This window comes from Leisingera sp. MMG026, from assembly GCF_021654205.1.
GTDB lineage: Bacteria > Pseudomonadota > Alphaproteobacteria > Rhodobacterales > Rhodobacteraceae > Leisingera.
On record NZ_JAKFZM010000031.1, the window covers coordinates 1 to 53,088 of the forward strand.

Sequence of the window (53,088 nt, forward strand, 5' to 3'; positions counted from 1 at the left end):
GGGGGGGGGGGGGGGGGGGCGGCCCCCCCCCCCCCCCCCCCCCCCCCCCCCCCCCCCAAGACCGCACAAGGACGGTGCCGGCGCAGCCGGTGCGCCTGCGGGCGCGGGAGAGCTTTGCCGTTGTTAAATTCGGGCCGGGTGACGGAAAGGGCGTACGCTGCAAACGGGTGGGGCAAGACCCGGAAAAGCCGGATCCTGGCGGCGTCCGGCAACCGGGACCCAGCACAGCATTGTGCCAAGAGCAGAAGCCCAGGCGCACCCTGAGAACAGTTTGTTTCAAAGATTGACCGCCATGGCGTGGCGGCGGCGGGAGAGACCTGTCGGCTCAGAGTGCTTGGGCGGCAGCCGGGGCAGGCGGGCCGTCCTGATCCAAGGCCTGTGTTCCGTCCGGCGCACAGGCGCGGATCTTTTCGTGGATCAGCGCCTTGCGCAAGGGCTTGGTCAGGTAATGGTCCAGGCCGGCCGCAAGGATACCATCGGAATCGCCTGCCATCGCATGTGCGGTCAAGGCCACAATCGGGATATGGCCGCCGGTGCCCGCCTCGATACTGCGGATCCTGGCGGTGGCTTCCTTACCGTCCATCATTGGCATCGATATATCCATGAAAATCAGATCCGGGCGGAACGCCTGGAAGGCCTCGACCGCCTCCAGCCCGTTGCCGGCAAACTTCAACTCTATGTTCAGCTCTTTCACCATTTTGCTGAACACCAGCTGATTGGTCTTGTTGTCCTCTGCTGCCAGCACCCGCATCCGGCGGATTTCCGGGTCCGGCGGCGGTTCGGCGGATGGTCCGGTTTTCTGTGCCTCAAGTCCTGTTTGCGGTGCCATCGCCCTGTCTGCCGTCACCGGGCCCGGCAGCGGAGCCGCGCAGCCGGGGCCGGCAGCACTGGCCGCCAGCTTGGCCAGCTGGTTGAAAAAATCGTCCCGCGGTGCAGGGGTTTGCAGCACCCCGTCCGCCAGATGGCGGATTTCCGGATCATTGGCGCCATGGGGACCGGAATTCAGCATCAGCACCGGCACCCCGCGCCAGGAACCGGATTTCAGATCCCTCGCCAGCTGCACGCCGTCCAGCCCAGGCAGGTTATGGCCGCTGATGATCAGGTCAATACCGCCTTGCATCGCGGCAAGCGCACCATGCGCGGTTTCTGCAGTGGTGACCTGAATGCCCAGCATCAGCAGGTGCTTTTGCAGGATCTCGCTGTTGAGCGGCGCGTCATCCACCAGCAGCACATGGCGCAGCGAGCTGGGCAGCTTCGGCACAGGCTGCTCTGCTGATCCTTCAAGGGGCAGCGGCAAGCGGAAGCCGAAACAGGAGCCTTTGCCTTCCTCACTGTCGACCCAGATCTCGCCGCCCATCAATTCGATCAGCCGCTTGGAGATCGCCAGCCCCAGCCCGGTGCCTTCAAACTTGCGGTTGCGCTCATCTTCGACCTGGTTGAATTCGCCGAAAATATGCTCAATCTTCTCTTCCGGGATGCCGATGCCGGTGTCCTCGATCGAAATATGCACCGCGCATTGTTTGTCATCAGGCGAGGAGACACCGGTCACCCGCAGGGTCACATGGCCTTCTTTGGTGAACTTCACCGCATTGCCGGCCAGATTGGTCAGCACCTGCCGGATCCGGCCTGGATCGCCGGTAAAGCGGGTCGGCAGGAACAGGTCGTAATCGACCAGCAGCGTCAGACCCTTGTCCCGCGCGGTGGGTTGCAGCAGCATCACCACTTCGTGCAGGCTGCGTTCCAGGTCAAAGGGTTCGGGATGCAGCTCCAGCTTGTCGGCTTCGATCTTGGAATAGTCGAGCACGTCATTGATGATGACCAGCAGCGCTTCGCCCGAGTTTTTGATGGTATTGGCATAAAGCCGCTGTTCCTCGTCCAGCGCGGTATCGCTCAGCAGCTCTGCCATGCCCACCACCCCGTTCATCGGGGTGCGGATCTCATGGCTCATATTGGCAAGGAAGGCGGATTTTGCCCGGTTTGCCGCTTCGGCGCGGGCGCGGGCGCCGCGCAGGTCCTTTTCATACTGCACGGTCGAAGTGATATCGAGCGCCAGCGTCACCACATCGCCGCCGTGGCCGCGCTGATCGATCAGCCGCAAATACCGTTCATCCCACAGCTGGATCACCACCGGATCGGGCGAAGGCGACAGCCAGCGCTCACTCATCATTTCGCGCCAGGCATCGGTGCCCAGCTCGCCGGTATTGATCAGCCCTTCGTCGGTCAGAAGCTGCAGGATCCGTACATAGGAGATACCGGGCGAGACCTCTTCCAGCCCGTCGAAGATATTGAGGTAGGCGGTGTTCGCCCCGATCAGACTGCCATCAGCATCAAAAAAGGCGAAACCGTCCTGAAATGCCTGGATCGAATGCCACAGCCGCCGCTCGGCAGTCTCAACCTTTTCATGCGCGGTATCGAGGTCGGATTTCACCTTGGCGTTTTCGTCGCGCACAGTGGCCACTTCAGCCTGGGTCTGGCCGATCCGCTTGGTCAGCGCCAGCGCATGGCGGCCCAGCTTGCGGTTGGCAGCAGACAGCTCCGCCTGCTTCAGCTCAAGCAGCCGTTCCGCGGCCAGCCGGGCGCGTCTTTCTTCCGCTAATTTGCTGGCAAGGGTCATCCCTGCGCACTCCGGCAATACATTAACACGAACAGCGCGCGGCAATTCCGCACGCAAGAGACAGCAGGGCTGCCCTTACGTGTTACGCGGGTGAATCTTGCTATGACGTTAAGCCCGTGCCAGCCTGCGCCAAGTATTGGAGGGTGCCATGCCGCGTCTGTTTGCTTCAGTTCTAATGTATGCCATTGTTTTTATTTCTTTTATTACTTTTCTGCCCACTGCCTGGGCCGGGCCGGAGATTCCCGGTTTCCGGTACAAGGCTTTTGCCAACACCGATTTTTTCGGCTCGGACCTGCAGCCGCTGTTCGATACGGATGTCGAGTCCTGCGCGCGGGCGTGTACTGCCCAGACGGATTGCGCCGGTTTTGTGTTCAACCAAAAGGCAAATGCCTGTTTTCCAAAATCCGCCCTGACCCAGCCCAGCTCCTATGAGGGCGCCTTTTCGGCACTGAAACAGCCGGCACCCGGCGGGCTTCAGGCAGAGGCCGCTGTGCGGGCAGGCCGGCTGGACGCAATCCCGGAACTGGAATTGCCGCGCGCGGCCGGCTTTGCCCAGTCGCTGGGCCTGGCCTATCCGCTGACAACAGAGGACGCCGCCAAGGCGGTTTCGGCGGCCCGCTCGCTGTTCCGTGCCGCAGAGCCGCTCGCGGCATTGCGATGGATGGGGCAGGCCGTGGTGCTGACTGACTCTGCCCAGGATTGGACCCGATTCTCGGCCTATTTGCTGCGGGCTGCCAAAGACTCCGGCAACCGTTCCCAGCAGCGCCGTTTCCGGCAGGAGGCTTATTCTGCGGCCCTCAATGGCTACTTGCGGGCTGCGGCACCGGCAGATCAGGCGCAGGCCCTGCGTCAGGCCGCCGAAGCGGTGGAGGCGCTTGGCCGCGGCCGCGAGATGCTGCCGCTGCTGCGCCTGGCCGACAACATCATACCGCTTAAGGCGAATGCCGAGATGATTCACTATGCGATCCGGAAATACGGTTTTCGCGTGACTGGCTCCACGGTTGAAAGCGACAGCGCAGCCCCCCGTATCTGCGCCGAGTTCTCCGAAGATCTGGAACAGGCCGGAACCGATTACGAAAACTATGTGCGCTTGGCCGGCAGCAGTCTGGCAGTCACCGTATCCGGCCGGCAGCTGTGTTTTGACGGGGTGGAGCACGGCAAGCGCTACCAGCTGACCCTGCGCCGCGGGTTGCCGGCGGCCAGCGGCGAGCAGCTTTATAAGGATGTGGAGCTGACCCATTACGTGCGCGACCGCGCGCCCAAGGTCCGCTTCCCGGGCCGCGCCTATGTGCTGCCCGCGGGCGCTGCTGCGGCGCTGCCTGTGGAAACCGTGAACCTGACGGAACTGGACCTGCGCCTGCGCCGGGTCAGCAGCCGCAACGTGCTGCGCACCCTGCAGGAGGGGTACTTTGCCAAACCGCTTTCCCAGTGGGAGGATAAGCATTTCGCCTCCGATATCGCCGAGGATATCTGGCAGGGCAGTGCCGAAGTGGGCACTGCGCTCAATCAGGCGATGACCAGCCGCCTGCCGCTGGAAGATGCCCTGACTGGGCAAAAGACACCGGGTCTGTACGCCCTCACAGCGCGGATACCCGGGGCCGATCCCTATGACGATGCCGGTGCCACGCAATGGTTTGTGCTGACCACCCTGGGTCTCAGCACCATGTCGGGCAGCGATGGCCTGCATGTGCAGGTGCAGGGACTGGCGGACGCCAAACCGCAGGCCGGTGCCGAGGTCAGTTTGATCTCCAGTGCCAATGAGGTTCTGGCAACTGAAACAAGCGACGCCAGCGGCTATGTCCGTTTTAGGCCCGGCCTGACGCGCGGTTCCGGCGGCGCGTCACCGGCGCTGATCACTGCCCGGGCGGGGGAGGGCGATTTCACCTTCCTGCCCCTCAACGATGCCGCTTTTGATCTGTCAGACCGCGGCGTGGCCGGCCGGCCCGCGCCGGGGCCGGTGGATGTTTTCCTCGCCACCACCCGCGGCGCCTACCGTGCGGGTGAAACCGTGCATGTGACTGCATTGGCGCGTGACGGCAAGGCGCAGGCGATCGACGGCCTGCCGCTCACCGCGATCCTGCTGCGCCCTGACGGGGTGGAATACACCCGCCAGACCTCAGCCGCAGGCCATCAGGGCGGCCATGTTTTTGCGCTGCCTACCGGCCCCGCCGCCCCGCGAGGCACCTGGCGGATTGAAATCAAAAGCGACCTCAAGTCCCCCGCGCTCGCCAGCCGCCAGATCCTGGTCGAGGATTTCCTGCCCGAGCGTATCGACTTTGGGCAAGAGGTCGCCAATGCAAACACACTCCAGCCCGGCAGTGCAGCGCAGATTGCACTGCAAGCAGACTACCTGTTCGGCGCGCCGGGTGCCGGGCTGAAGGTGGAAGGAGACATCCGCCTCACTGCCGCTAATACACTGGATCAATGGCCGGGTTTCCGTTTTGGCCGCTATGATACGGTCTCCTCTGCCCAGACCGGATTTTTCGGCGGCCAGGAAACCGGCGCTGATGGCAGCGCGGCCTTCGCTGTAAACCTGCCCGCCGCCGCCCCGGCAGAGGGCAAGCCGCTTCTGGCCACTCTCACCACCCGTGTTGCTGATGGCGCTGCGCGTCCGGTCGAACGCTCACTGGAAATCCCTGTCCGCCCTGCAGGCCCCGTCCTCGGCATTAAACCGCAGTTTGACGAGGTTGCGGCAGAAGGCTCCGAGGCAGGCTTTGAACTCATCGCCCTGTCGCCGGACCTGTCGCCGGTGCCGATGCGTGTCAAATGGACCCTGAACCGGGTCGAGACCCGCTATCAATGGTATCAGCTTTACGGCAACTGGAACTGGGAGCCTATAACGCGCCGCACCCGCATCGCGACGGGCGAGGCGCAGCTGGGCAGCGATCCACTGCCGCTGTCTCAGCCAGTCGGCTGGGGCCGTTATGAGCTGGTGGTGGAGCGTCTGGATGGCGCCTATGCCTCTGCCGCTTATGACTTCTACGCCGGCTGGTACGCTCCCGAAGGCAGCACCGGGACGCCCGCCCGGCTAGAGCTGTCGCTGGACCGCGAAAACTATGCACCCGGCGACACCGCCCGGCTGCGCATCGTGCCGCAGGCCGCGGGCACCGCGCTGGTCTCGGTGGTATCGAACCACCTGATCTACCGCATGGCTGTCGAAGTTCCCGCCGGCGAAACCGTGATCCCGCTAGAGGTGACACAGGACTGGGGCAGCGGCGCCTATGTGACCGCCATCATCATCCAGCCTGTTGCAGGCGACCGGGGCCGCACCCCGCTGCGCGCCCTAGGGTTGGCGCATGCCGGCATCACCCAGCCCGGCCAACAGCTGGAGGTGACGATTGACGTCCCCGGTGTGGCCCGGCCGCGCGGCACGCAAGTGGCGGAACTCCGCGTGGAGGGCGCGGCAGAGGGCGATGAAGTCTGGCTCACCGTCGCCGCCGTGGACCTTGGCATCCTCAATCTCACCGGCTTCACCAGCCCCGATCCCAGCGCGCATTATTATGGCCAGCGCCGGCTGGGGATGGAGCTGCGCGACGTCTATGGCCGCCTCATCGACCCCGGCAACGGCGCTTTGGGCCGCATCCGCTCCGGCGGTGATGCTGACAGTGGCCTCAAGATGCAATCGCCGCCGCCCACGCAGGACCTGGTGGCGCTGTTCTCCGGCCCGCTGAAAGTGGACGCCAATGGCAGAGCGGAGTTCCCGATGACCCTGCCCGCCTTCAACGGCACCGTGCGGCTGATGGCTGTCGCCTGGTCCGGCCGGGCTGTCGGTCAGGCCGAGGCCGACATGCTGGTGCGCGATCCCGTGGTGGTCACCGCCGCGCTGCCGCGCTTCCTGGCGCCCGGCGACGAAAGCCGCGCAAGGATCGAGATCGTCCATGCCGACGGCCCCGCCGGAGACATGGCGCTGACCGCCAGCACCGCAGGCGGTCTGACGCTGGGCAGCCTGCCCGCCTCCGTCACCCTGGCGGAACAGGGCAAGACAGTGCTGGAACTGCCGGTGACGGCAGAAACCGTTGGTGACCACGAACTCACCCTTACCCTCACCACGCCGGACGGGCAGGTGCTGCGTCAAAATTTGCGTCTGCCGGTTCGCGCCAATGATCCGGTGGTTTCTGAAACCCGCCGCTTCACGCTCGCAGGCGGTAACACTTTCCTGTTCAGTAAAGATGTTTTCACCGGCCTGCGCCCCGGCACCGCCCGCGCCGCCATCTCCTCTGGCCCGCTGGCCAAATTCGACGTTCCGGGTCTGCTGGCAGAGCTGGACCAGTACCCCTATGGCTGCACCGAACAGGTGACTTCCAAGGCGCTGCCGCTGCTCTACCTCAGCAGCGTCGCGCAGGGAGCGGGTCTGGGCGACGGCCCGGCGGTGGATGCGCGCATTAACGCCGCCATCCGCAAGGTGCTGACCCGCCAGGCCTCCAGCGGCGCCTTTGGCCTCTGGCGCGCCGACAGCGGTGAGTTCTGGCTGGACGCCTATGCCAGCGACTTCCTCAGCCGCGCCCGCGCGCAAGGCTACACCGTGCCGCAACAGGCCTTTGCCCAGGCGATGGACAACCTGCGCAACCGCATCAACTATGCCCCCGACTTCGATACCGGCGGCGAGGAGATTGCCTATGCCCTCCATGTTCTGGCGCGCGAGGGTGCGGCCCGGATGGGCGACCTGCGCTATTACGCCGATGTGAAGGGTGAGGCCTTCGCCACCCCGCTTGCTGCCGCCCAATTGGGCGCGGCCCTTGCAGCCTATGGCGATCAGCGCCGTGCGGACCGGATGTTCAGCCGCGCCGCGCAGATGATCGGGTCCGATGGGCAAAAGGACAGCCGCCTCTGGCGCGCCGACTTTGGCACCGCCTTGCGCGATACTGCTGGCGTTCTGGCCCTTGCCGCCGAGGCCGGGTCCGAGGCTGTGGACCGCGTCAGCCTGTCGTCGCGGCTTGCCGACGCCAGCGGCCATCGCTCCACGCAAGAGTCCGCCTGGACCCTGATGGCCGCCCACGCGCTGACCCGGACCCCCGAGGATTCCGGCCTTCTGGTCAACGGTCAGCCTGTTCAGGGGCCATTTGTGCAGGCTGCAGACGGGCACAACACACCGGAGCTGGCGCTGACTGCCGCCAGCGGGCGGTCTGCGGAGATCACCCTCACCACGCTTGGCGTGCCGCTGGTCCCGCCGGCCGCGGGCGGCTTCGGCTACACCATCGAACGCAGCTACTACACGCTGGATGGCCAGCCGCTGGACGTGCAGTCTGTCACTACAGGCGCGCGTTTTGTCACTGTCCTGCGGGTGAAACCGCATGAGAAGACCGGTGCGAGGCTGATGATCAACGATCCGCTGCCTGCCGGGTTCGAGATCGATAACCCGAACCTTTTGCGCTCTGGCGACCTGCGCGATCTGGACTGGCTGAACCCGGCCGGGGCCGAACACACCGAATTCCGCAGCGACCGTTTTCTGGCAGCTGTGAATATGCGCGATGCCGCGCCGGTGACACTGGCCTATATCGCCCGCGCGGTGACGCCCGGCACCTTCCACCACCCGGCAGCCTCGGTCGAAGACATGTACCGCCCCGCCTACCGCGCGAGGACCGGCACGGGGCGCGTGGTCGTGAAGTGAAACGCCGGCTGAACAGCTCAGAGGGCAGCGTCCGTCCACGGGTGGGCGGGCAGCGCCCGCCCGGGGGGGCGGACGGGTGCTGCCCGGCCTATCGGCCAAGCAGAAGGTGGAAATGGTACACCGCTACTTTAGCGGTCCTGCTTGTGGCTGCTTTCACGGCTTGGCGCAGCTTCGATGCTTGGATCGACGCCACAGATCTCCCCCTCACCCTCGCCGAAACCTCCACTGAAGTACTCGGCCGCAACGGCAAGCTTTTGCGCGCCTACCCGGTCGGCACAGGCCTCTGGCGTCTCGCTGTCCAGCCCGAGGACGTCGACCCGCGCTTCCTCGACATGCTGCTGCGCTACGAGGACAAGCGCTTCCGCTCCCACGCCGGTGTCGACCCCATTGCCCTGCTGCGCGCCGCAAGTCAGGCGCTTTGGAATGGCCGCACTGTCTCCGGCGGCTCTACCCTGACCATGCAGGTGGCGCGCCTGCTGGAGGACGGCACCACCGGCCGCTGGGCCGGCAAGCTGCGCCAGATGCGGGTGGCGCTGGCGCTGGAACGCCGCCTTAGCAAGGACGGGATCCTCACCCTCTACCTGACCCACGCCCCTTATGGCGGCGCGGCAGAGGGCATCCGCGCGGCGGCCTACAGCTGGTTCGGCAAAGAACCGCGCCGCCTCACCCCGGCAGAAGCGGCGCTGCTGGTCGCCCTGCCGCAATCCCCTGAACGCCGCCGCCCGGACCGTTTCCCAGAGGCCGCCAGCGAGGCCCGCGACCGCGTAGTCGCCCGGATGCAGCGCCAGGGCCTCCTGAGCGAAGAACAGGCCGAGGCGGCCCGCCGCACTCCGCTGCCGCACCAAATGGCGGCCTTCCCGCGGCTGGCACCGCATTTGGCGGACCGGGTGAAGGCACAGCACCCTGGCAAGCGGCAGATCAGGCTGACCATCGACAGCGCGGTGCAATCCCGGATGCAACAGTTGCTGGCAGAGGCCGCCCGCAGCGCCACCCCGTCTCTTTCCGCTGCCCTGATCGCCGCGGACCACCAGACCGGTGAAGTGCTGGCGCTGGTTGGTTCTCCTGGCTATTCCGATGCGCAAAGGCGCGGCTTTGTCGATATGACAAAGGCGATCCGCTCCCCCGGTTCGACCCTGAAACCGCTGATCTACGGTCTCGCTTTCGATCAGGGGCTGGCCCACCCGGAAACCCTGATCCACGACGGTCCCGTCAACTTCGCAGGCTACGCGCCGCAGAATTTCGATGGTGAGTTCCGCGGCGACATAAGGCTGCGCAAAGCGCTGCAGCTATCGCTCAACATCCCAGTGGTGAAGCTGACGCAGGAGCTGGGACCGGCGCGTGTGCTGGCGTCCTTGCGCGCTGGCGGTGCCAAGCCGGAGCTGCCCGGCGGCGCCCCCGGCCTGGCGCTGTCGCTGGGCGGGCTGGGCATCAGCCTGCAAGACATGGTGCAGCTTTACGCCGGGCTGGCGGCAGGCGGGCAGGGGCCGGCCCTGCGCATCTTGCAGGGCGAAGCGCCCGCGCCCGCAGGCCGCCTGACCTCGCCCGAGGCCGCCTGGCAAGTCGCAGACATCCTGCGCGGGCTGCCGGTGCCTGCGGGCGCGCGCCGCGGCACCATCGCCTATAAGACCGGCACCTCCTATGGCCACCGCGATGCCTGGGCGATCGGCTGGGACGGACGGCACGTGATCGGCGTCTGGATGGGCCGTGCCGACGGCACGCCTGTCCCCGGTATCTTTGGCGGCGATCTTGCAGCACCGGTGCTGTTTGAAGCATTTGGCCGTCTGAAACCGGCCCTCGACCCGCTGCCGCCGCCGCCCCCCGCCACGCTGATCGTCAGCTCGGCCGAATTGCCGCAGCCCCTGCAGCGCTTCCGCCCCCGCGATGCCGCCTTCTCGGAACCCGCGGATGCGCCGGAACTGATCTTCCCGCCCGCAGGCGCCCGGCTGATGCTGGAAGGCGCGGACCTGACACTGAAACTCCGCGGCGGCACCGCGCCGTTTCTGGTGATGGCAAACGGCCTGCCGGTGCTGACGGGTCAGCGCCGGCGCGAGTTCTCCCTGCCCAATCCCGGCCCTGGTTTTTCTTCGCTGGTGATTGTCGATGGTGAAGGCCGGTCTGACCGGGTTGACCTGCGAATTGACTGATACGGGTGGCTTAGTTGACGCGGGCCACTGCTGGGCAGAGATGTTTCGCTTCGGGCTGCGCCGAAGCGCGCCGCGCCAAAGGCGCGGCGCTTGGCCCAACTTTCGCGGGCTCCGGCAGGAAGCCTGCGATGGGCGGGAGGACCCTGCCCGTTGTGACACCGGTTGAAACCGCCTACCGCCGCCCTTCCCGCAGCCAGCCCGCGACGATAAAGAACGACGCCATAACCAGCGCCAGCCAGCCCGGCAGCAGCGGTCCTTGGCTGACTGACAGCGTTTCATAAGCCGCGCGCGGCGTAAGTCCGATCCAGCCGCGTCCCGCCGCCGGGCGCCCGGCCCGCATGTTGCGCAAGGACGGCATACCGTCCTCCAGCCGCAGCACACCGCCGCGCAAAGGTTCCAGAACCGGCGCCAGCACTTCGCCGGTGGCAATAGTTTCCTCGAATTCTTTCGGTGCTGCAGGCCCCAGCCCGGCCACTGCCGTCTCGCCGCCTTCTTCCAGCCGGTACAGCCCCGCTTCCGGACCTTCATAACGGGCCTCCCACTGTCCCGGTGCAGTCTGGCGCAGCGCCAGCTCCACGGTGGAGCCATCCGGGTTGGTCACCGTCACCGGCCCGGTCTGACCGGCAAGTGTGCGGCGCAGGATACGCATCCGCTGGCCCGAAGCTTCGGCCCACAGCGCCTCTTCCTCCAGTTCCGGTTCCTTCATCATCCAATGGGCCAGACGACGCAGCAGTTCCAGCTGCGGCCCGCCGCCCTCATAGCCGCGGCTCCACAGCCAGGCATGGTCCGAGGCCAGCAGCGCCACCCGCCCCTCGCCCACCCGGTTCAGCACCAGAAGCGGGCGTTCGCCCGCGCCGTTCATCAGCACATGGCCCTCGGGGCGGCGCAGCTCGACCTGGCGCAGCCAGCGGCCCCAATCCGCAGCTCCCTCCAGCCCCGAGGTCACCGGATGCTGTTTGCCCAGATCGGTCACCTCCGGGCGGTAGGCCTCTTGCAGCACCCGCGCCGAGGGTTCGGCGGGAAGGATCAGCGACAAAGGTGAGCGGTAGATGCTGTCGGCGCTGGCAAAATCCGGCCCGGCGGCCACCAGCACCGCGCCGCCGCCCATCGCGTAATTGGCCACATTGTCCAGATAGACCGCAGGCAGGATGCCGCGCCGCTTGTAGCGGTCAAAGATGATCAGGTCGAAATCGTCGATTTTCTCCAGAAACAGCTCGCGCGTCGGGAAGGCGATCAGCGACAGCTCCTCCACCGGCACGCCATCCTGTTTTTCCGGCGGGCGCAGGATGGTGAAATGCACCAGATCCACGGCGCTGTCGGACTTCAGCAGATTGCGCCAGGTGCGCCCGCCCGCGTGCGGCTCGCCCGAGACCAGCAGCACCCGCAGCCGGTCGCGGACCCCGTTGATCTGCACCAAGGCCTGGTTGTTGCGCGCCGTCAGCTCGCCCGGCTCTTCCGGCGCGCTGAACCGGATTACATTGCGGCCGCCGTGCTGCAGTACCATCGGCAGCTCGAAATCGACGCCGATTGGCAGGGTGAAACGCTGCGGCGCGTCGCCTCCGACTGAAATGTTCAGATCCGCAAAGCCGCCCTGAACCGGCACCGCACCCTGATCCTCGATCCGCAGCGTCAGCTTCACCGGCTCGCCGATGATGGCAAAACCGGGGGCGTTTTTCACGATCAGGCGGCGGTCCCAATCGTCTTTGCGGCCGGTCAGCAGCAAATGCATCGGCGCAGGCAGGTTCAGCACCTGATCCGCGTCATGAACCTGGCCGTCGGACAGGGCAATGATCCCCGCCACCCGCGCCCGCGGCTCATCCGCCAGCGCCTGCGCGATGGCCGCTATCAGACGGGTGCCCGCGTCGCCTTCGCCGTCCGGAACGGTGATCCAGCGCACCTCGGTGCCTGCCCGCGCGGCCAATGCTGCCTTCAGCTGGGTTCGTGCCCGCGCCATCTGTTCCGGGCGGCCGCGCAGCTGCTGGCTGGCAGTCTGGTCCTCGGCCACAATCACGATGTCGCTTAAGGGGGCGCGGTCCTCGCTTTGATGCACCGGACCTGCCAGCGCGGCCAGCAACACAAGCGCCGCCAGCGCCCGCAGCGCCCAGCCTGACAGCCCCCTCCACAGGCCCAGCACCAGCGCCGCCAGTGTTATGGCACCCGCGGCCCAGATCACCGGCCATGGCACCAGCGGGTCAAACAGGATCGTCTGTGTCATCGGGTTCCCCTATTGCCCCAGCCGGTCCAGCAGTGCGGGCACATGCACCTGGTCCGATTTGTAATTGCCGGTCAGCACATGCATCACCAGGTTGACGCCGAAACGGAACGCCAGTTCGCGCTGCCGCTCGCCGGCATAGCCGCGCCCGACCGGCAGCAAGGGCCGCCCGTTACCGTCCACGGCCCAGGCCGCCGCCCAGTCATTGCCGCCGATCACCACCGGCGTCACCCCGTCGTTGAGGTTGCGGAACGGGATGCCCTCGGCCTGTTCCGCATCCGGCGGTGCGGCCTCGACCCAGACCGGGCCGCGGCTGTGGCGGCCAGGAAAGGCCTGCAGCAAATAAAAGGCCCGGGTCAGCACATGATCTTCCGGCAGCACTTCCAGCGGCGGCACGTCCAGCGGCAGCGCAATCTGCTGCAGCCGCCGCGCCGCCGGGCTGGTGGTGCCGGAGACCGCCAGATCCGCATCCCGGGTGTCGAACAGGATCATGCCGCCCGCCCGCAAATATGCGTTCAGCTTGCCGTAAGCCTGGGACGAGGGCAGCCGCTGATCCGGCGTGACCGGCCAGTACAGAAGCGGATAAAACGCCAGCTCATCGCGCTCCAGATCGACACCCGCCGGGGCGGCAGGCTCGACCGAGGTGCGGAAGAACAGCGTCTCGGACAGTCCGCGCAGGCCGGCCGCTGCGATGCGGTCCACCTCCCGGTCGCCGGTCAGCACATGTGCCAGCACCAGTTCCGAGGCCAGCTCCGCCGCTCTGAAATCTTCAGGCGCCGCTGCGTTCTGCGCCTGCATCTCCTGCGGCGCGGCCCATGCCGCCAGCCCCAGCGCAGCTGCCAGAGCCGCAGTCCGGGCACCGCCCAGCAGGCCGGAAAGGACTAGCGTACCCAGTACATCCAGTGCCAAGAGCCCCAGCGCCAGCGTCAGCAGCGCGCCGCCCAGCGGCAGCTCCTGCGGCGCGTCATAGCTGCTGACCGCAACCGAGGCAGGCCAGCGCGCGGCCTGCAGCTCATCGCCCGGGCGCAGCACATTGCGGGCCAGCATCCGGCGCCCGCCATCATAGACACCGGGGCGCAGCTCCGGCCCGGCGGGTGCCGCCACCAGATCCGGGCCTTTGACGCCGGGCAGCGTTTCCGCCGCCGCCAGCCGGCCAAAGCCGTCCAGCACTTCAACCGGGGTCCAGGTGGTGCCCTCCAGGTCCGCAGCTGTAGGTGCGGCGGCAGAGGAAGACACCGCCAGCCGCTCCAGCATCGACACAAACAGGCCGGACAGCGGCAGGCTGCTCCACTCCGCATTGGCGGTCACGTGAAACAGCACCACCTGGCCCTGGCCCAGCGTCTTGCGGGTGACCAGCGGCGTGCCGTCGCCCAGTTCGGCAATCACCCGGTCCGCCAGCTGCGGATCGGGCTGTGCCACCACCTGCGAGCTGATCGAGACTTCGCCCGGCACCTCCAGCCCGTAGAAGGGCGAGGTCTCGGCAAAGGGGGCCAGTGTCTTCGGTTCGCCCCAGCTCATCGCGCCGCCAATGCTGCGGCCGCCAATGCGCAACCGCACCGGCATCAAGGGTTCCTCGCCGCTGCGCGCGGTGTCGCTGGCGGCCAGCCTTGGCCCGGCAAAGCGCAACAGCAGACCGCCGTTTTCCACCCATGTGATCACCGCCTCTTCCTGTGCGGGCGCCAGCCGCGCCACATCCGCCAGCACGATCACATCCGGGTTCGCAGGCAGCAGGTCCGCCAGCGCGCCCTCCAGCAGCTCGGCAGAGGGCGCCAGCGCCTGGCGCAGGTAATGCAGCGGCGACAGCAGCGCCAGCGCTTCATCGGCGCTTTCAGAGGAGACCAGCGCCACCTCGCGCCGCCGCAAGCTGTCATCGGTCAGCGCCACTGCGCCTGCGGATTTCACATCGCGGATTTCGAACCGCGACAGCCGCGCGCGCAGCTCGGCCGGCAGCGACAGCTCAGCCGTGGCGCTGCGGGCGCCATCCGCAAACCACAGCGGCAGCACCGCCAGGCTGCGCGCGGTGCCGCCGGGGTCTTTGCCCTGCGCGACCACCGAAACCTCCTGTGCAGGCCCGGCGCGGTTGCGCTGCACCGTCAGTTCGATTGTCCCGCCGGAATAGCTGGCGGGCTGCAGCCCCAGTACCGGCAGCGGCTGCTCAAAAACTTCGATATCACCACGGCGGCCCAGGGCTTCGATCACTCCGCCGCGGTCCGGATACGCCAGCCCGTCGCTGAACCAGACGGTGTCAAATCCGCCCTCTGCCGCGGCAATCGCGGCCACGGTCTGCTGCAGCTGATCCGGTCCCGGCTGCCAGGGCAGGGGCGCCAGCCCGGCCAATTGCCGCTGCCAGTCGCTGGCAGCGCGGAACTGCAAGGGTTCCGGCGCGCTCAGCCGCAGGACGGCCACCGGGCGTCCGGCGCGGCCCGCCTCCTCCAGCTGCGCCGCGGCCTGGGCGCTGGTCTGTTTCCAGCCCGCAGCTCCGCCCCAGCTGGCATCCATCACGATCAGCAGCGGCCCGCGGCCGCCTGCCTTTTCGGTTGCGGGATTGAGTACCGGCCCCGCCAGCCCGATGATCGCCGCCGCCACCGCCAGTATCCGCAGCAGCAGCAGCCACCAAGGGGTGCGGTCCGACAGGCTCTCGTCGTCCTTAAGGCCCAGCAGCAGCGTCACCGCCGGAAACGGCTGGCGCTTGGGGGCGGGCGGTATCGCACGCAACAGCAGCCACAGCACTGGCAAAGCCAAGAGCCCCAGCAAAAGCCAGGGCGCCGTAAAGCCGATGCCTGCAATCATTGTCATGGCGCGGTCCGCTCCAATGCGTGGTATAGCCACATAAGCGCATTTTGCGCCGTATCGCCCGTGTGATGCTGGCCAAAGCGCCAGCCGGCCTCGCGGCACAGGCGTTCCAGCACGCTGCGGCGCTCGGCCAGCCGGTCCAGATAGCGCTCCTGCAGCGCCGAGGCCTTCAATGTTTCATGTGTGACACCGCCCTTGATGCTTTCAAACACCGTGCGCCCGGAGAACGGAAAGGCCTCCTCTGCCGGGTCCAGCACCTGCAACAGCACCCCGCGCACGCCGCGTGCCGCAGCCTTGGACAGCGCCTGCTCCATCGGTTCGGACGGTCCCAGGAAATCCGAAATGAACAGGGCGCGGGCATGCGGGATCAGGGCGCGGTCGTTCGGCGGCGCGTAATCCTGTTCCGCGTCGTCCGAGAGCGCCTCGGCCAGCCGCAGGATCTGCACATTGCCGCGCCGGGGCGGCAGGCCGCCGCCGGTCAGGCCAACCCGCTCGCCGCCCTGCACCATCAGCACCGAGGCTGCCAGCGCCAGCAACCGGGCGCGGTCTGCCTTTTGCGGCAGCTTCGGAGACGAGGCAAACCGCATTGAGGCGCCAGTATCCACCCACAGATGCACCGTCTGGGAAATCTGCCACTCCCGCTCGCGCACAAACTGAATGTCGCCGCGGGCCGAACGCCGGTGGTCGATCATCCGGCGGCTGTCGCCCGCTTGCGCCGGCCGGTACTGCCAGAAATCATCCCCCGTGCCCGCGCGGCGGCGGCCATGTTCGCCCATCAGGACAGACCCGGCCAAATGCCGCGCCTGCACTAGCAAGGGCGGCAGGGCACTGGCCGCGGCCTCGGCCCGGTGCCGCAGTCCTGCTGCTGCACCAGAGGCCGGTACGGAGGCGGTTTCTCTGGTCACGCGGCGGCCCCGGTCCGGGCCAGATCAGCGGCGGTTTCCGCAATCAGGGCAGCCAGGCTGTCACCGCGCGCCCGCGCGGCAAAGTTCAGCTGCATCCGGTGGCTCAGCACCGGCTGCGCCATGTCCAGCACGTCCTCGGCATTGGGCGCCAGCCGCCCCTGCAGCAGCGCCCGTGCCCGGACTGCCAGCATCAGCGCCTGCGCCGCCCGCGGACCCGGCCCCCAGGCCACGGTCTGCGCCACATGGCCGGACACGCCGGGTTCTTCGGGGCGGAAGGCGCGCACCAGATCCAGGATCATCTCGACCACCGATTCCCCCACCGGCATCCGCCGCAACAGGGTCTGCGCGCCGATCAGCTCCGCTGCCGTAAATACCTGATAAGCCTCCGCTTCCTCTGCCCCCGTGGTAGCCAGCAGAATATCCCGCTCAGTCGCACGGTCCGGGTAATTCACGTCGATTTGCAACAGAAACCGGTCCAGCTGCGCCTCGGGCAGCGGATAGGTGCCCTCCTGCTCAATCGGGTTCTGGGTCGCCAGCACATGGAACGGCGCACCCAAGGGCCGGTCCTCGCCTGCCACCGTCACCATCCGCTCCTGCATCGCCTGCAGCAGCGCCGACTGGGTGCGGGGGCTGGCGCGGTTGATCTCATCCGCCATCAACAGCTGGCAGAACACCGGCCCCGGCACAAACCGGAACGAGCGGTGGCCGTCCTCCGCCGTGTCCAGCACCTCAGACCCCAGAATGTCCGCGGGCATCAGGTCCGGGGTGAACTGGATCCGGCTGCCATCCAGCCCCATTACCGTGCTGAGCGTCTCCACCAGCCGGGTTTTTCCAAGGCCCGGCAGGCCGATCAGCAGCCCGTGACCGCCGCACAAGAGCACCGACAGGGTAAGGTCCACCACCCGTTCCTGCCCGATAAAGCGCTTGGTGATCGACGCGCGCGCCTGTTGCAGCTTGGCTTCCAGCGCTTCGATACCGGCCAGCAGATCGTCCGTTTCAGGCATGACATTCCTCGTTTCCCGGATATATGCTGTTACTCTATCGTGCTGACTGGAAATGGCAAAAGCAATGAGCGGACAAAAAGCTGTGACACCCGATGCCGAAGGCCTTGCCGCGGCGGCCAAAGCGGCCGGCAAGAAGGCCGGGAAGCGCGGGGGGCTGCCGCCGGTCCACCTGTGGAACCCGCCGTTCAGCGGCGATCTGGACATTCGCATCGCCCGTGACGGCAGCTGGCATTACCTCGGCACGCCGTTCACCCGGTTTGAACTGGTCAAGCTGTTCGCCTCCATCCTCAAACTGGAGGATGGCAAATACTACCTTGTTACCCCAGTGGAAAAGGTTGGAATCACCGTCGAGGACGCACCATTCGTGGCGGTGGATTTCGATGTTGAAGGCGCGGGGCGTGAGCAGGTGATCACCTTCACCACCAATATCGGCGACACTGCCGCGGGGGGGGCGGAGAATCCGATCCGGGCCGAACGGGATGGCGAAACCGGCGAGCCGTCTCCGTACGTTATGATGCGGGCCGGGCTGGAGGCGCTGATCGACCGCAAAAGCTTCTACCGGCTGGCGGAGCTGGGCGAGCACCACGACGGCTGGTTCGGCGTCTGGTCTGGCGGGGAGTTTTTCCCGCTGATCCCTTCGGCTGAACTGGATGGGGACTGACCTCTAACCGGCGGGGGCTTCCTCCAGCAGTTCGGTTTCGACAAAGGCGCAGGCAAAGTCATTGCCGTTGATCACGTCATGCTCCACCCCGGCCTTGCGGAAATATGGAACCCCACGCTGCATCACCGCCTCAGTGCGCGTCCCGTCGGGATGGGCGATTTCCAGCACGCCGTCAAACAACGGCACCACAACATAGTCGAACCCGTGCCGGTGCCAGCCGGTGTTGTCGCCGCGTTTGGCAAAGCTCCATTCGGTCACGCGGACACGGTCGTTGTCAATTCTGACCGCCGGCTTGGCGGTTCCCATTGCATCACACATGGCTGTCTCCTCTGATACGTCAGCCTAGGCGTGTATCAATCCGCGCAGTTATGCCCACCTGCCGCCGCCTATGATGCCAGTTGCCACCCGGCGCGGCGGCAGAAACTTGCCGCTAGAGGTTAATAAGGATTTAATATGAAAATTCTGTTCTTTTGACGCCTTGGCGGCCCCTGTGCGCAGCGCTAGACCTTCGGGGAAGAAGGAGAACCCTCATGCCCCGCTTCGCGGCCAATATTTCGCTGTTGTTTGCAGAGCTGCCTTATCTCGACCGCTTCCAGGCTGCGGCCGCCGCCGGGTTTGAGGCGGTGGAGATCCTGTATCCCTATGAACTTGCCGCCAAGGAAACCCAGCGCGCCCTGCTTGCCAACGGGCTGGAGCTGCTGCTGATCAACGCGCCGCCGCCGAATTACACCGGCGGCACGCCCGGCTATGCGGCCATCCCCGAGGGCGTCGACCGGTTCCAGCGCGACATCCGCCGGGTGCTGCGCTACGCCGAGGTACTGAAGGCGGGCAAGATCCATGTGATGGCGGGCTATACCAAGGGTGCAGAGGCGCAGCGGACCTTTGTTGAGAACCTGCAATGGGCCGCCGGCCGCGCGCCGGAGCAGCAGTTCACAATCGAACCTTTGAACAGCGGCGACCAGCCCGGTTATTTCCTGGACGACTACAACCTGGCGATGGAGGTGCTGGAGGCGGTGGACCGCCCCAATGTCGGTTTGCAGTATGATGCCTACCATGCCCAGCTGATCCACGGCGATGCGGCTAAGGTCTGGGAGATGTTCGGCTCCCGCGCCGTGCATGTGCAGATCGGTGCAGCACCCGGTCGCTGCGAGCCGGGCACCGGTCCGGTCGATTTCCCAGCGCTGTTTGCCGCCATCGACGCCAGCGGTTATGACGGCTGGGTCAGCGCTGAATACACGCCCTCGACCCGGCGCACCGAAGACAGCCTCGGCTGGATGCGTTAAGCCGCCGCAGGCGGGCTGTTACATTCGTGAATTGAAATATGATACGGCGGCCTGCATAAGGGCGGCAGGATCACAGGAAGGACCCCGCCGATGCTGCCCGCCCGCTTTGCCCCTCTGCTGTTCAGCCTGATCCTGTCGGGGCTGATGTCCTTTATCGTGACTGGTGTGGCGACCTGGAAAACGCTGGGGTTTGGTGCGGGTTTTACGCAGGCCTGGATGCAGGCCTGGTCGGTCAGCTGGCCGATTGCCTTTGCCGTCGCCTTCACGGCCGCACCGCTGGTGCGGCGGCTAGTGGCAAAACTGGTCAAAAAGCCGACCGGCGGCTAAGGCCGGGCAGGGGAAAACTCCCGCCCGCTGCAAGCTGCATCTGCGATGCATCAGCAGCCGTTGGGCATGGCGCCGCTGGCGCGGCGCAGAGTCTTTGCTGAGAAGCCCCTGGGGCAGGTCTGTCCTTGAGGGGCGTTCCCAATTGTTTTCAGCGCAGTCCGCGTCAAGGGCAAGCCGCGCTGAACGCGCGGAGCGTTGCGGCTCCCTCGACCCAGGGTGGAGAGGGTGCGGCAATCGCCGCGCCGCGTCAGCGGCGCTTGGCCCAACGGGATGAGATCGCCAGATCGAAGCCGGGCGGGAGTGCTTCGCCTGCCTCAAAAGGAATTGCCTCAAGAAAACTGCTTTAGTGCGCCTCCGCCCAGTTCTGACCGCGGCCTGCGTCCACCACCAGTTTCACGTCCAGATGCACTGCCGGATCGGCGGCGGTCTGCATTACCTGACGGGCGGCTGCGATGGTCTCCTCCACTGCCGCTTCCGGCACTTCGAACAGCAGTTCATCGTGCACCTGCAGCAGCATCCGCGCGGGCAGATGGGCAATCGCCGCAGGCATCCGGACCATCGCCCGGCGGATCACATCGGCAGCAGTCCCCTGGATCGGGGCGTTGATCGCGGCGCGTTTGGCAAAGCCTGCTTTCGGCCCCTTGGCGTTGATCTCGGCGGTGTGGATCTTGCGCCCGAACAAGGTCTGCACATAGCCATGTTCCTTGGCGAATTCCACCGTCTGATCCATGTATTTGCGGATGCCTGGGAAACGCTCGAAATAGCGGTCGATGAACCCCTGCGCGTCCTTGCGCGGAATGCGCAGATTGCGCGCAAGGCCAAAGCCTGAAATCCCGTAGATCACACCGAAGTTGATCGCCTTGGCCTGACGGCGGATCTCCGGTGTCATCTGGTCCAGCGGCACCTCGAACATCTCCGACGCAGTCATGGCGTGAATATCCTGCCCCTCGGCAAAGGCCGCCTTCAGCGCGTCAATCCCGGCCATATGCGCCAGAATACGCAGCTCAATCTGGCTGTAATCCAGCGATAGCAGAACATTGCCCTCGTCCGCCACAAAGGCCTCGCGGATGCGGCGGCCTTCCTCGGTGCGCACCGGAATATTCTGCAGGTTCGGATCAGTCGAGGCCATGCGGCCGGTGCTTGCCCCGGTCTGTGCATAAGACGTATGCACCCGGCCGGTTTCCGCATTGATATGGTCCTGCAGCGCATCCGTGTAGGTCGATTTCAGTTTGCTGAGCTGCCGCCAGTCCAGCACCCGCGCGGGCAGATCATGCTCGGTCGCCAGATCCTCAAGGATATCGGCACCGGTGGCATAGGCGCCTGTCTTGCCCTTCTTGCCGCCGGGCAGGGACATTTCGTCAAACAGGATCTCCCCCAGTTGCTTGGGAGAGCCGACGTTGAAGCTGCGGCCCGCCAGCTCGTGAATCTCGGCCTCCAAGCCAGCCATCTTCTGGGCAAAGGCATTGGACATCCGGCTCAGCGTATCGCGGTCCACCTTGATGCCGTTGCGTTCCATATCCGCCAGCACCGGCACCAAGGGCCGTTCCAGCGTCTCGTAAACCGTGGTCACCCGCTCCTGATGCAGCTGCGGCTTGAACGCCTGCCACAGGCGCAGGGTGATATCGGCGTCCTCAGCCGCATAAGGCACCGCGTCGTCAATCGGCACCCGGTCAAAGGTGATCGCCGATTTGCCACTGCCCAGCAGCGGCTTGATCGGGATCGGCGTGTGGTCCAGGTAGCGTTCGGACAGCGCATCCATGCCATGCCCGTGCATCCCGGCATGCAGCGCGTAAGACATCAGCATGGTGTCATCAATCGGCGCCACATCCACCCCGTAGCGGTGCAGGATCTTGGCGTCGTATTTCATGTTCTGGCCGATCTTCAGGATCGCCGGATCTTCCAGCACGTCCTTCAGCATTGCGACGGCCTCTTCCAGCGGCATCTGCCCGTCGGACAACCCCTCGCCGCCAAACAGATCATCGCCCCCGGCCTTATGCGCCAGCGGAATATAGCAGGCCTCGCCCGCTTCCACGCACAGCGAAATGCCGACCAGATCGACAACCATTTCATCAAGCCCGGTGGTCTCGGTATCCACCGCCACCCAGCCGCGCCGGCGGATGCGGTCCACCCAGACCTGCAAGGCTTCCGCCTCGCTGACGCATTCGTATTTGTCCTTGTCGAAAGGCACAGCTTCGGGTGCTGAGGCCTCAGCCGCAGCGGCGGGCGCTTCGGGAATGGCTGGTGCATCCATGCCCAGCTGATCGGCAAGGCGCTTGGTCAGGGTGCGGAATTCCATCTCCGACAGGAAGGTCAGCAGGGTCTCGGCATCCGGCTCCACCACTTCCAGATCCTCCAGCGAGAAATCCAGCGCCATATTGCAATCCAGCTGCACCAGCCGTTTGGACAGTTCAATCTGCGCGCGGTGTTCGATCAGGGTCTGGCGGCGCTTGGGCTGCTTGATCTCCTCGGCGCGGTCCAGAAGGCTCTCCAGATCGCCGAATTCATTGATCAAAAGCGCTGCGGTCTTGATCCCGATCCCCGGCGCGCCGGGCACGTTATCAACGCTGTCACCCGCCAGCGCCTGCACATCCACCACCCGGTCGGGGCCGACACCGAATTTCTCATGCACGCCGTCGCTGTCGATCCGCTTGTTCTTCATCGCGTCCAGCATTTCAACGCCGCCGCCGACCAGCTGCATCAGGTCCTTGTCGGATGAAATAATGGTACAGCGCCCGCCGGCATCACGCGCCTGGTGCGCCAAGGTGGCGATGATGTCATCGGCCTCGAACCCTTCAACTTCCTTGCAGGCGATGTTGAAAGCGCGGGTTGCCTCGCGGGTCAGCGGGAACTGCGGGCGCAAGTCCTCAGGCGCGGGCGGACGGTTGGCTTTGTAAAGGTCGTACATCTCGTTGCGGAACGACTTGCCGGAATGGTCGAATATCACCGCCACATGGGTCGGCGCATCGGGGCCTGTGTTGCCCTCCACATATCGCTGCAGCATGTTGCAAAAGCCGGCCACTGCCCCAATCGGCAGCCCGTCGGATTTCCGCGTCAGCGGCGGCAGCGCGTGATAGGCGCGGAAGATGAAAGCCGAGCCGTCGATCAGATGGAGATGACAACCTTTGCCGAACTGAGTATTGCTCATGGTTATTTACTCCCGTTGATTTGGCGCCCGCATGTTTCAAAAAACCTTATCCTTCATCCCCCGCTGCACTGCAATTGCCGTTCTGCCGGTTGCACTGACGGTTCTCGTGTCTTGCACTGAACCTGTGGGCAATGATGGTACAATCGACGCCCTTTTCCCCGCAGAGTGTTCAACCGTGCAAGGCAGCCCGGGCAATTGTGCGCCCCTGGCGGCCTGCCTGGAAGGAGGAGAGATTTTCACTGGGGCCGCAACAGGCTGGCTTAAGGGCAGTTTCAGCGGCGAAACGTCCTCGGGCGTGCAGTGTACGGGCACATGGAAGGTGCAAAGCAAAATCGGCAATTACGGCACTGCGGACATTTCCTGCAGTGATGGCCGGGAAGGCTCCGCCCGTTTTGCATATGCGGATTTTGCATCGCACACAGTTTGGGGGGATGGCGAATTGTCGGGCGGCGGCAAACTCAAAGTATGGGCCGGGCCGGGGCTGAAAGAGCGTCTTAACAGAAACTATAGAACTGCCAGTGCTGTTTGCTCAGGGTTCTGAAGCCGAAACAGTTATGAATGGCCAGTTTTCTGCCGAGCAGATTGCAATGTATTTAACTGGCCGGACACAGGCGTGACCTAGGCATGGTCTTCAGTGCGCAATGGTAAAGTGTCAAAACACCCCCATCGCCAGCCCCGCGCCCAGTGCCAGCCCCAGCTCGCGGCAGGCATCCAGCTGGTCCTCCGGGATCACCTTCTCCGCCAGAATAGCTTCGGGCGTTTGGGCATTGGTGCAGATGATCAGCGGCTCTTGCACCTGTTTCAATCGCCAGCCGGTGGCAATCCGGGCGCATTGCCGGGCGGCGTTTTCGCCGTCCGAGCCGGCACAAACCATCTGCGCATAGGGCCGTCCGTTGAGCCGCCCCAGCACCGGATAATAGCAGCGGTCGAAAAACTCTTTCATCTGGCCGGACAGCGCCGCCAGGTTCTCCGGCGCGCAGAACAGATAGCCATCCGCCGCCAGCAGATCCTCCGGCCCGGCCTCTACGGCCCGTTTCAGAACCGTGGAAACCTCGCCGCGTGCCGCCTCTGCCGCCGCCTCCGCCATCCGGCGGCTGCCGCCGGTGCGCGAGTGGTAGACGATCAGAAGCTGTGCCATGTGCGCCATCCGTTTGCTTCAGCCCAGCGGGACCATACCGGGCGCTGGCAAATTTCTTCAAAGAAATTTGGCGGGAGAACTTGAATTCTCCGGTTCTCAGCCGCTGCAGGCCTGGGCTTGGCTGCGTTGGATCACTCCGCCGCCTTGGCCGCATCCTCATAGATATACTTGCAGTCGCAATAGGGGCATTCTACGAAACCCTCGGCCTCGGGGATCTGCAAATAGACCCGCGGATGCCCCAGCGCGCCCTCGCTGCCGTCGCAGGCCACCTTGCGGCTGTTCACGATCCTGGTTTCCGGCGCTTCAGGGGGCGTGGCGGTGCTCATGGCTGGCAGTCCTTTCACTTTTCGGCTAGGCGCTTTTATGAGCCAAGGAAAAACCGGGGGCAAGAGCGGCGATGACAAGCGATGCAATCCGTATCAAAGCTTTGCGTAAAATCTACAAAGGGCACAAAGGCCAACCCGGGAAACACGCGCTGAAGGGCGTCGATCTCACGGTGCCGCGCGGCTCGGTCTTTGGGCTATTGGGGCCGAATGGCGCCGGTAAATCCACCCTGATCAATATCCTGGCAGGGCTGGTGCGCAAGACCAGCGGACAAGTGTCGATCTGGGGCTTTGACCAGGACGAAAACCCGCGCCAGAGCCGCGCCGCCATCGGTGTCATGCCGCAGGAGCTGAACCTTGATCCTTTCTTCACCCCGCGCGGCGCGCTGGAGGTGCAGGCGGGTCTTTACGGTGTGCCCGAACCCGAACGCCACAGCGACGAAATCCTGCGGATGATCGGCCTCACGGACAAGGCCGAGGCTTATGCCCGGACCCTCTCTGGCGGCATGCGGCGGCGCTTGCTGCTGGGCAAGGCGCTGGTTCACCGCCCGTCGGTGCTGGTGCTGGATGAACCTACTGCGGGTGTCGATATCGAGCTGCGCCAGATGCTGTGGCAGAACATCCGCAAGCTGAACGCCCAAGGCATGACGATCATCCTCACCACCCATTACCTGGAGGAAGCCGAGGAGATGTGCGACGAGATCGCCATAATCAACCAGGGCGAGGTGGTGGCGCGGGACAGCAAATCCAGCCTGCTGGGCCGACTTGATGCCAAGACCATGGTGGTGCATCCGGCAGTGCCCGCCACGGTCGTGCCGCAGGGCGAGGGGATCGAGGCCAGTTTGCGCGAAGACGGCGCCGTGGTGCTGCGCTACCGCAGCCGCCTGACCAGCGCCGAGGACGTGCTGGCCGCGGTCCATGCCGCCGGTATTTCGATCCGTGACGTGAAGACCGAAGAGGCAGATTTGGAGGACGTTTTCCTGTCGCTGACAAAGTCAGCCAGAGCGGGATAGTCTGTCCGGCAGGTTGGAACATCTGTTCCGCGCGGCCGGCAGGCCGGGCCGCGCCTGCCGGCCCGTCAATCCGAAGGTTTGCCTCCGGCAAAACGGTCAGGCACGTGCGCGCCTGCCCAGGCAGACGCCGCTCTCAGTGTTCCGAGGTCAACGTGAGGGTTGGCACTTTCCCCTTCACCCCCGGTTCCCCCTTCACCCCCGGTCGATCCGCGCCTGGTAGCAGTTGTTGCGTGATGACCGGACGTGGATGTAGCTGACCCGCTCATCCGCAAAGATCGCTTCCGTCTGACCCCTCATCTCCGCTTGCGGGGTGACAATGCCGGTGCCGTAAACAATCCGGTGATCGGCGCTGTAGCCTTTGATCAGGTAATCCGGGGAGCCCGTCAATATCTCCGGCATCTCTTCGCCTTCGTGCCGTTCGCAATGATCGGCGCACAGGAAAATCGGCCCCGTCTCGGCATAGGGCTGCGCCTCGGGAAAGGGGCGGTGGGCCAGGATCAGCATGCCTGTGCCATCGGGGATGTATTGCAGGCAGTGGCGGCAGGGGTTGCTGCCGCCGCCGGACACCGCGCGCTCCGGCACTTGGCCGTGGGCATCGGTGCCGCCATCCTGCAGCGCGCGGACAATCTCTGTGGGCAGGGCGGTGATCCTGATCATGCGTTTTCTCCTTTTGCTGACACCACCATGCCCGGTCCACCCTGCCGCAATCGACCCGGATCATGCGCATCCTGCTGTGGCCTGAAACAAAGCGCTCCCGCCCTTCGTGCTGGCATTGGAAATGCCCTGCGGCGGTTGGGCCAAGCGCCGCGCTGTGCGCGGCGCGGGCGGCGTTTGCGGCTGGCGTTGCGGCAGGACTCCACATGGGAACAAAACAGGAATATCATGCAGGCCATGTTTGCCGAATTCGCCTGCCTTTCCAACTTCACCTTCCTCACCGGGGCCTCCCACCCTGAGGAGTATGTGACCCGCGCGCTGGAGCTGGGGATCGCGGCGGTTGCCATTGCCGACGAAAACTCGGTGGCGGGCATCGTGCGCGCCCATGCCGAATGCCGCGGCATTGCCCGCCAGGTGCGCGAGCGGCAGGCCTGGAACCGGCAGAACACGCCCATCGGCCCGCCGCCCCCCGAAGGCATCGCGCCGCCGCTTTCTTTCCCTATCTACGATGCGCCACGGCTGATCCCGGCGGCGCGGCTGATCTTCAGTGATGCGCCTGAGGTGATTGCGCTGCCAGTGAACCGCGCGGGCTGGGGCAGTCTGACCCGGCTCCTGTCCACCGGGCGGCTGAGGGCACAGAAGGGCAGCTGTCTCCTGCACATCGCTGACCTGCTGGAATTCGCGGAGGGTCTCCACCTGCTCCTGTTGCCGCAGACGGAACATGGCCTCAGCGGCGCGGGCGGATGGGGGCCGCATATGGACGGGCTGACGCGCCGCTTTGCCGGGCGGATGCATCTGCTGATGGCGCCTGCCTATGACGGCGGCGACCGGGCACGGTTTGCGCAGCTCGCGGATCTCGCCCGGCATCTGAACCTGCCGCCGCTCGCCAGCGCCGCGCCAAAGATGCACCACGGCAGCCGCCGCCGCCTGGGCGATGTCCTCAGCGCCATCCGCCTGCGCTGCAAGGTAGAGATCCTGGGCCGCGCCGCCATGGCCAATGGCGAGCAGCGCCTGCGGTCCGAGGCGGAGATGCGCCGCCTGTTCCGGGGCCATGAGACGGCGGTGGACAACGCCGCCCGGCTGGCGGACCAGCTGACCTTTTCCCTGGATGAGCTGCGTTATGACTACCCGGATGAGGGGCGCGGCAGCGAAACCCCGCCGCAACGCCTGCGGCGGCTGGCCGAGGAGGGCCTGCAATGGCGCTATCCGGGCGGCGCGCCGGACAAGGTGCGCAGCCTGCTGGAGCATGAGCTGGCCCTGATCGGCAAGCTGAAATACGACCCCTATTTTCTGACCGTGCGCGACATCGTCGCCTTTGCCCGCTCCCGCGGAATTTTATGCCAGGGGCGCGGCTCGGCAGCGAATTCGGTGGTCTGCTACTGCCTGGGCGTGACCTCGGTTAGCCCCGAACTCGGCACCATGGTGTTCGAGCGTTTCGTCTCCGAAGCCCGTGACGAGCCGCCGGACATCGACGTCGATTTCGAGCACGAACGGCGCGAGGAGGTGATCCAGTGGATTTATGAACGCTACGGCCGCCACCGCGCAGGCCTCTGTGCCACGGTGATCCACTACCGCGGTAAACGCGCCATCCGCGAGGTGGGCCGCGCCATGGGCCTGACCGAGGATACCATTTCGGCCCTGTCCTCGCAGCTGTGGGGGTTTTTCAGCGCCAAGGGGGTGGAGGCCGAGCGGATGCGCGAGATCGGGCTGGACCCCGGCAGCCGCCGCCTGCAGCTGACGATGCAGATGGTGGAGCAGATCATCGGCTTCCCGCGCCACCTGTCGCAGCATGTGGGCGGCTTTATCATCACCCAAGGCAGGCTGGACGAGCTGGTGCCGATCGAGAACGCCACGATGGAGGGGCGCACAGTCATTTGCTGGGACAAGGACGACATCGACACGCTTGGGATCCTCAAGGTCGATGTGCTGTCCTTGGGCATGCTGACCTGTATCCGCAAGGCGTTTGATCTGCTGCAGCAGCACCACCAGCTGGATTACAGCCTGGCCACCCTGCCGCCCGAGGATCCGGCGGTCTACAACATGCTGTGCCGGGCCGACAGCATTGGCGTCTTTCAGGTCGAAAGCCGGGCGCAGATGAACTTTCTGCCGCGGATGAAGCCGCGCCATTTCTATGATCTGGTGATTGAGGTCGCCATTGTCCGCCCCGGCCCGATCCAAGGCGATATGGTGCACCCCTATATCCGCCGCCGCAATGGCGAGGAGCCGGTGCATTTCCCCTCGGACGCGCTGGGCGAAGTACTGGGCAAGACCCTTGGTGTGCCGCTGTTTCAGGAGCAGGCGATGCAGATCGCCATTGTCGGCGCGGGCTTCACGCCGGAGCAGGCCGACCGGCTGCGGCGGTCGCTCGCGACCTTCAAAAAACATGGCAACGTCAGCGAATTCCGCAGCCTGTTTTTGCGCGGCATGGCCAGGAACGGCTATGATAGCGGTTTCTCCGAGCGCTGCTTTTCCCAGATCGAGGGCTTTGGCTCTTACGGGTTTCCGGAAAGCCATGCGGCGTCTTTTGCGCTCTTGGTCTATGCCTCTGCCTGGATCAAATGCCACCATCCCGGCATCTTTGCCTGTGCGCTGCTGAATGCGCAGCCGATGGGGTTTTATGCGCCTGCCCAGATCGTGCGCGACGCCCGCGAACATGGCGTAGACGTGCGCCCGGTCTGCATCAATAATTCTTATTGGGACAATGTGATGGAGCCGGACGGCCATGGCGGGCTGGCGCTGCGGCTGGGGTTCCGGCAGGTGAAAGGCCTGCGCGATGAGGATGCCGCCTGGATGACTGCGGCACGCGGCAATGGCTATACGGAGGTGGAGGACGTCTGGCGCAAGGCGGGCACCCCGCCGCCGGTGATTGAGCGGCTTGCTGAAGCCGATGCCTTTGCTGCCCTCGGGTTGAACCGGCGTGAGGCCTTGTGGGCGGCCAAGGCGATCACCGCCCGCAAGCCGCTGCCGCTGTTTGCCCGCGAGCTGGAGGGCGAGGGGATTTACGAGCCGGAAGCGGATCTGCCGCAGATGGGCCTGGGCGAGGAAGTGGTGGAGGATTACGTCGCCATGCGGCTGAGCTTGCGGGCCCATCCGGTGGCGCTGATCCGGCATCTGCTGACACCGCAGAACGCGGGCGGCGGCGCGGGTGGCGGGCCGGGGATTTGAGTATTTTTGGAAAGATGAAGCGGATTGGCGGAGGCTTGCTGCCGCCAAGCGCGCTGATAACGCCAACTGTGGCAGGAATGCCGGTTCACCCCGGCGCGGCGAGGCGTTAGAAGGCTTGCGAACACAGCCTTGCCCCGGAGCTACCCCATGACCGCACCCAAACCCGTTGTCCTGTGCATTCTTGACGGCTGGGGCAGCGGCGAGCCCGGCAAGGCAAACGCGCCTTATCTGGCGCAAACGCCAACCTTTGATGCGATCCTGGCCAAGGGGCCGGCCGCCCGGCTGATCACCCATGGGCCGGATGTCGGGCTGCCGACCGGGCAGATGGGCAATTCCGAAGTGGGCCACACCAATATCGGCGCGGGCCGGGTGGTGGCGATGGATCTGGGGCAGATCGACCTGGCGATTGAAGACGGGTCGTTCTTTGAAAACGGCGCTTTGCAGGCGTTTATCGCGCAGCTGAAAGAAAGCGGCGGCGCGGCGCATCTGATGGGGCTGGTCTCGGACGGCGGCGTGCATGGGCATATCAACCACATCCTGGCGGCGGTGACGGCGGTGACGGACGCGGGCGTGCCGGTCTGGCTGCATGCAATCACCGACGGGCGCGATGTGGCGCCGAAATCGGCCTTTCGCCATTTCCGCCGGCTGGAGGAGAAGCTGCCCGAAGGCGCCCGCATTGCCACCGTCACCGGGCGCTATTTCGCGATGGACCGCGACAACCGCTGGGGCCGCGTCAGCGAGGCTTATGATGCGATGATCCATGCCAAGGGGCGGCCGGGAATGAATGCCCACGGCGCGGTGGACCACGCTTATAATCAGTCGGAAACGGATGAGTTCATCGCCGCCACCGTGCTGGACGGTTATCAGGGGGTAAAGGACGGCGACGGGTTCTTTTGCCTGAACTTCCGGGCTGACCGCGCGCGGGAGATTCTGCGCGCGATTGGCGAACCGGGGTTTGCTGAATTTGATGCGGGCGAGCGCCCCAAACTGGCGGGCCTGCTGGGCATGGTGGAGTATTCCGACAGCCACAGCGATTACATGACCACCTGTTATCCCAAGGCAGCGATTGTGAACACGCTGGGCGCCTGGGTGGCCAAACAGGGCAAGCGCCAGTTCCGGCTGGCGGAGACCGAGAAATACCCGCATGTGACCTTCTTCCTGAATGGCGGCAAGGAAGACCCGGAAGAGGGCGAGGACCGGTTCATGCCGAAGTCGCCCAATGTGGCGACCTATGACTTGCAGCCGGAGATGTCGGCCCCCGAGGTGACGGAGAAGTTTGTCGAGGCAATTGCTGCGGGCTATGACCTGATTGTGACCAACTATGCCAATCCCGACATGGTCGGCCATACCGGCGATCTGAAGGCGGCGATGCTGGCCTGCGAGGCAGTGGACCGCGGGTTGGCACAGGTGGTGGAAGCGCTGGAGAAGGCGGGCGGCGCGATGATTGTCACCGCAGATCACGGCAATTGCGAGGTGATGGTGGACCCGGAAACCGGCGGCGCCCATACTGCGCATACGCTGAACCTGGTGCCGGTGGCGCTGGTCGGCGGGCCGGAAGGCGCCACACTCCGGGATGGGCGGCTGGCGGATCTGGCGCCGACTATTCTGGAGCTGATGGGGCTGGAGAAACCGGCAGAGATGACCGGGGAGAGCCTGCTGTCATGACGCTGCGGGCGGGCTTTTTGCTGCTGGCGCTGCTGGCCGCACCGCTGCAGGCGGCAGCGGACCCCGCCGGGGCCGCGCGCACGGCGGCGGCGCAGCTGGAGGGGGCTTCGGTGCAATTGCAGGAGGCCGGCAGCTCCCGCGACCGGGTGAAGGCGCTGACCGCAACCGTGCAGGCGTTTGAGGCCGGTCTGGCGGCGATGCGCGACGGCTTGCGCCGGGTGGCGCGGCGCGAGGCGCAGCTGAGTGCGCAGCTGGCGGCGCGGCAAGAGGAGGTCTCGGGGCTGCTGGGGATTATCCAGACCATTGAAACCTCGCCGCCGCCGGTGCTGATGGTGCATCCTTCGGGGCCTTTGGGCGCGGCACGCTCGGCTATGATGCTGGCCGAGGTGACCCCGGCCCTGCATGCCAGGGCGCAGTCGCTGAAGATGGATCTGGACGAGGTGCAGAGCCTGCGGCTGCTGCAGCAGAACGCGGCCAGGACGCTGGAAGAGGGGCTGGCGGGCGTGCAGTCCGCGCGGGTGCAGCTGTCCACCGCGATTGCCGACCGCACCACGCTGCCGCGCCGTTTCACTGCTGATCCGGTGCGTACCGCGATCCTGATTTCCTCGACTGAAACCCTGTCGGGATTTGCCGACGGGCTGGCCGAGATTGCCGGCGGTGACATCGCCGGGACCAGCGCTGACATCACAGAGCTGCGCGGCACCCTGCCGCTGCCGGTCGAAGGGCTGGTGCTGCGCGGCTACGGCGAACGGGACGCGGCGGGTATTGCCCGGCCCGGTCTGCTGATCGCGGCGCGTCCCCGCGCCCTGGTCACGGCGCCGGCCGCCGCCACCATCCGCTATCGCGGGCCGCTGCTGGATCTGGGCAATGTGGTGATTCTGGAACCGCAGCCGGAGACGCTGTTTGTGCTCTCCGGCCTGGCCGAGGTGTTCGGCGAGGCGGGGCAAGTGATCCCCGAGGGCACGCCGGTGGGATTGATGAGCGGAGAAAACCCCAAGCCGGATGCAATTCTGTCACTTAGCGGTGAAGGGGGTGGAACTGACCGGACAGAAACGCTCTATATAGAAGTGAGAATGGACAACAGCCCGGTGGACCCGGAAACATGGTTCCGCACTGGAAAAGGTGGATGAAGGCTTGATGAGAAAATTTGCGATGGCCGCCATTGGCGGCACGCTGGCAGGGATTGTCGCTACAACCTATGTTGCGGGCCCTTTGCTGGCGCAGGAAGGCACGCGCGAGGCAAATGTCTATGAGCAGCTGGACCTGTTCGGCGACATCTTCGAGCGTATCCGCGCCCAATACGTCGAGGAAGTCGACGAGAAGGAACTGATCGAGGCGGCGATCGGCGGCATGCTGACGTCGCTGGATCCGCATTCCAGCTACCTGTCGCCGGATGATGCGGCCAGCATGCGGGTGCAGACCCGCGGCGAATTCGGCGGCCTGGGGATTGAAGTCACGCAGGAAGAGGGCTTTGTCAAAGTTGTCTCGCCGATTGACGGCACCCCGGCGGACGAGGCCGGCATGGAATCGGGCGATTTCATCACCCATGTGGACGGCGAAAGCGTGCTGGGCCTGTCGCTGGACGATGCGGTCACCCTGATGCGCGGACCAGTGGGGTCCGAGATTGTGATCACCGTGGTGCGCGAAGGCGAGGCCGAGCCGTTTGATGTCTCGATCATCCGCGACACCATCAAGCTGACGGCGGTGCGCAGCCGCATCGAGGGCGATACCGTGGTGATGCGGATCACCACCTTTAACGATCAAACCACCACCAACCTGGTGTCCGGGCTGAAAAAGCAGATCGAAGATGCGGGCGGCAAGGATAATGTGAACGGCATCGTTCTGGACCTGCGCAACAATCCCGGCGGGCTGCTGACCCAGGCGATCAAGGTGGCGGACAGTTTCCTGGAATCCGGTGAGATCGTCTCGACCCGCGGCCGCGACCCCGAGGACGGCGAGCGGTTCAACGCAACGCCGGGCGATCTGGCTGATGGCAAGCCGATTGTGGTGCTGATCAATGGCGGTTCGGCCTCGGCCTCGGAAATTGTGGCCGGTGCGCTGCAGGATCACCGCCGCGCCATCGTCATCGGCACCAAGTCTTTCGGCAAGGGATCGGTGCAGACGGTGATGCCGCTGAAGGGCGAGGGCGCGATGCGTCTGACCACTGCGCGCTATTACACACCGTCGGGCCGGTCGATCCAGGCGCTGGGCGTCAGCCCTGATATTGTGGTGCAGCAGCCCCGCCGAACCGCTGCGGCTGAGGAGGAGAACGACTCGCCTGCCCGCCGCTCGCGCTCCGAGGCCGATTTGCGCGGCAGTCTGAACAATGACAGCCTGAGCGAGGATGAGATCCGCCAGATCGAAGCCGACCGCGAAAAGGCCGAAAAGGCCGCGGAGCTGCGCGAAGAGGATTACCAGCTGGCCTATGCCATCGACATCCTGAAGGGGCTGGTGGCGCTGGGACCGAAGTAAGGCTTGGCCATATTGCAGCACAAAGGGGCCGTCCGGCTGGGCGGCCTTTTTTCTGCTCTGCTGTTCACGTGCCGGCCGGGCGGCAGCAGGGGGCGTTGCCCCCTCAGGCCTTGCGGCCCTCACCCCCAAGGTATTTTTGGCCAGAAAGAAGCGGCAGGGGGGTGGCGTTTGCGGGCAGCACGGAGCGCCGCCGGGCAGAGAATGGACAGACCCCGCGGGTCCTGCTTGGACAGGAATTCCTGAACGACCCCCTTTTTATCGCGGCCGGTCTCTGGGTGCTGCGCAGACAGCCGCACAGCTTGCCCGCGCCTTGTGCAATGGGTGATCGACCTGGGGAGTGTATGTTGTGAAAACCTGATGATCAGGTGAAACCGGCGTACGCTGAAAAGGCAACACCCAGCCCGGCACAACGCATTTGTCGCGTCAAAGTGAATATCAACGCCCGATCTCCGGCGCATTGATTGCATGGGCTGGGCTATGTTCGCCCCATGATGTTTGACCTGCCTGATTCCCCGACGCTGTACCAAGCGCTGATCACACGTGATGACGCCTATGAGGGGCGCGCCTATGTGGGCGTGACCTCCACCGGCATCTTCTGCCGCCTGACCTGCCCGGCGCGCAATCCGAAGTACGAGAACTGCCGCTTTTACGCCAGCCCCGGCCAATGTATTGAGGCGGGGTTCCGCGCCTGCAAACGCTGCAAGCCGCTGGCGGCTGCTGCCGGGGATGATCCGATGGTACAGGATCTTCTGGCCCGGCTGGAGGCGCGTCCCGCCTATCGCTGGGGCGAGGGCGATCTGGCGCGGATGGGGCTGGATGCGTCCACCGTTCGGAGGGCGTTCAAGCGGCATTTCGGCATGACCTTTCTGGAAATGGCCCGCCAGCGCCGCCTGCGCGAGGGGTTCACCGCGCTGAAAGCCGGCGAGCCGGTGATTGCGGCGCAGATTGATGCCGGGTTTGAAAGCGCCAGCGCCTTTCGCGCGGCCTTTGCCAAGCTGGTCGGGATTGCGCCGGGCGCCTTCCGCAAGGACGCGCTGTTGCTGGCCGACTGGATCGACACGCCGCTGGGCGCGATGATTGCGATCAGCTGCCGGCACCAGCTGCATCTGCTGGAATTTGCCGACCGCAAGGCGCTGCCGCGGGAAGTGGCCAGGCTGCAAAAGGCGCAGCCCGGAGGGATCGGCTTTGGGCGGCCGGCGCCGACGCAGCAGATCGCCGAAGAGCTGCAGCGGTTCTTTGCGGGTGACGGCGCGGATTTCCAAACCCCGCTGGCCCTGCATGGCACCGGGTTCGAGCGCGAGGTCTGGCGCTACCTGCTGACCATTCCGGCGGGCGAAACCCGCAGCTATTCGCAGATCGCGCGCGAGCTGGGCCGGGCTTCGGCCACAAGGGCGGTGGCGCGGGCCAATGGTTCCAACCAGCTGGCGCTGGTAGTACCCTGCCACCGGGTGCTGTCGGCGGATGGATCGCTGACCGGTTATGGCGGCGGCTTGTGGCGCAAGCAGCGGCTGATCGAGATTGAGACAAGCTACAAACAGAGGATTTCTGCATGACATATTCCGACCGCGCACGCGCCTTTGCGACGCTGCATCAGCCGGGCAACCCGGTGGTGCTGTATAACATCTGGGACGCAGGCAGTGCCAAGGCGATTGCCGGGGCGGGGGCCGCGGCCTTGGCGACCGGCAGCTATCCGGTGGCCGTTGCGCAGGGCTTTGCCGATGGCGAGCAGATCCCGCTGGAGTTTGTTCTGGGCAACGCTGAACGCATCATCGCCGCCACGGATTTGCCGGTGACAATTGATTTTGAGGGCGGCTATTCCCGTGCGCCTGAACAGCTGACCGCCAATGTTAAACGGCTGGCCGAAACCGGCGCCGTGGGGCTGAATTTTGAGGACCAGGTGGTTGGGACGGCGGAGCTCTACAGCATTGAAGAGCAGGCCCGGCGGGTTGCTGCAGTACGGGCGGCCAATGCGGACATTTTTGTCAATGCGCGCACAGATTTGTTTCTGAAGGAAAAAGATGCGTCGAAACACGCGAGCCTGATGGCGGAGGCGCTGGAGCGCGGCGCGGCTTATGCCGAGGCCGGCGGCAATGGGTATTTCATCCCCGGCCTGACTGATCCGGATCTGATTGCACAAGTCTGCGAGGCAAGCGCGCTGCCGGTCAACACGATGATGCGCGGTATCACGCTGGAAACCGCGCGGCAGGCAGGCGTTGCGCGCTGCAGCTATGGCCCGATCCCGCACGCCAAGCTGATGCAGGTGCTGTCAGAGCATTTCCAGGCATTGGTGTAACCGCCGCTCAGGTGGTTTCCAGGCAGTGGCGGCGGAAGGCGCGTTTCAGCATGTCGAGTTCTGCGCGCAGCAGTTCGACCTCGGCGCGCAGATCGTCCGCCACAGCCTCCCCGGCGATCAGGGTGAAATCACCCAGACGGGTGCCGCCGGCGGCATCGAATATCACGAAAGTCTGCACCCCGTCGGCCAATGCCTCGGCGGGGACCGGCACTGAGATCAGCCATTCGCCGCCTGCCTGGCCTTCTTTCAGTTTTGCATCGGCCACCGGCTGATCCTGGAACATCACGGAAATCTCGGGCCGCGCGCCGCTGGCGGGGGCGTTGCTGATCCGGCCCTCCCAGATGCCGTTGCGGAAGCGGATTTTGGTCAGTGACAGGTCGCTCATGGCTCAGGTTCCTCAGATCGCCGCGCGGCGGTGGCGCGAGAAGGTCAGGTCGCGCAGGATCACCTGGTTCATATCCGGCGCTTCAAATATCAGATCAAGCCAGATCTTTTCGATCCGCTTCTCGTTCAGCTTGGAATAGGCCAGGTCGAACTCCACCACGATGTTCTTTTGCTCCTGCGGCAGCTCGCGCACGATCTGTTCGGTATTGGGACCGTGCTGGATGTTGAGCCGGGCAAAAATCTCGATCGGTTTTTCGGATTCGATAATGCTATCGATCCGCAGCAGATGCTGCCGGGTCATGCCATTGGCAGCGGCGGGCGGCAGGTCGATCACCAGCGACAGGAACGAGCCGTCGAATTGGAACACATCCATGCGCAGGCCGAAGGGAGCAAGGTCTTCTTCGCGGGTGTTGCGCAGCTGGCGCAGGGTCAGTTCGGAGAAGGCGCAGTCGTGAAACAGCTGCGCCTCATCGCCGAGCCGGGCCTTGGCGGGGACGGAGGACAGCCCGCATTCGGGCAGCGGCCCTCGCCACAGTTCCGGGCGCCAGGACCAATCGGTGCCATGCGGGCGCGGAAAGAAGGAGGAGCCGATCTGCGGCAGCGCCAAACGGCCGTCGGCGGTGTGGATCAGCCGGTCCAGATGGGTGCGCAGCTGGCGGGCCTGATTGCGCTGGCGGCGCAGTTCAGACAGCGGCGCGCGGGCCGACTCTTCTGCGGCTGCGCGCCAGCGGCGCAGGCTGCGCAGGTGCAGCAGCCGGTCCATGATCCTGCCCATCGTGCTCTCTCTTGCCTGTTGCGCCGTGTTGCGGAGTCCGGCCCGTGCGGTAATGCGGCGGGCGCTGGCGCCAGTGTAACCGCTGGCGGCTATTGAAAGAAACCGGCAATCCGCTGGCTAAGCCCGCGTTTTTTGCGAAGGGCGGGCGTGGCGCCGGTTTCCGGGGCGCCGGCGGCTGCCGCTGCGGGCCGTGCCAGGGGGCGCAGGGATTGCCGGGGGCCTTTGGGCAGCACCGCGCCGGCTTCCTCAAGATCCGGCAGGGTGGAGGCTTCCAGTGAGCGGTGGGTCACTTCGTTCAGCAGCGCTGCCCCCTGGCGGCCCAGGGCGCGGCTGCCCTCCGGTGCATAAAGCGCCAGGGCGACCAGATGCCGGTCGAGCACAAAGGCACCGCGCCAGTGAACCGGACTGGCCCCTTCGGCGACGGCTTCGGGGAATTCCAGCCGGACCAGCGGCAGCAACTGGTCGTCGCGGGTTTCCAGCAGCGTGGCACCGGGGAACATGGCCACGATATCAGCCGCTTGCGGGGCTGCGGCGTCTTGTTGCGCCGGACCGATCGAGGCGGTCAGAACGGCCGCATTGCGGGAGCCGAACCAGCGGTTCCGGTCCAGCCGGCTGCAATGGGCAATCAAGGCAAAACCGCCGCTGTCATCCGCCGTGCTGCTGCGCCGGTCAAAGCAAAAGGTTTCCGGGGCAGCCAGCAGCACGCCGCCGCCGGCAAAGGACATCACCTGGCCGCTAAGGCGCGGCGCCGGGCCGGACACGCGGGCGGCAAAGGACATGCCTGTGGGGGCGGGGCTGCATCCCGCCAAGGCCAAGCCGGCCAGCGCGGCGGCGGCTGCAGCTCTGCGCAGTCCTGGCGCCTTTCCGCCGGGGAGCGAAAAAGACACGGGTTTCCCGTTGTTTGTTCTGGTCACTGCGGTCCCTGCCGGTCTGTTTTTTTGACAAATTTATTACGGGCAGGGCTGCTGCGCGGCAAGTGTGAACCGCGCGCCGGGCTGTCTGCCTTGCCATGGCGTTGCAGCAATGCATAACGTTGGCGCAATTTGCCGCCATTCCAGCCGGAGGACACATGCAGCACAGGCACAGAGACGGGTACAGTTACAGGGCGCATGAGGCCTTGGTGCGCTTTGCCCGGCTGCAGCCTGCGCTGTGGCGGCTGCTTTTGGGGCTGGTGCTGGTGGCGGCGGTCAGCTTTGCGATGACCGCGGCGCTGCAGGTGATGGTGGCGGGCCTGTTCCCCGGCGCCTGGCTGCAGGGGCTGAGTGACGGCAGCAATCCCGGCGCCATGCTGGTGCTGCTGGGCAGCTTTGCCTTTCTGTCGCTGGGGGTGGCCATGGCGGCGCGGCTGTTTCACCAGCGCAGCTTTGCCACCGTGACCGGGCATCTGAGGCCGCTGGTTTGGCAGTTCGGGCGTGTCAGCCTGTTTCTGATGGGGCTGACCCTGTTGATCCTGCTGCTGCCGCCCTACAGCATGGGGCCGCCGATGACGCCGAACCTGCCGTTCTGGACCTGGCTGGGGATCCTGCCGCTGGCGGTGGTCGGGGTACTGGTGCAGACCGGATCGGAGGAGATCCTGTTCCGCGGCTATATCCAGCAGGCGCTGGCGGCCCGGTTCCGCAGTCCTCTGGTCTGGCTGCTGGGGCCCTCGGCGCTGTTTGCGCTGGGCCATTACCTGCCGGCCGAGGCCGGGGAGAATGCGTTGCTGATTGCTGCCTGGGCCGGGCTGTTCGGTCTGCTGATGGCGGACCTGACGGCGCGGGCGGGCACGCTGGGCCCGGCGATGGCGGTGCATTTCTTCAACAATGTGACGGCGCTGTTGCTGTTTGCCTCGCCCACCAGCCTGAACGGGCTGTCGCTGTATCTGATCCCCTTCGAGATGGCGGACGTGCAGGCGCTGCGGCCTTGGATGGCGGTGGACTTTGCGCTGATGCTGGTCAGCTGGCTTTGCGCACGGCTTGCCATACGCCGCTGATTGCAATTGCGGCCAAGGCGCCTTATCTGGGGGGCAAACCGCGCCCCCGGAGAGGCAAGCAATATGAACTGGATCACTAACTACGTCCGGCCCAAGATCAACTCGATCTTTTCGCGCCGTGAAGTGCCCGAGAACCTTTGGCAGAAATGCGATGAATGCGGCACCATGCTGTTTCACCGCGAGCTGAGCGACAATCAGAACGTCTGCACCAGCTGCGGCCATCACATGCATATCACGCCGCGCGACCGGTTCACCGCGCTGTTTGACGGCGGTGTGTTCACCGAGGTTACGGTGCCGGAACCGCTGGCCGATCCGTTGAAGTTCAAGGATCAGAAGAAATACCCCGACCGGATCAAGGCGGCGCAGAAAAAGACCGGCGAGAAAGACGCCATGCTGGTGGCCGCCGGTGAAATCGGCCGCACCCCCATTATCGCTGCGGCGCAGGATTTTTCCTACATGGGCGGCTCGATGGGCATGTATGTGGGCAACGCCATCATCGCCGCGGCTGAAGAAGCGGTGAAGCTGGGCCGCCCGCTGGTGCTGTTTTCCGCCGCTGGCGGTGCGCGGATGCAGGAAGGCATCCTGTCGCTGATGCAGATGCCGCGCACCACTGTGGCGGTGCAGATGCTGAAAGAGGCGGGCCTGCCCTATATCGTGGTGCTGACCCATCCGACCACCGGCGGGGTGACAGCGTCTTATGCGATGCTGGGCGATGTGCATATTTCTGAACCCAATGCGCTCATTTGCTTTGCCGGTCCCCGCGTGATTGAACAGACCATCCGCGAAAAATTGCCCGAAGGGTTCCAGCGCGCCGAATACCTGCTGGATCACGGTATGCTGGACCGCGTGACCTCGCGCACCGAGATGCGCGGTGAGCTGATCACCATCATTCGGATGCTGATGGGCCTGCCGCCGCAGGTGGTGGGCGATCTGCCCTCGCCGGAAGAGGAAGACCCCGCCATGGCCGCAAATGCGCCAACCGAGGCCGCAGTCAGCGAAGAAGCTGCCGAATAAACCGGTCTATATTAACCTGCCCGGCTGTCCGGCCGGACCGCGCCCGTCCTTACCTGGGCGGGCGCTGTTATTTGCTGCATTTGACTTTCCGATCTGACAGGACCAGGCCGATGACCCAGACCTCCGACGCGATCCTCGCCCGCATGATGGCGCTGCACCCCAAGATCATCGACCTGACGCTGGACCGGGTCTGGCGGCTGCTGGCCGCATTGGACAACCCGCAGGACAAGTTGCCGCCGGTGATCCATCTGGCCGGCACCAATGGCAAGGGGTCGACCCAGGCGATGATCCGCGCCGGGCTTGAGGGGATGGGAAAAAGCGTCCACGCCTATACTTCGCCGCATCTGGCGCGGTTTCATGAGCGGATCCGGCTGGCGGGGGAGCTGATCTCGGAACAGTATCTGACTGAGGTGCTGGACGAGTGCTACGGCGCAAATGGCGGTGAGAACATCACCTATTTCGAGATCACCACGGTGGCGGGGCTGCTGGCGTTTTCCCGCACCCCGGCTGATTACACGCTGCTGGAGGTGGGCCTGGGCGGGCGCCTGGACGCCACAAACGTGATTGATAAACCCGTGATCAGCGTGATCACCCCGATTTCTATCGACCATGAGCAGTTCCTGGGCAATACGCTGGCCAAAATCGCCGCGGAGAAGGCCGGGATCATCAAGCGCGGGGTGCCGGTGGTGGTTGGCCCGCAGCCCAACGAGGCGATGGAAGTGATCGAGGCCACCGCCGCCCGTCTTGGCGCGCCGGTGATTGCCTATGGCCAGCAGTGGCATGTGCATCAGGAACACGGCCGGTTGGTGTTCCAGGATGAAACCGGCCTTCTGGACCTGCCGCTGCCTGCGCTGCTGGGGGCGCATCAGGTCCAGAACGCCGGCGCGGCGCTGGCGGCGCTGCGCCATCTGGGCGCGGATGAGGCTGCCTGCGAGGCGGCCATGTTAAATGCGGAATGGCCCGCCCGGATGCAGAAGCTGAAGACCGGCCCGCTGATCGAGGCAGCACCGGAAGCCGAACTGTGGCTGGACGGCGGCCACAACGCCGCGGCGGGTATCGCGCTGGCCGATGTGCTGGCGAAACTGCCGGAACGCCCCACGCACCTCATCTGCGGCATGCTGAACACCAAAGACGTGAGCGGCTACATGGCTCCCCTGGCGCCGCAGGTGGCAAGCCTGACGGCCATTTCGATCCCCGATGAGATCAACACGCTGAGCGCGGAAGACACCGAGGCGGCTGCCAATTCGGTCGGCATCGAAGCGGGCACGGCTGAGAGCACAATGGCAGCGCTGCAGATGATCACCGCCAAGGATCCGCAGGCGCGGGTGCTGATCTGCGGCTCGCTCTATCTGGCGGGCCACATCCTGCGCGAAAACGGCTGAGGCTTGCAACTGCGGGGGGAGGCTCTCCCGCCCGGCTTCGATCTGGCGATCTCATCCCGTTGGGCCGGGCGCCGCTGGCGCGGCGCGCCTCCTGCTTCTTTCTGGTTTCAAATACCCCGGGGGTGAGGCCGTGAGGCCGAGGGGGCAGCGCCCCCAGACCCGTTCAGCCGCTAGTCCAGAACGTAGTCCACGGGTTCCAGCCGGGGCGGCACGTCGCGCCCCAGCGCATTGCAGACCGAGATTTCCATCACCCGGCACATCGCGCTGAGCGGAACTGAGTTGGCCTGTTTGCGGAACGGGTGTTCCAGCTCATGGGTGACCTCGGCCAGACCGAAGAACACATAGGCCACCACCGCCGCCACCAGCGGTTCGAACCAGCCCGCACTGTCCAGAAGGGCAAAGGGGAGCAGCAGGCAGTACAGATACGTGGTGCGCCAGACCAGCAATGAGTAGACAAAGGGCAAGGGCGTGCTGAGCAGCCGTTCGTTGCCGGCCTGCGCAGCTGGGAAGGCAGCCAGACGTTCAGCCAGGGCGCGCTGGCCGAACCCGTCGATACGGCCCGCCTCGGCCATGCCGCGCAGGCGGGTGGCAATGTCCCTGAGGGCGGCGTTCGGGCTGTTCTCGGTCTGCATCAGCTGTTCTGCGTCCTCCGATCCGACCCAGCGGCGGACGGTATCGGCCACCTCATCGCCGCGCAGCTGGGCGCGGTGCAGATGGTGAAAAGCCAGAATGCGGGTCAGGATATAATCCTCATCCGGGCCTTGGCCGGCAAAGATCCGCAGCTCCTGCGCCAGGCTGCGCACGTCCGAGACCATGCGGCCCCAGATCCGCCGCGCCTCCCACCAGCGGTCATAGGCAGCATTGTTGCGGAAGCTGAGGAACAGCGACAGCGACAGGCCGAATACCCCCATGGCGCCGATGGAAATCTGCGGCATCGCAACGACATAGCGATCCAGCACCAGCACCAAGAGCGCCCAAAGCGCGGCGCCGATGATATTAGGCAGGATGCGCGGCACCACCGACCCGTTCAGAATCAGAAAAATTTCCCAGCGGCTGGGCGTGTCGCGGACTATCACAGGTCTGCGGCTCCCCAGTCCTTGTCCTGCATTTCGCGCAGGCGCGAGGCGGTGCGTTCGAACTCAAAGGTGCCTTCGCCCTCGACATAGAGCATTTCGGGCTGTGCCGCCGCCGAGCAGATCAGCCGCACCTTGGCCTCGTACAGGGCATCAATCAGGGTCACAAAGCGCCGCGCCTCGTTGAAATTGTTACGGGAGAGGCGGGGGATGTCCTCCAGCACCAGAACCTTCACCTCTTCGGCGATGGCGAGGTAGTCGCCGGGACCCAGCATCTTGCCGCAGAGGTCGTAAAAGGCGGCGCGCGCCACGCCGTTGCGGAAGGCGGGCAGGGTGACTTCGCGACCCTTCACCTCCAGTGTCAGGGGCTGCGCCGGGCCGCCGGAGAGATCGGTCCAGATCGCGCGGATCTGCGCGCGGGCCTCGGCATCGACGGGGGCGAAATAGACCTGTGCGCCGGTCAGGCGGTGCTGGCGGTAGTCGGTCGGGCTGACCATCTCGTGCACGTGCATCTGCGTCTTTATAAGGTCAATGAAGGGCAGGAACAGCTGCCGGTTCAGGCCGTTCTTATACAGTTCGTCCGGCACCCGGTTGGAAGTGGTGATCACAGTGACGCCGGCGGCGAACAGCGCCTCGAACAGGCGTCCCACGATCATCGCGTCGGTGATGTCGGTGATCTGCATCTCGTCAAAGGCCAGCAGGCGCACCGAGTCTGCAACCGCCTTGGCCACCGGAGCCAGCGCATCCTCCACCCCGCTTTGGCGGGCCTCGTGCAATTGGGTGTGGATTTCCTGCATGAAGGCGTGGAAGTGCACCCGGCGGGCGGGGATATCCTCCAGGCTGTCGACAAACAGATCCATCAGCATCGACTTGCCGCGGCCCACCCCGCCCCAGAGGTAGAGCCCCTGGACCGGTTCATATTCCGCCTTGCGGAAGAAGCCGCGTTTCACCGGCGGCGCCATCAACCCTTCTGCGATGCGGTCGAAATGGGGAAGCACGGCCTCCTGGGCCGGGTCGGGCTGCAATTCGCCTGCGTCGATCTTTTGCCGGTACAGCGTGGTCAGATGGGTCATGGGACAGGGATAGCGCGGGGCGCTGGGGATGGGAAGCGGGGAGCAATTGCTTTCACATTGATTGTGGCAGCGATTAGTTCGAATGGTTACTCTAAGTCATGCTGCCAAGACGGCTCCAGAACCCGCAGTACTGACTTTGCGCGGCTGGGCCGCCGGAACAAAATATTTGGGAGAAAAGCATTTTGCCGCGATTGTCACCTGCGAAAGCATATCGTTCGATATTCGTTTTTACCGTGTTTACTCTGGCTGCATTCTTGCTGTTAAATCCCGTCAATGGCCATGCAGCATCAGTTTTTGAAAGTGTGACAGACACCATAGATGACACTTATCTATTTGAGGGCCACTGGCCGCAGAAAGCGGGAGATGAAACGCTTTTTCCAATTGTAACAATACATAAAGTGATAAGCCGAGAGGGCCGTACATACGTTTGTGCAGCATATATCTCTGCACACAGTAAGGCGCATTTATTCTTCAAACGATCTAAGGTCTATGTGGGGAAAAGAAACTTGAAAGCGGCCCTGTGGCGATTGAAGACGCCTGACATAGGCCGGTCATGTACTGCTACTACAGAAATGCGAGCAATAACCAAGTGGTTTTCTGGAAGGACTGTCACCTGCGTCCGGGCGCGTGCCCGGTGGCGCCCGGAGTTTGCCGCAACACTCTCGAGGTTTTCAGTTCCGGAAACGGTCTGGATTAAGGGACAAAAGCGCTGGTGATCAAAACTTCTTAACCGGAGCCGCAAAAATCCTGATTTGACGCCTGCGGTGAAATCCCAGAGGGTTGCGCGGCCTGTCAGGAGAGACCGCATGGACCGTCCCGCGCCGCTGTTTACCCCCGTTCTGATCGTCGGCTGCATCATCATCATGGTGAGCTTTGCGGTGCGTGCCTCGTTCGGGGTGTTCCAGATCCCGATTGCCGAGGAGTTCGGCTGGCTGCGCTCGGAGTTCTCATTGGCGATTGCCATTCAGAACCTGGCCTGGGGCATCGGGCAGCCGGTATTCGGCGCCATTGCCGAGAAGATAGGCGACCGCAAGGCGATCGTCATGGGGGCCATTGTCTATGCCGCCGGGCTGGTGCTGAGCTCCTGGGCGACGACGCCGTTTGAAATGCAAAGCTATGAATGGCTGGTGGGCTTTGGCATTGCCGGCACCGGTTTTGGCGTGGTGCTGGCGGTTGTCGGGCGGGCGAGTTCCGATGAAAACCGCTCGATGTCGCTGGCGATTGTCACCGCGGCAGGGTCCGCGGGGCAGATTTTCGGCGCGCCCACGGCAGAGTGGATGCTGGGCTTTATGCCCTGGCAGACGATTTTTCTGGTGTTTGCGGGCGTGGTGCTGGCGCTGATTGCCTTGCTTCCGCTGATGCGGGCACCGGAGACCGCCGGCAAGACAGAGCTGGAAGAGAGCATGGGCGCGATCCTGATGAAGGCGTTCAAGGACCCGTCTTACACGCTGATTTTCCTCGGCTTTTTCAGCTGCGGCTATCAGCTGGCTTTTGTCACCGCGCATTTTCCGGCGTTCGTGACCGAGATGTGCGGGCCGATCCTGCCGGGCGGGGCGCTGCACTCATTGGGCATTACCACCACCTCTGCGCTGGGGGCGGCTGCAATCTCATTGATCGGGGCGGCCAATGTGGGCGGCACGCTGCTGGCGGGCTATCTGGGCAAGCGGTATTCCAAGAAATACCTGCTGGCGGCGATTTACACCGGGCGGACGATTGCGGCGGCGGCGTTCATCATGTTCCCGATCACCCCCATGAGCGTGATCATCTTCTCGGTTGCGATGGGGTCCATGTGGCTGGCGACGGTGCCGCTGACCTCAGGTCTGGTCGCGCATATCTACGGGCTGCGTTACATGGGCACGCTTTACGGGATCGTGTTTTTCAGCCACCAGCTGGGCAGCTTCCTGGGCGTCTGGCTGGGCGGGCGGATGTATGACGCTTATGGCGATTACACCTTTGTCTGGTGGATCGGTGTCGGCGTCGGGGCGTTCAGCGCGATTGTCCATCTGCCGGTGAAGGAACGTCCGCTGCGGGCTGCGGCGGCGGCGGGGTAACGCCGGCGGTTTGCTGTGATGCCGGCTGCAGGACCGGGGCCAGTGGACCGGCCCAATTTTTTTTTGACTTGGGCGCATTGTAAATTTGAACATCCCCAAGTCAATTCACTCCTCACTCTTTGGCAGTTCACCCCGGATCCGGGTGGTGTAACCTCCGCCACCCAGCCGGTGGGTCACCCCGGTGATCGACCATAGCGGCGGGATGCTTGGGCGCAAGCCGATGACCAGGGCCTGCCCCTCGGCGCGCAGGATCGGATTGCCTACCAGCGCAAGGTTAATAGAGTGGCCTGCGCGGGCCTGCTCATCAAGCTTTGACTTTGCGGCCCGCTCGGCGCTTTCCTCCGTCCGATAGGGGTGGGTGATCTCGTAGGCAGGCGAACCCTCGCCAGCCGTCACCGTCTTTTTCTCCCCCACCTTCTTATCGTGCCAGATAGCTTTGACACTCTTATATGCGTTGGCTTTGTCCTTGCTGACGCGGGAGCCGGGCATCAACTGGGATTTGAACACCCATGTTTGCGGCAAGGCGTTGCCGCTGGCGGATTGGCCTTCGCCCTTGCCGATGAACAGCAAACCGCCGTCCTTGACCGATACGATGGCGTCACTCTCTTTCCCAATGCGGCTCAGGAAATTGATGTCGCTTTCCGATCTCTGGGCCAGATACTCGTGCTTGATGACCTTGAGCCGTTCTGCCACCTTGGGTTCCAGCTTATGCTCGGCGGCTATCTCGGCCACGATCTCCCCGATGGTTTTGCCGTCCCAGTTCCGGGTTTTCTGATCCTTGAGGGTGCTGCCGAAATGCGCCGCCTTGCCGTGGATGATCATGCGGTCAGGGGCGATCTCATACTCTATCTTGTCCAGGACAAAGACTCCCATCGGCACCGGAAACAGCTCCTCATAGCCCATGGCCACCAGAATGAGGGTGCCATCGGGCGGCTCCAGAATGCTGTTATCGCGGTCATCCAGCTCAATGCGCACGGTATCGGCCTTTGATCCGGCCTCATCATTGACCGTAATGCTTAGCACCCGGTCTTTGATCCTGCTGGTGATGTTGATCCCGTCCATATGGACTTCAAACGCAGGTTTCATGTTCAATCCACCAGCCTGATCATCTTAGGCTTGGGATCTATCCGCGCATCTTCCGGCAGTTCAATTGCGATCCCCCTGGGAAAGACCGGCCCCAGGGCGGCCAGGCCCATATTGGCGGCCAGAACCTTTTGCAGGTCGAAGGCATTCGCGCCGTAGTGGGCGGCGCAGATGGCGTCCAGCACATCGCCTCTTTCAGTCCGGTATCTCATAGCAAGCCCTCAGGTAGCAACGCGGCAGGGTGCATCAAAACAGCCTTGATGCGATGGCAAGCCCGGCGGCCAAGATGTCCAGGCCGCTGCCGTCATCGCCGCCGTATTCCTGCAGGGTCACGCCGAAATCGATCTTGAGCGGTGCGCCGTTGAAGTACTCGGAACCGGTTTCCACCACGCTGGCGATTTCCCAGCGGCCCCAGCTTTGGCCAAACCCGTCAATCAGCTCGTGCGCATCACCGCTGTTTGCCATGGCGCGCAGCCGGTCCATCTGGCCCCAGCCGCCATTCCAATGCGGCAGGACGGTGCCATTCATCTTGATGGTGCCCGCATTGGTGCCCAGGTGCTGGGTTGCCGATGTGCGTCCGATCCGTTTCAGCACTGCCTTGTTCTGGTCGTGGCGGCGCTCCAGGGACTGGAACGCGGCGGTGGTAATCTTGAACTCGAAACTGCCCAGGATCATCGTCACATCAATCATCGAACAGGCTTTCCAGTTGCTGCTTGGCCTCGCGGGTGTGTTCTTCCAGGATCTGGCGCAGGCGCGTTTCCATATCCGAGGATACCTCGCCGGTGATCGGGATCGTGTAGCTGGGGTTCATGGTGACGGTGACCTGCTTTCCAAGCCCGTTCATCTGCGCGGATATGCGCTGGAAATCCAACTCGCCCGCCTGCGGTCCTGCGGCGGCGCTGGCCATCGCACTGGTTATCGCACTGGCACCGATAGCCCCGATGCCGCCCTTGGCGATGCCATCCAGATTGAACCCTTTCGCAAAGCTGCCAAGATCAAGGCCGCTGATCAGGCTGCGCGCCCGGCCGGCCATGTCCAGCATGCCGCGCAGAGCCCGGTTGTGGGCAATAAAGCCGCCCTTGTTTTCATAGCGCATTTCGGGGCCTTCCTCGCCGGTCAGCAGCCAGCCAGGGCTATAGTTGCCGCCGCGTGCGCGGGCCTGAATGTTGGTGGCCTGAACCTTAGGGATCGCACCGCCGGGCACATCCAGTTTCAGATGCGCGGTCTTGGGCAGGGCATTGCGAATGGCTGCGGTGATTTCCTGCGTTGCCGAGGTGACCTGCGCAATCTGCGAGCGAATGCCTTCGGCCAGGGACTGCATCAGGCGCTGGCCCTCGCTGGCAAGGCTCGTAGCCTGCAAATCGGCAATGATCCGGGCCATGGATGCGGCGACGGCAGTTTGTGTCTCCAGAGCGGCAGCGGTCAGGACTGGAAATTGCTTGGTCAGCGCCTCGGCTGCGCGGGCGGCCTCCTTCAGTGTCTCAGGGTTCTTGATCTCGGGCAACTCTGCGGGTGCGCCGTCCAGCTCTTGCAACAGCGCCAGCATGTCCTGGGCGCGGTTCACCTCAAAACTATCGAACATCGCGCCGCTTTCGCTGGCCACCTTTGCCTCCAGGCGCGATTTCACCTCCTCGATGCCGGTCAGGCCCTGGCGGTACTGGGCGATCAGATCCAATCCCTCCCGCCACTCGCGGCCAACCATATTGGAAGCCCGGTTCTCCAGGCGCACATCAATGGTTTCGCCCGCGTCTGTGAACATGCCTTTGAGATCTGGCAGTTCGGGGATGATCGCGCCCCAATCCCAATCCGGCAGCACGTCGGCCCAGGAAAACGACAGCCAGCGCGACCAGTTAGGAGCAAAGATGATATTGCCCCAGTCAATCGAAGTGATGCCGTTCCAGATGCTGCTGGCTGTTTCGGTCACAACAGATGCGGCGGATTTCAGGGTTTTTGCGAGGTCCTCTGACTTAACCAACCCCGTCCAGGACAATGGGCTGAGTGCATCCCAGAGCGTGCCCAGCTTGCCGCCCAATACGCCGGTAATGTTTCTCCAGGCTGATGCCAGGTCTTCGGATTTGACCAGGCCAGACCAGGAAAGCGGGTTGAGCGCCGCTTTGATTTCAGACCACTTGGTTGCAAATGTGGTTTTGACGCCTTCCCAAAGGGTGCCGAACCAGGCGGAAATGCCGTCCCAATGGGTATAGACCAGCCCAGCCGGATGATATTTGAAGAACCCCGCTTTGATACCGTCCCAAGCCGTCGACACCCCCGATTTCACCTTGCCCCAAAGGGCGCCGAACCAGGCGGTGATACCCTCCCAATGGGTGATGATCAGCCCATGCGGGGTATAGTTGAAAAAGATCGACTTGATGTTTTCCCAGCCATTGGCCGTGAACGCCTTCACGCCCGCCCAAAGGCGCTGAAAGAACGCCTTGATTGGCTCCCAATTGCGGTAGATCAGATAGGCACCGCCTGCGATGGCAGCGACCGCCAGGCCGATGGGATTGGCCAGCAGCGCACGGCCCAGGCCCATAACAGCGATTCTCAGGAACCCGAATGCGCCTGTCAGCACCTTGATGCCCCTGGCCAGCAGGCCGGTTTTTGTGCCCGAACCCGCCAGCGCTACGCCCAGAAGCAGGCTGCCATGCCGCAAGGCTGCAAATGTGGTCACCAGGGAGGACGCAGTGAACAGGACCGGAGCGGCGACAGTGGCCAGGCCAAACAGACCTACAACAATGGACCCAAAACCGGCAACCAGAGTGGGATTGTTTTGAATAAACCCGCTGACGATCTGCGCCACCCGCCCCATAGGGGCGGCAAGCGCATCCATTGCAGGCGCGAGGCCCTCGCCGATTTCTTCTTTGATCGACTTGATGTTTTGCCTGAAGACTTCCCACTTTGCGCCAGCATAGTCATCCGTCTTCGCGGCCATTGCCTCAGTGAATTCAGCACCCTTTTGGGCCGCTTCTTCCAAAGCAACCACATTGGCGCGCACAGCCGCCTCCTGACCATAGAGCGCATTGATCAGCTTCATTGCTTCCTCGGTTCCGAAGGCCTTGCCGATCTCCGCCGCCTCTGCGGCTTCGAGCGTTTGACCATAGCGCTCTTTGAGATCCGTCAAAATTTCTGGCATCTGGCGGAGTTGGCCTTGTTCGTCAATCAGCCGAACTCGAACGGGGTTGCCGGTTGTTTTGCTCAACTTGGCAAAGGCTTGGTCCGCCCGGTAGGCGTTGGAGGCAAACGCCTTGAGCGCTGTACCAGCCTCACCCGCCTGCATCTGCTGCTGCATCATGCCCAGGAGCGCCATTTGCTCGGTCATCTTCATGCCGAGATTGGTGGCACCTGCGCCTGCGCTTTCAATGGCCTGCTGCATCTTCGCGCCATCCGTCTTGAACTGCTGCACGGATTTGGCCAGCGCCGCTCCGAACATATCGCCCCAATCGGCATCAGAAATCTCGGCAAACTGCTTTTTGAAGATCCCGTATGAGGTCGCAAAGAGCGATGTCATACTTTCCGGCATGCCTTTGGTGGCTTTGGCCACGGTCAGCGCCGATGCGGTCATGGCGGCCACGCCCTCATCGGTGAGGGAACTGACGCCGGAACGGATGTCATAAGCCGCGCGCACAAAGGCCTCAGTGGTCAGTCCCACATAAGTGTTTTGCAGCCGCCGCCCTTCACGGACCACGGCCTGAATGTCCTTCATGCCCAGGGCGCGCAGGTCACCCGACGCGCGCTGGATCTCTTTTGAACTCTGGGTGAAATCGCTGATGATCTTATTGGTGGCGATCTTGAGGCCAGTGGCCGCAAGGCCCGCACCGCCCAGCTTGAGCGAAAGCGACATACTCTTGCGCATGCGGTCGGTCGAGTCCTTGATTTTGCCCTCCGCATCTTTCAGCGGCTTGGCAAGGTCTGCCGCCATCTTCACAAATACGGATACGTCAAGGCCTCGGGTCATGTGCGGCTCACTGGTTCATTTTATTGAGATTTCAGAAGCTCTTGGGCAAGCTCCACATCGTCCAGGAAGTCGATGGCGTCCATTGCATCCATTTCGCTGGGCTGCCAATGGAACGCCCTCGACATGAGCAGGCGCGCGGCACGGATGCCGCGCCCGTTAGGGTCACCTACTCGGGCGACAACTTTCCCAGGACTTCATGCGCCCACTCCTGCATGGGTGCGTAATCCTCAGGGTCAAGTTCGTCGATCAGGGCAATCGGCTTACCAGCCAGATCAGCCACGGTCTGCGCGGCTGCCGCCACCACATCCCCTTTGGCCGACGACAGCTTTTTCACATCGGCCATTTTGGGACGGCGCAACGTGATTTCGCTGATGTCCTCGCCCTTGTAGGTGATCGGGTATTGCAGAACGAAGTTCTTGTTCCGGTCAATTACAGTGCTCATGTGCCTGTTTCCTTTTGAATATCGGGCTTAGTTGCGGCCCATTGCGGCGTTGAGATCGGCCAGGAGATCGACGCCCCCGACGGTGAGTTTGGCGGGCGGCCCCCGGTGCACCTCGAATTCCTGCACCCCGTCGCGCAGGATCTCGCAGTAAACGATGTCGCCCTTGGCCTTGGTTTTGCTCTGATCGCCGGGCTTGAAGCCGCCGAAATCCGGCCCGCCAAAGCTAACCTCATACTTGTGCACCCAGGAATGCAGGGTGCCGTCGCTGTCCGAGGTGGCGCATTTGGCGGTGAACAGCCGGGTTTCGCCGGGCCGCACATCCACGTAGCGCAGGAACTGCGGCGTCTTGTTCAGCATTTCGAACTCGATCTCCGGCTCCTCGAACCGGAAGTTCTTGACGCGCGCGGACCAGAGCATGTTGGAGCCAAGCAGCTCATGCACCTTGGGCATGAACTTGGGCGGCGTCAGGGTTTCGCAGACGCCGATAAAGCTGTCATCCTCCGAATAGAGGTCTACATCGATAAAGATTTCAGGGATCATGTGTGTGTCTCCTCAGATCAGGATCAGACCGGCAGGATGTTGGCCAGGTAACCGTTGTTGATGTGGGCGGTGAAGGTGATGCGCTCGGCCTCGCCGTACTCGACAAAATCGTAGTCGAAGTAAGCCGCGCCGCTTTCCATCACTTCTGGCGTGTTGAGATCAGGATTGACCCAGCAGCGCCCGCCCGCGATGTGCTCCAGCGCGGTCTCATGGCGGAGCCATTTGTTCATGCTGTCCGCAACGCTCTCGTAGTAGCGGCGGGTCATATTCCGATCTACCGCCCACTGCATCTGATCAAGAATGGTGCGGGCCAGAACGTTCATCACGCGGGCACGCTTGAAGAACACGAACTTGGGGTCACTGCCCAAACCGCGCCCGCCCAACAGCTTGTAGCCGCCCTTAGGATGGCGCACGACAGTGGCAACATGGTTCTGGTTCAGCAGCTCGGCCCGGCTGGTGCCGTCGCCGCCCCGGTAGTCGATGTCTTTGGCAGGCCCCAGGATGCCATACATCGTGCGGCTTGATGCGCTTTCCCACCAAGGTGTGGCTGCAATGATGCCGGCCACGCGGGCAGAACAGGGTTCAACCACCTCCTGGTCGGTATCTTTGTCCCACACCGACACATGCGGGTCGATCAGCAGGCCGTGCGGCTCATCAAAGTTGCCGCGATAAGTGATTGCGTCTTCGATCTTTCCGTTCGGCCCATCCAGCGCAAAGACAGCGGCCAGTTTCTTGGAAACAGAGGCCATCTCGGTTGCCACCGCCTGATGCTGGGACACGCCAGGCGCAATGAAGATCGACGGATCAATGCCAAAGCGCTGTTTGACATCAAAGGCGGCCTGCAACCCATGGCGCTTTTCGGTGTCCACATCAACGCCGCCAATGGTGTTGGAGATCGTCTCAGCCTCATCTGCCCCTTCAGGCAGGCGGTGCAGGAAGACACGGGCGTCCACCTGGTCAAAAATCCCGTCAATGAACTTGGGCGCACCATCGCCAGTGCCAAGCCCGGCGATCAGCGCGGTATCGTTACCCCCAGAAATCAGGGTGGTTTCGCCGATGGGAAACTTGGCGGCATCCGCGTTGGCGGCTTCGCAGGCGATGAAAATACTCTCATCTGACTGGGTGACGATCGGGCGGGTGCCGGTATCGTCAAAGACGTGCTTTAGCCCGTGGAAATAGCCTTCAGGCATGATTAGGAACCTCCGTTGATGAGTGCTGCGGCCTCGGCAAAGGCCGCCTCGGCCTGGGCTTTTGCGGTGCCCAGGGCGGTGTTGACTTGGGTTTCGATGTCCGCAGCCCCATCCGGGACGGCGGCGATAGCGGCTTTGGTTTCCGCTTCCAGCGCCCCGATCAGGAGCGCAATCCGGCGGTAGGCGGCGGCCTTGGCGGTGATCTCGGCCAGGAGTGCGGCGCGGTCTAAGCCGCGTGCCGCCGCCTCGCGATCAAGCAAGGCGAGTTCGGCAGGATCAGCGCTGGCCGGATCGGCTGCGATCTGGCCCTTGAACAGCCATTCCATAAGCTTGCCCGGTGAAGCACTGGCCACCTCGGCGCGCCAGCCATTGGCCAACCGGGTGATTTCACCCTCTGCGGCTGCTTTTGCCGCCGCGCCGATTGCCGCCTGAGGCACGTCAGCGCGGATCAAATCTGCCGCCTCCCAGTTGGCGTAGACCTTCCCATTGTGGGTCACAGTCAACATGTTCTTGTCTCCTTACAGGCTGCTAAGGTTTGTGGCGGCCAACTGGCGAACTGTCAGAGGGTCGGTATCGGCTGCGACCCCCTGCACCCAGCGACCGGCCATCTCACTTGGGTAGGTGCTGTTCTGGACCATCAGGGACATCAGATTTGACAGGGTCAAAAAGGTCTGATTGCTGACTGCGGGCAGCTCAAATTCACAGGATTGCAGCAGAACAGAGGTTACGCCGTGC

At 64.2% G+C, this 53,088-nt stretch carries 40 protein-coding genes; 16 read left to right on the plus strand and 24 right to left on the minus strand.

Features of this window, described 5'->3' with window-relative positions:
* Positions 1-325: 325 nt before the first annotated feature.
* Positions 326-2,614 (minus strand): ATP-binding protein, encoded by a 2,289-nt coding sequence (locus L1069_RS16365; RefSeq protein WP_237456384.1) that lies wholly within the window; start codon positions 2,612-2,614, stop codon positions 326-328.
* 148 nt (positions 2,615-2,762) lie between these two features.
* On the opposite strand from L1069_RS16365, the gene L1069_RS16370 reads away from it, so the two are divergent.
* A complete protein-coding gene (locus L1069_RS16370; protein WP_237456385.1) occupies positions 2,763-8,222 on the plus strand; it encodes an alpha-2-macroglobulin family protein in 5,460 nt (1,819 codons plus the stop codon).
* Positions 8,223-8,365: 143 nt separating this feature from the next.
* Complete coding sequence (pbpC, locus tag L1069_RS16375) at positions 8,366-10,366, plus strand: penicillin-binding protein 1C (RefSeq protein ID WP_237456386.1); 2,001 nt, start codon at positions 8,366-8,368, stop codon at positions 10,364-10,366.
* A 172-nt stretch (positions 10,367-10,538) separates the two neighbouring features.
* Here the strand turns inward: pbpC and L1069_RS16380 are convergent, their stop codons facing one another.
* Genes L1069_RS16380 through L1069_RS16395 form a run of 4 tightly spaced genes read right to left on the minus strand, consistent with a single transcriptional unit; the run spans position 10,539 to position 17,280 of the window.
* Positions 10,539-12,581 (minus strand): hypothetical protein, encoded by a 2,043-nt coding sequence (locus L1069_RS16380; RefSeq protein WP_237456387.1) that lies wholly within the window; start codon positions 12,579-12,581, stop codon positions 10,539-10,541.
* 9 nt (positions 12,582-12,590) lie between these two features.
* Entirely contained in the window at positions 12,591-15,374 is a 2,784-nt protein-coding gene (locus tag L1069_RS16385; RefSeq protein ID WP_237456388.1) for a DUF4159 domain-containing protein, read from the minus strand.
* A complete protein-coding gene (locus L1069_RS16390) occupies positions 15,371-16,276 on the minus strand; it encodes a DUF58 domain-containing protein (protein WP_134831196.1) in 906 nt (301 codons plus the stop codon). Before L1069_RS16390 ends, L1069_RS16385 begins: the two co-directional genes overlap by 4 nt.
* Positions 16,273-17,280, minus strand: coding sequence for a MoxR family ATPase (locus L1069_RS16395; RefSeq protein WP_129372383.1), 1,008 nt, complete (start codon positions 17,278-17,280; stop codon positions 16,273-16,275). The genes L1069_RS16390 and L1069_RS16395 overlap by 4 nt, the downstream gene beginning before the upstream one ends.
* A 64-nt stretch (positions 17,281-17,344) precedes the next feature.
* Here L1069_RS16395 and L1069_RS16400 point away from each other — a divergent pair, with 64 nt between their 5' ends.
* Positions 17,345-17,941 carry a DUF1285 domain-containing protein gene (locus tag L1069_RS16400; RefSeq protein ID WP_237456389.1) on the plus strand — a complete coding sequence of 199 codons (597 nt, stop codon included), beginning with the start codon at positions 17,345-17,347 and terminating at the stop codon, positions 17,939-17,941.
* Between the two features lie 3 nt (positions 17,942-17,944).
* On the opposite strand, the gene L1069_RS16405 is transcribed toward L1069_RS16400, so the two are convergent.
* Entirely contained in the window at positions 17,945-18,259 is a 315-nt protein-coding gene (locus L1069_RS16405; protein WP_237456390.1) for a cupin domain-containing protein, read from the minus strand.
* 212 nt (positions 18,260-18,471) lie between these two features.
* Here L1069_RS16405 and L1069_RS16410 point away from each other — a divergent pair, with 212 nt between their 5' ends.
* Entirely contained in the window at positions 18,472-19,224 is a 753-nt protein-coding gene (locus tag L1069_RS16410) for a TIM barrel protein (RefSeq protein WP_237456391.1), read from the plus strand.
* Between the two features lie 90 nt (positions 19,225-19,314).
* On the plus strand, positions 19,315-19,551 hold the full coding sequence (locus L1069_RS16415) for a DUF2798 domain-containing protein (protein ID WP_237456392.1): 237 nt from the start codon (positions 19,315-19,317) through the stop codon (positions 19,549-19,551).
* Positions 19,552-19,894: 343 nt separating this feature from the next.
* On the opposite strand, the gene polA is transcribed toward L1069_RS16415, so the two are convergent.
* From polA to L1069_RS16430, 3 genes are all read right to left on the minus strand, one after another.
* Positions 19,895-22,696: a DNA polymerase I gene (polA, locus tag L1069_RS16420; protein WP_237456393.1), complete on the minus strand. Its 2,802-nt coding sequence runs from the start codon at positions 22,694-22,696 to the stop codon at positions 19,895-19,897.
* A gap of 652 nt (positions 22,697-23,348) precedes the next feature.
* Positions 23,349-23,834: an NAD(P)H-dependent oxidoreductase gene (locus L1069_RS16425; RefSeq protein WP_237456394.1), complete on the minus strand. Its 486-nt coding sequence runs from the start codon at positions 23,832-23,834 to the stop codon at positions 23,349-23,351.
* 131 nt (positions 23,835-23,965) lie between these two features.
* On the minus strand, positions 23,966-24,160 hold the full coding sequence (locus tag L1069_RS16430) for a zinc-finger domain-containing protein (RefSeq protein ID WP_129372375.1): 195 nt from the start codon (positions 24,158-24,160) through the stop codon (positions 23,966-23,968).
* Between the two features lie 71 nt (positions 24,161-24,231).
* On the opposite strand from L1069_RS16430, the gene L1069_RS16435 reads away from it, so the two are divergent.
* Positions 24,232-25,170 carry an ABC transporter ATP-binding protein gene (locus tag L1069_RS16435; RefSeq protein ID WP_237456395.1) on the plus strand — a complete coding sequence of 313 codons (939 nt, stop codon included), beginning with the start codon at positions 24,232-24,234 and terminating at the stop codon, positions 25,168-25,170.
* Between the two features lie 192 nt (positions 25,171-25,362).
* Here L1069_RS16435 and L1069_RS16440 read toward each other — a convergent pair whose 3' ends face one another.
* A complete protein-coding gene (locus L1069_RS16440; protein ID WP_237456396.1) occupies positions 25,363-25,827 on the minus strand; it encodes a DUF1203 domain-containing protein in 465 nt (154 codons plus the stop codon).
* Positions 25,828-26,061: 234 nt separating this feature from the next.
* Here L1069_RS16440 and L1069_RS16445 point away from each other — a divergent pair, with 234 nt between their 5' ends.
* The 6 genes from L1069_RS16445 (at position 26,062) to L1069_RS16470 (ending at position 35,419) form a co-directional block, all read left to right on the plus strand.
* On the plus strand, positions 26,062-28,989 hold the full coding sequence (locus L1069_RS16445) for an error-prone DNA polymerase (RefSeq protein ID WP_237456417.1): 2,928 nt from the start codon (positions 26,062-26,064) through the stop codon (positions 28,987-28,989).
* A gap of 147 nt (positions 28,990-29,136) precedes the next feature.
* The gene (gpmI, locus tag L1069_RS16450; RefSeq protein WP_237456397.1) at positions 29,137-30,654 is read left to right on the plus strand and encodes a 2,3-bisphosphoglycerate-independent phosphoglycerate mutase; all 1,518 of its coding nucleotides are present in this window, start codon (positions 29,137-29,139) and stop codon (positions 30,652-30,654) included.
* Positions 30,651-31,784, plus strand: a complete 1,134-nt coding sequence (locus tag L1069_RS16455) for a peptidase M23 (protein ID WP_237456398.1) — start codon at positions 30,651-30,653, stop codon at positions 31,782-31,784. The genes gpmI and L1069_RS16455 overlap by 4 nt, the downstream gene beginning before the upstream one ends.
* A gap of 7 nt (positions 31,785-31,791) precedes the next feature.
* Entirely contained in the window at positions 31,792-33,126 is a 1,335-nt protein-coding gene (locus L1069_RS16460; protein ID WP_129372370.1) for a S41 family peptidase, read from the plus strand.
* 488 nt (positions 33,127-33,614) lie between these two features.
* The gene (locus L1069_RS16465) at positions 33,615-34,679 is read left to right on the plus strand and encodes a trifunctional transcriptional activator/DNA repair protein Ada/methylated-DNA--[protein]-cysteine S-methyltransferase (protein WP_237456399.1); all 1,065 of its coding nucleotides are present in this window, start codon (positions 33,615-33,617) and stop codon (positions 34,677-34,679) included.
* A complete protein-coding gene (locus L1069_RS16470) occupies positions 34,676-35,419 on the plus strand; it encodes an isocitrate lyase/phosphoenolpyruvate mutase family protein (protein WP_237456400.1) in 744 nt (247 codons plus the stop codon). Before L1069_RS16465 ends, L1069_RS16470 begins: the two co-directional genes overlap by 4 nt.
* A gap of 7 nt (positions 35,420-35,426) precedes the next feature.
* On the opposite strand, the gene L1069_RS16475 is transcribed toward L1069_RS16470, so the two are convergent.
* The 3 genes from L1069_RS16475 to L1069_RS16485 all read right to left on the minus strand — a co-directional run bounded on the left by L1069_RS16475 (position 35,427) and on the right by L1069_RS16485 (position 37,357).
* On the minus strand, positions 35,427-35,804 hold the full coding sequence (locus L1069_RS16475; RefSeq protein WP_129372367.1) for a hypothetical protein: 378 nt from the start codon (positions 35,802-35,804) through the stop codon (positions 35,427-35,429).
* A 12-nt stretch (positions 35,805-35,816) separates the two neighbouring features.
* On the minus strand, positions 35,817-36,578 hold the full coding sequence (locus L1069_RS16480) for a DUF6478 family protein (protein WP_129372366.1): 762 nt from the start codon (positions 36,576-36,578) through the stop codon (positions 35,817-35,819).
* An 89-nt stretch (positions 36,579-36,667) separates the two neighbouring features.
* A complete protein-coding gene (locus L1069_RS16485; protein WP_237456401.1) occupies positions 36,668-37,357 on the minus strand; it encodes a hypothetical protein in 690 nt (229 codons plus the stop codon).
* A gap of 290 nt (positions 37,358-37,647) precedes the next feature.
* Here L1069_RS16485 and L1069_RS16490 point away from each other — a divergent pair, with 290 nt between their 5' ends.
* The 3 genes from L1069_RS16490 (at position 37,648) to L1069_RS16500 (ending at position 40,946) form a co-directional block, all read left to right on the plus strand.
* Positions 37,648-38,550 (plus strand): type II CAAX endopeptidase family protein, encoded by a 903-nt coding sequence (locus L1069_RS16490; protein ID WP_237456402.1) that lies wholly within the window; start codon positions 37,648-37,650, stop codon positions 38,548-38,550.
* 63 nt (positions 38,551-38,613) lie between these two features.
* A complete protein-coding gene (accD, locus tag L1069_RS16495) occupies positions 38,614-39,564 on the plus strand; it encodes an acetyl-CoA carboxylase, carboxyltransferase subunit beta (protein ID WP_237456403.1) in 951 nt (316 codons plus the stop codon).
* 110 nt (positions 39,565-39,674) lie between these two features.
* Positions 39,675-40,946: a folylpolyglutamate synthase/dihydrofolate synthase family protein gene (locus L1069_RS16500; protein ID WP_237456404.1), complete on the plus strand. Its 1,272-nt coding sequence runs from the start codon at positions 39,675-39,677 to the stop codon at positions 40,944-40,946.
* A gap of 170 nt (positions 40,947-41,116) precedes the next feature.
* Here L1069_RS16500 and L1069_RS16505 read toward each other — a convergent pair whose 3' ends face one another.
* Positions 41,117-42,022: a bestrophin family ion channel gene (locus L1069_RS16505; protein ID WP_237456405.1), complete on the minus strand. Its 906-nt coding sequence runs from the start codon at positions 42,020-42,022 to the stop codon at positions 41,117-41,119.
* Positions 42,019-43,092: a cell division protein ZapE gene (gene zapE / locus L1069_RS16510; protein WP_237456406.1), complete on the minus strand. Its 1,074-nt coding sequence runs from the start codon at positions 43,090-43,092 to the stop codon at positions 42,019-42,021. Before zapE ends, L1069_RS16505 begins: the two co-directional genes overlap by 4 nt.
* An 806-nt stretch (positions 43,093-43,898) precedes the next feature.
* Between zapE and L1069_RS16515 the strand changes: the two genes are divergently transcribed.
* On the plus strand, positions 43,899-45,143 hold the full coding sequence (locus L1069_RS16515) for an MFS transporter (protein ID WP_237456407.1): 1,245 nt from the start codon (positions 43,899-43,901) through the stop codon (positions 45,141-45,143).
* A 105-nt stretch (positions 45,144-45,248) separates the two neighbouring features.
* Here L1069_RS16515 and L1069_RS16520 read toward each other — a convergent pair whose 3' ends face one another.
* The 9 genes from L1069_RS16520 to L1069_RS16560 all read right to left on the minus strand — a co-directional run.
* Positions 45,249-46,229 carry a contractile injection system protein, VgrG/Pvc8 family gene (locus tag L1069_RS16520; protein ID WP_237456408.1) on the minus strand — a complete coding sequence of 327 codons (981 nt, stop codon included), beginning with the start codon at positions 46,227-46,229 and terminating at the stop codon, positions 45,249-45,251.
* 2 nt (positions 46,230-46,231) lie between these two features.
* Entirely contained in the window at positions 46,232-46,438 is a 207-nt protein-coding gene (locus L1069_RS16525) for a tail protein X (protein WP_237456409.1), read from the minus strand.
* A gap of 34 nt (positions 46,439-46,472) precedes the next feature.
* Complete coding sequence (locus tag L1069_RS16530; RefSeq protein WP_237456410.1) at positions 46,473-46,916, minus strand: phage tail protein; 444 nt, start codon at positions 46,914-46,916, stop codon at positions 46,473-46,475.
* The gene (locus L1069_RS16535; protein WP_237456411.1) at positions 46,909-50,181 is read right to left on the minus strand and encodes a phage tail tape measure protein; all 3,273 of its coding nucleotides are present in this window, start codon (positions 50,179-50,181) and stop codon (positions 46,909-46,911) included. Before L1069_RS16535 ends, L1069_RS16530 begins: the two co-directional genes overlap by 8 nt.
* Positions 50,182-50,347: 166 nt before the next feature.
* A complete protein-coding gene (locus tag L1069_RS16540; RefSeq protein ID WP_237456412.1) occupies positions 50,348-50,623 on the minus strand; it encodes a phage tail assembly protein in 276 nt (91 codons plus the stop codon).
* Positions 50,624-50,650: 27 nt separating this feature from the next.
* Complete coding sequence (locus tag L1069_RS16545) at positions 50,651-51,163, minus strand: phage major tail tube protein (RefSeq protein ID WP_237456413.1); 513 nt, start codon at positions 51,161-51,163, stop codon at positions 50,651-50,653.
* 23 nt (positions 51,164-51,186) lie between these two features.
* Positions 51,187-52,353 carry a phage tail sheath subtilisin-like domain-containing protein gene (locus tag L1069_RS16550; RefSeq protein ID WP_237456414.1) on the minus strand — a complete coding sequence of 389 codons (1,167 nt, stop codon included), beginning with the start codon at positions 52,351-52,353 and terminating at the stop codon, positions 51,187-51,189.
* A gap of 2 nt (positions 52,354-52,355) precedes the next feature.
* Positions 52,356-52,859 (minus strand): hypothetical protein, encoded by a 504-nt coding sequence (locus tag L1069_RS16555; protein WP_237456415.1) that lies wholly within the window; start codon positions 52,857-52,859, stop codon positions 52,356-52,358.
* A 12-nt stretch (positions 52,860-52,871) separates the two neighbouring features.
* On the minus strand, positions 52,872-53,088 hold a 217-nt coding region (locus L1069_RS16560; protein ID WP_237456416.1), incomplete at its 5' end, for a hypothetical protein.

Coding starts and splice junctions, on each gene's coding strand:
- L1069_RS16435 (WP_237456395.1), top strand. CDS start 24,232: ATGACAAGCGATGCAATCCGTATCAAAGCTTTGCGTAAAATCTACAAA.
- L1069_RS16415 (WP_237456392.1), top strand. CDS start 19,315: ATGCTGCCCGCCCGCTTTGCCCCTCTGCTGTTCAGCCTGATCCTGTCG.
- L1069_RS16370 (WP_237456385.1), top strand. CDS start 2,763: ATGCCGCGTCTGTTTGCTTCAGTTCTAATGTATGCCATTGTTTTTATT.
- L1069_RS16440 (WP_237456396.1), bottom strand. CDS start 25,827: ATGATCAGGATCACCGCCCTGCCCACAGAGATTGTCCGCGCGCTGCAG.
- L1069_RS16470 (WP_237456400.1), top strand. CDS start 34,676: ATGACATATTCCGACCGCGCACGCGCCTTTGCGACGCTGCATCAGCCG.
- L1069_RS16465 (WP_237456399.1), top strand. CDS start 33,615: ATGATGTTTGACCTGCCTGATTCCCCGACGCTGTACCAAGCGCTGATC.
- L1069_RS16490 (WP_237456402.1), top strand. CDS start 37,648: ATGCAGCACAGGCACAGAGACGGGTACAGTTACAGGGCGCATGAGGCC.
- L1069_RS16410 (WP_237456391.1), top strand. CDS start 18,472: ATGCCCCGCTTCGCGGCCAATATTTCGCTGTTGTTTGCAGAGCTGCCT.
- L1069_RS16545 (WP_237456413.1), bottom strand. CDS start 51,163: ATGATCCCTGAAATCTTTATCGATGTAGACCTCTATTCGGAGGATGAC.
- L1069_RS16500 (WP_237456404.1), top strand. CDS start 39,675: ATGACCCAGACCTCCGACGCGATCCTCGCCCGCATGATGGCGCTGCAC.
- L1069_RS16485 (WP_237456401.1), bottom strand. CDS start 37,357: ATGTCCTTTGCCGCCCGCGTGTCCGGCCCGGCGCCGCGCCTTAGCGGC.
- gpmI (WP_237456397.1), top strand. CDS start 29,137: ATGACCGCACCCAAACCCGTTGTCCTGTGCATTCTTGACGGCTGGGGC.
- L1069_RS16475 (WP_129372367.1), bottom strand. CDS start 35,804: ATGAGCGACCTGTCACTGACCAAAATCCGCTTCCGCAACGGCATCTGG.
- polA (WP_237456393.1), bottom strand. CDS start 22,696: ATGAGCAATACTCAGTTCGGCAAAGGTTGTCATCTCCATCTGATCGAC.
- L1069_RS16430 (WP_129372375.1), bottom strand. CDS start 24,160: ATGAGCACCGCCACGCCCCCTGAAGCGCCGGAAACCAGGATCGTGAAC.
- L1069_RS16365 (WP_237456384.1), bottom strand. CDS start 2,614: ATGACCCTTGCCAGCAAATTAGCGGAAGAAAGACGCGCCCGGCTGGCC.
- L1069_RS16455 (WP_237456398.1), top strand. CDS start 30,651: ATGACGCTGCGGGCGGGCTTTTTGCTGCTGGCGCTGCTGGCCGCACCG.
- accD (WP_237456403.1), top strand. CDS start 38,614: ATGAACTGGATCACTAACTACGTCCGGCCCAAGATCAACTCGATCTTT.
- zapE (WP_237456406.1), bottom strand. CDS start 43,092: ATGACCCATCTGACCACGCTGTACCGGCAAAAGATCGACGCAGGCGAA.
- L1069_RS16520 (WP_237456408.1), bottom strand. CDS start 46,229: ATGAAACCTGCGTTTGAAGTCCATATGGACGGGATCAACATCACCAGC.
- L1069_RS16525 (WP_237456409.1), bottom strand. CDS start 46,438: ATGAGATACCGGACTGAAAGAGGCGATGTGCTGGACGCCATCTGCGCC.
- L1069_RS16555 (WP_237456415.1), bottom strand. CDS start 52,859: ATGTTGACTGTGACCCACAATGGGAAGGTCTACGCCAACTGGGAGGCG.
- L1069_RS16515 (WP_237456407.1), top strand. CDS start 43,899: ATGGACCGTCCCGCGCCGCTGTTTACCCCCGTTCTGATCGTCGGCTGC.
- L1069_RS16460 (WP_129372370.1), top strand. CDS start 31,792: ATGAGAAAATTTGCGATGGCCGCCATTGGCGGCACGCTGGCAGGGATT.
- L1069_RS16400 (WP_237456389.1), top strand. CDS start 17,345: ATGAGCGGACAAAAAGCTGTGACACCCGATGCCGAAGGCCTTGCCGCG.
- L1069_RS16425 (WP_237456394.1), bottom strand. CDS start 23,834: ATGGCACAGCTTCTGATCGTCTACCACTCGCGCACCGGCGGCAGCCGC.
- L1069_RS16530 (WP_237456410.1), bottom strand. CDS start 46,916: ATGATTGATGTGACGATGATCCTGGGCAGTTTCGAGTTCAAGATTACC.
- L1069_RS16445 (WP_237456417.1), top strand. CDS start 26,062: ATGTTTGCCGAATTCGCCTGCCTTTCCAACTTCACCTTCCTCACCGGG.
- L1069_RS16405 (WP_237456390.1), bottom strand. CDS start 18,259: ATGTGTGATGCAATGGGAACCGCCAAGCCGGCGGTCAGAATTGACAAC.
- L1069_RS16385 (WP_237456388.1), bottom strand. CDS start 15,374: ATGACAATGATTGCAGGCATCGGCTTTACGGCGCCCTGGCTTTTGCTG.
- L1069_RS16535 (WP_237456411.1), bottom strand. CDS start 50,181: ATGACCCGAGGCCTTGACGTATCCGTATTTGTGAAGATGGCGGCAGAC.
- L1069_RS16395 (WP_129372383.1), bottom strand. CDS start 17,280: ATGCCTGAAACGGACGATCTGCTGGCCGGTATCGAAGCGCTGGAAGCC.
- L1069_RS16550 (WP_237456414.1), bottom strand. CDS start 52,353: ATGCCTGAAGGCTATTTCCACGGGCTAAAGCACGTCTTTGACGATACC.
- L1069_RS16540 (WP_237456412.1), bottom strand. CDS start 50,623: ATGAGCACTGTAATTGACCGGAACAAGAACTTCGTTCTGCAATACCCG.
- L1069_RS16480 (WP_129372366.1), bottom strand. CDS start 36,578: ATGGGCAGGATCATGGACCGGCTGCTGCACCTGCGCAGCCTGCGCCGC.
- L1069_RS16380 (WP_237456387.1), bottom strand. CDS start 12,581: ATGACACAGACGATCCTGTTTGACCCGCTGGTGCCATGGCCGGTGATC.